At 60.9% G+C, this 55,989-nt stretch carries 55 protein-coding genes and 1 riboswitch; of the genes, 17 read left to right on the forward strand and 38 right to left on the reverse strand.

Features of this window, described 5'->3' with window-relative positions:
- Window positions 1-409 precede the first annotated feature (409 nt).
- The 4 genes from FHT73_RS24655 to FHT73_RS24670 are packed head-to-tail and all read right to left on the reverse strand — an operon-like array spanning window position 410 to window position 4,114.
- A complete protein-coding gene (locus FHT73_RS24655; protein WP_183715520.1) occupies window positions 410-1,468 on the reverse strand; it encodes an ABC transporter ATP-binding protein in 1,059 nt (352 codons plus the stop codon).
- Between the two features lie 6 nt (window positions 1,469-1,474).
- Complete coding sequence (locus tag FHT73_RS24660) at window positions 1,475-2,266, reverse strand: ABC transporter permease (RefSeq protein ID WP_112338559.1); 792 nt, start codon at window positions 2,264-2,266, stop codon at window positions 1,475-1,477.
- Window positions 2,266-3,090 carry an ABC transporter permease gene (locus tag FHT73_RS24665; protein WP_183715522.1) on the reverse strand — a complete coding sequence of 275 codons (825 nt, stop codon included), beginning with the start codon at window positions 3,088-3,090 and terminating at the stop codon, window positions 2,266-2,268. Before FHT73_RS24665 ends, FHT73_RS24660 begins: the two co-directional genes overlap by 1 nt.
- A gap of 46 nt (window positions 3,091-3,136) precedes the next feature.
- A complete protein-coding gene (locus FHT73_RS24670; RefSeq protein ID WP_246712222.1) occupies window positions 3,137-4,114 on the reverse strand; it encodes an ABC transporter substrate-binding protein in 978 nt (325 codons plus the stop codon).
- Between the two features lie 330 nt (window positions 4,115-4,444).
- Between FHT73_RS24670 and FHT73_RS24675 the strand changes: the two genes are divergently transcribed.
- From FHT73_RS24675 to FHT73_RS24700, 6 genes are all read left to right on the forward strand, one after another.
- On the forward strand, window positions 4,445-6,322 hold the full coding sequence (locus tag FHT73_RS24675) for an adenine deaminase C-terminal domain-containing protein (protein WP_183715526.1): 1,878 nt from the start codon (window positions 4,445-4,447) through the stop codon (window positions 6,320-6,322).
- 203 nt (window positions 6,323-6,525) lie between these two features.
- The gene (locus FHT73_RS24680; RefSeq protein ID WP_183715528.1) at window positions 6,526-7,365 is read left to right on the forward strand and encodes a TIM barrel protein; all 840 of its coding nucleotides are present in this window, start codon (window positions 6,526-6,528) and stop codon (window positions 7,363-7,365) included.
- Between the two features lie 186 nt (window positions 7,366-7,551).
- Window positions 7,552-7,707, forward strand: a complete 156-nt coding sequence (locus tag FHT73_RS24685) for a hypothetical protein (protein ID WP_183715530.1) — start codon at window positions 7,552-7,554, stop codon at window positions 7,705-7,707.
- Window positions 7,708-7,744: 37 nt separating this feature from the next.
- The gene (locus tag FHT73_RS24690; RefSeq protein ID WP_246712218.1) at window positions 7,745-8,485 is read left to right on the forward strand and encodes an EAL domain-containing protein; all 741 of its coding nucleotides are present in this window, start codon (window positions 7,745-7,747) and stop codon (window positions 8,483-8,485) included.
- A 46-nt stretch (window positions 8,486-8,531) separates the two neighbouring features.
- A complete protein-coding gene (locus tag FHT73_RS24695; protein ID WP_183715533.1) occupies window positions 8,532-9,098 on the forward strand; it encodes a helix-turn-helix domain-containing protein in 567 nt (188 codons plus the stop codon).
- 191 nt (window positions 9,099-9,289) lie between these two features.
- On the forward strand, window positions 9,290-9,733 hold the full coding sequence (locus FHT73_RS24700; RefSeq protein WP_246712219.1) for a MucR family transcriptional regulator: 444 nt from the start codon (window positions 9,290-9,292) through the stop codon (window positions 9,731-9,733).
- 140 nt (window positions 9,734-9,873) lie between these two features.
- Here FHT73_RS24700 and FHT73_RS24705 read toward each other — a convergent pair whose 3' ends face one another.
- The gene (locus tag FHT73_RS24705; protein WP_183715535.1) at window positions 9,874-11,481 is read right to left on the reverse strand and encodes an inorganic phosphate transporter; all 1,608 of its coding nucleotides are present in this window, start codon (window positions 11,479-11,481) and stop codon (window positions 9,874-9,876) included.
- Between the two features lie 240 nt (window positions 11,482-11,721).
- Here FHT73_RS24705 and FHT73_RS24710 point away from each other — a divergent pair, with 240 nt between their 5' ends.
- A complete protein-coding gene (locus FHT73_RS24710) occupies window positions 11,722-12,030 on the forward strand; it encodes a hypothetical protein (RefSeq protein ID WP_015338331.1) in 309 nt (102 codons plus the stop codon).
- A gap of 66 nt (window positions 12,031-12,096) precedes the next feature.
- Here FHT73_RS24710 and FHT73_RS24715 read toward each other — a convergent pair whose 3' ends face one another.
- Genes FHT73_RS24715 through FHT73_RS24725 form a run of 3 tightly spaced genes read right to left on the reverse strand, consistent with a single transcriptional unit; the run spans window position 12,097 to window position 13,720 of the window.
- Complete coding sequence (locus FHT73_RS24715) at window positions 12,097-12,723, reverse strand: hypothetical protein (protein WP_183715537.1); 627 nt, start codon at window positions 12,721-12,723, stop codon at window positions 12,097-12,099.
- Between the two features lie 34 nt (window positions 12,724-12,757).
- Window positions 12,758-13,498 (reverse strand): CbtA family protein, encoded by a 741-nt coding sequence (locus FHT73_RS24720; RefSeq protein WP_183715539.1) that lies wholly within the window; start codon window positions 13,496-13,498, stop codon window positions 12,758-12,760.
- A 12-nt stretch (window positions 13,499-13,510) separates the two neighbouring features.
- Window positions 13,511-13,720, reverse strand: a complete 210-nt coding sequence (locus FHT73_RS24725) for a CbtB-domain containing protein (RefSeq protein WP_015338334.1) — start codon at window positions 13,718-13,720, stop codon at window positions 13,511-13,513.
- A gap of 58 nt (window positions 13,721-13,778) precedes the next feature.
- A riboswitch (cobalamin riboswitch) is annotated at window positions 13,779-13,851 on the reverse strand.
- Between the two features lie 112 nt (window positions 13,852-13,963).
- Here FHT73_RS24725 and FHT73_RS24730 point away from each other — a divergent pair.
- Complete coding sequence (locus FHT73_RS24730) at window positions 13,964-14,530, forward strand: histidine phosphatase family protein (protein ID WP_183715541.1); 567 nt, start codon at window positions 13,964-13,966, stop codon at window positions 14,528-14,530.
- Between the two features lie 34 nt (window positions 14,531-14,564).
- Here FHT73_RS24730 and FHT73_RS24735 read toward each other — a convergent pair whose 3' ends face one another.
- The 5 genes from FHT73_RS24735 to cyoA all read right to left on the reverse strand — a co-directional run bounded on the left by FHT73_RS24735 (window position 14,565) and on the right by cyoA (window position 19,721).
- Window positions 14,565-15,329, reverse strand: a complete 765-nt coding sequence (locus tag FHT73_RS24735; protein ID WP_183715543.1) for an SURF1 family protein — start codon at window positions 15,327-15,329, stop codon at window positions 14,565-14,567.
- Window positions 15,330-15,516: 187 nt separating this feature from the next.
- On the reverse strand, window positions 15,517-15,921 hold the full coding sequence (cyoD, locus tag FHT73_RS24740; protein WP_112610678.1) for a cytochrome o ubiquinol oxidase subunit IV: 405 nt from the start codon (window positions 15,919-15,921) through the stop codon (window positions 15,517-15,519).
- A complete protein-coding gene (cyoC, locus tag FHT73_RS24745; protein WP_112610680.1) occupies window positions 15,918-16,547 on the reverse strand; it encodes a cytochrome o ubiquinol oxidase subunit III in 630 nt (209 codons plus the stop codon). The genes cyoD and cyoC overlap by 4 nt, the downstream gene beginning before the upstream one ends.
- Window positions 16,548-16,551: 4 nt before the next feature.
- Window positions 16,552-18,555 carry a cytochrome o ubiquinol oxidase subunit I gene (gene cyoB / locus FHT73_RS24750; RefSeq protein WP_112610682.1) on the reverse strand — a complete coding sequence of 668 codons (2,004 nt, stop codon included), beginning with the start codon at window positions 18,553-18,555 and terminating at the stop codon, window positions 16,552-16,554.
- Between the two features lie 47 nt (window positions 18,556-18,602).
- Window positions 18,603-19,721: a ubiquinol oxidase subunit II gene (gene cyoA, locus FHT73_RS24755; protein ID WP_112610684.1), complete on the reverse strand. Its 1,119-nt coding sequence runs from the start codon at window positions 19,719-19,721 to the stop codon at window positions 18,603-18,605.
- Between the two features lie 392 nt (window positions 19,722-20,113).
- On the opposite strand from cyoA, the gene FHT73_RS24760 reads away from it, so the two are divergent.
- On the forward strand, window positions 20,114-21,451 hold the full coding sequence (locus tag FHT73_RS24760; protein WP_112338509.1) for an MFS transporter: 1,338 nt from the start codon (window positions 20,114-20,116) through the stop codon (window positions 21,449-21,451).
- A gap of 57 nt (window positions 21,452-21,508) precedes the next feature.
- Here FHT73_RS24760 and FHT73_RS24765 read toward each other — a convergent pair whose 3' ends face one another.
- Both FHT73_RS24765 and FHT73_RS24770 read right to left on the reverse strand, forming a co-directional pair.
- Window positions 21,509-22,213, reverse strand: a complete 705-nt coding sequence (locus FHT73_RS24765; RefSeq protein ID WP_183715545.1) for an LrgB family protein — start codon at window positions 22,211-22,213, stop codon at window positions 21,509-21,511.
- Window positions 22,200-22,607 carry a CidA/LrgA family protein gene (locus FHT73_RS24770; RefSeq protein ID WP_112610686.1) on the reverse strand — a complete coding sequence of 136 codons (408 nt, stop codon included), beginning with the start codon at window positions 22,605-22,607 and terminating at the stop codon, window positions 22,200-22,202. Before FHT73_RS24770 ends, FHT73_RS24765 begins: the two co-directional genes overlap by 14 nt.
- A gap of 97 nt (window positions 22,608-22,704) precedes the next feature.
- Here FHT73_RS24770 and FHT73_RS24775 point away from each other — a divergent pair, with 97 nt between their 5' ends.
- From FHT73_RS24775 to FHT73_RS24795, 5 genes are all read left to right on the forward strand, one after another.
- Window positions 22,705-23,589, forward strand: a complete 885-nt coding sequence (locus FHT73_RS24775; protein ID WP_112338506.1) for a LysR family transcriptional regulator — start codon at window positions 22,705-22,707, stop codon at window positions 23,587-23,589.
- Between the two features lie 120 nt (window positions 23,590-23,709).
- Window positions 23,710-24,726 (forward strand): iron ABC transporter substrate-binding protein, encoded by a 1,017-nt coding sequence (locus FHT73_RS24780; RefSeq protein ID WP_112610838.1) that lies wholly within the window; start codon window positions 23,710-23,712, stop codon window positions 24,724-24,726.
- A 212-nt stretch (window positions 24,727-24,938) separates the two neighbouring features.
- On the forward strand, window positions 24,939-26,492 hold the full coding sequence (locus FHT73_RS24785; RefSeq protein WP_210290480.1) for an iron ABC transporter permease: 1,554 nt from the start codon (window positions 24,939-24,941) through the stop codon (window positions 26,490-26,492).
- A complete protein-coding gene (locus tag FHT73_RS24790; RefSeq protein ID WP_112610690.1) occupies window positions 26,489-27,544 on the forward strand; it encodes an ABC transporter ATP-binding protein in 1,056 nt (351 codons plus the stop codon). The genes FHT73_RS24785 and FHT73_RS24790 overlap by 4 nt, the downstream gene beginning before the upstream one ends.
- Window positions 27,545-27,730: 186 nt before the next feature.
- Window positions 27,731-28,903 carry a M20 aminoacylase family protein gene (locus tag FHT73_RS24795; protein WP_112610692.1) on the forward strand — a complete coding sequence of 391 codons (1,173 nt, stop codon included), beginning with the start codon at window positions 27,731-27,733 and terminating at the stop codon, window positions 28,901-28,903.
- Window positions 28,904-28,944: 41 nt separating this feature from the next.
- On the opposite strand, the gene FHT73_RS24800 is transcribed toward FHT73_RS24795, so the two are convergent.
- Window positions 28,945-29,868 carry a nucleoside hydrolase gene (locus tag FHT73_RS24800; protein WP_183715547.1) on the reverse strand — a complete coding sequence of 308 codons (924 nt, stop codon included), beginning with the start codon at window positions 29,866-29,868 and terminating at the stop codon, window positions 28,945-28,947.
- Between the two features lie 103 nt (window positions 29,869-29,971).
- The gene (locus FHT73_RS24805) at window positions 29,972-31,360 is read right to left on the reverse strand and encodes a M20/M25/M40 family metallo-hydrolase (RefSeq protein WP_112610696.1); all 1,389 of its coding nucleotides are present in this window, start codon (window positions 31,358-31,360) and stop codon (window positions 29,972-29,974) included.
- A gap of 199 nt (window positions 31,361-31,559) precedes the next feature.
- Here FHT73_RS24805 and FHT73_RS24810 point away from each other — a divergent pair, with 199 nt between their 5' ends.
- On the forward strand, window positions 31,560-33,923 hold the full coding sequence (locus FHT73_RS24810) for an EAL domain-containing protein (protein WP_183715549.1): 2,364 nt from the start codon (window positions 31,560-31,562) through the stop codon (window positions 33,921-33,923).
- 44 nt (window positions 33,924-33,967) lie between these two features.
- On the opposite strand, the gene FHT73_RS24815 is transcribed toward FHT73_RS24810, so the two are convergent.
- Entirely contained in the window at window positions 33,968-34,384 is a 417-nt protein-coding gene (locus FHT73_RS24815) for a MarR family transcriptional regulator (RefSeq protein ID WP_112338499.1), read from the reverse strand.
- Between the two features lie 537 nt (window positions 34,385-34,921).
- Between FHT73_RS24815 and polA the strand changes: the two genes are divergently transcribed.
- Entirely contained in the window at window positions 34,922-37,924 is a 3,003-nt protein-coding gene (gene polA, locus FHT73_RS24820; protein WP_183715551.1) for a DNA polymerase I, read from the forward strand.
- An 81-nt stretch (window positions 37,925-38,005) separates the two neighbouring features.
- Here polA and phnN read toward each other — a convergent pair whose 3' ends face one another.
- From phnN to phnG, 15 genes are all read right to left on the reverse strand, one after another.
- On the reverse strand, window positions 38,006-38,611 hold the full coding sequence (phnN, locus tag FHT73_RS24825; RefSeq protein ID WP_183715553.1) for a phosphonate metabolism protein/1,5-bisphosphokinase (PRPP-forming) PhnN: 606 nt from the start codon (window positions 38,609-38,611) through the stop codon (window positions 38,006-38,008).
- A complete protein-coding gene (locus tag FHT73_RS24830; protein WP_095433565.1) occupies window positions 38,608-39,747 on the reverse strand; it encodes an alpha-D-ribose 1-methylphosphonate 5-triphosphate diphosphatase in 1,140 nt (379 codons plus the stop codon). The genes phnN and FHT73_RS24830 overlap by 4 nt, the downstream gene beginning before the upstream one ends.
- 15 nt (window positions 39,748-39,762) lie before the next feature.
- Complete coding sequence (locus FHT73_RS24835; protein ID WP_183715555.1) at window positions 39,763-40,449, reverse strand: DUF1045 domain-containing protein; 687 nt, start codon at window positions 40,447-40,449, stop codon at window positions 39,763-39,765.
- Between the two features lie 189 nt (window positions 40,450-40,638).
- On the reverse strand, window positions 40,639-41,985 hold the full coding sequence (phnE, locus tag FHT73_RS24840; RefSeq protein WP_183715557.1) for a phosphonate ABC transporter, permease protein PhnE: 1,347 nt from the start codon (window positions 41,983-41,985) through the stop codon (window positions 40,639-40,641).
- 8 nt (window positions 41,986-41,993) lie between these two features.
- A complete protein-coding gene (phnE, locus tag FHT73_RS24845; RefSeq protein WP_183715559.1) occupies window positions 41,994-42,974 on the reverse strand; it encodes a phosphonate ABC transporter, permease protein PhnE in 981 nt (326 codons plus the stop codon).
- A gap of 66 nt (window positions 42,975-43,040) precedes the next feature.
- Window positions 43,041-43,952, reverse strand: a complete 912-nt coding sequence (gene phnD / locus FHT73_RS24850; RefSeq protein WP_183715561.1) for a phosphonate ABC transporter substrate-binding protein — start codon at window positions 43,950-43,952, stop codon at window positions 43,041-43,043.
- Window positions 43,953-44,047: 95 nt separating this feature from the next.
- Complete coding sequence (phnC, locus tag FHT73_RS24855; protein ID WP_183715563.1) at window positions 44,048-44,902, reverse strand: phosphonate ABC transporter ATP-binding protein; 855 nt, start codon at window positions 44,900-44,902, stop codon at window positions 44,048-44,050.
- A 224-nt stretch (window positions 44,903-45,126) separates the two neighbouring features.
- On the reverse strand, window positions 45,127-45,681 hold the full coding sequence (locus tag FHT73_RS24860; RefSeq protein ID WP_112338489.1) for a pyridoxamine 5'-phosphate oxidase family protein: 555 nt from the start codon (window positions 45,679-45,681) through the stop codon (window positions 45,127-45,129).
- Window positions 45,682-45,772: 91 nt separating this feature from the next.
- The gene (locus tag FHT73_RS24865; RefSeq protein WP_113240294.1) at window positions 45,773-46,390 is read right to left on the reverse strand and encodes a DapH/DapD/GlmU-related protein; all 618 of its coding nucleotides are present in this window, start codon (window positions 46,388-46,390) and stop codon (window positions 45,773-45,775) included.
- Window positions 46,387-47,094, reverse strand: coding sequence for a phosphonate C-P lyase system protein PhnL (phnL, locus tag FHT73_RS24870; RefSeq protein ID WP_183715565.1), 708 nt, complete (start codon window positions 47,092-47,094; stop codon window positions 46,387-46,389). The genes FHT73_RS24865 and phnL overlap by 4 nt, the downstream gene beginning before the upstream one ends.
- Before the next feature lie 9 nt (window positions 47,095-47,103).
- Window positions 47,104-47,880 carry a phosphonate C-P lyase system protein PhnK gene (phnK, locus tag FHT73_RS24875; protein WP_069610919.1) on the reverse strand — a complete coding sequence of 259 codons (777 nt, stop codon included), beginning with the start codon at window positions 47,878-47,880 and terminating at the stop codon, window positions 47,104-47,106.
- A complete protein-coding gene (locus FHT73_RS24880; protein ID WP_183715567.1) occupies window positions 47,877-48,758 on the reverse strand; it encodes an alpha-D-ribose 1-methylphosphonate 5-phosphate C-P-lyase PhnJ in 882 nt (293 codons plus the stop codon). Before FHT73_RS24880 ends, phnK begins: the two co-directional genes overlap by 4 nt.
- Complete coding sequence (locus FHT73_RS24885) at window positions 48,755-49,864, reverse strand: carbon-phosphorus lyase complex subunit PhnI (protein WP_183715569.1); 1,110 nt, start codon at window positions 49,862-49,864, stop codon at window positions 48,755-48,757. The genes FHT73_RS24880 and FHT73_RS24885 overlap by 4 nt, the downstream gene beginning before the upstream one ends.
- Before the next feature lie 3 nt (window positions 49,865-49,867).
- Window positions 49,868-50,494: a phosphonate C-P lyase system protein PhnH gene (gene phnH, locus FHT73_RS24890; protein ID WP_183715571.1), complete on the reverse strand. Its 627-nt coding sequence runs from the start codon at window positions 50,492-50,494 to the stop codon at window positions 49,868-49,870.
- Window positions 50,494-50,970 carry a phosphonate C-P lyase system protein PhnG gene (gene phnG, locus FHT73_RS24895; protein WP_183715573.1) on the reverse strand — a complete coding sequence of 159 codons (477 nt, stop codon included), beginning with the start codon at window positions 50,968-50,970 and terminating at the stop codon, window positions 50,494-50,496. Before phnG ends, phnH begins: the two co-directional genes overlap by 1 nt.
- Window positions 50,971-51,071: 101 nt before the next feature.
- Here phnG and phnF point away from each other — a divergent pair, with 101 nt between their 5' ends.
- Window positions 51,072-51,806 carry a phosphonate metabolism transcriptional regulator PhnF gene (phnF, locus tag FHT73_RS24900; RefSeq protein WP_183715575.1) on the forward strand — a complete coding sequence of 245 codons (735 nt, stop codon included), beginning with the start codon at window positions 51,072-51,074 and terminating at the stop codon, window positions 51,804-51,806.
- A 66-nt stretch (window positions 51,807-51,872) separates the two neighbouring features.
- Here the strand turns inward: phnF and FHT73_RS24905 are convergent, their stop codons facing one another.
- The 5 genes from FHT73_RS24905 to FHT73_RS24925 all read right to left on the reverse strand — a co-directional run bounded on the left by FHT73_RS24905 (window position 51,873) and on the right by FHT73_RS24925 (window position 55,886).
- The gene (locus FHT73_RS24905) at window positions 51,873-52,109 is read right to left on the reverse strand and encodes a type II toxin-antitoxin system RelE/ParE family toxin (protein ID WP_348648160.1); all 237 of its coding nucleotides are present in this window, start codon (window positions 52,107-52,109) and stop codon (window positions 51,873-51,875) included.
- Window positions 52,106-52,396: a hypothetical protein gene (locus tag FHT73_RS24910; protein ID WP_112338480.1), complete on the reverse strand. Its 291-nt coding sequence runs from the start codon at window positions 52,394-52,396 to the stop codon at window positions 52,106-52,108. Before FHT73_RS24910 ends, FHT73_RS24905 begins: the two co-directional genes overlap by 4 nt.
- A gap of 99 nt (window positions 52,397-52,495) precedes the next feature.
- Window positions 52,496-53,131, reverse strand: a complete 636-nt coding sequence (locus tag FHT73_RS24915) for a 2,3-bisphosphoglycerate-dependent phosphoglycerate mutase (RefSeq protein WP_106996243.1) — start codon at window positions 53,129-53,131, stop codon at window positions 52,496-52,498.
- Window positions 53,132-53,253: 122 nt separating this feature from the next.
- Entirely contained in the window at window positions 53,254-54,078 is an 825-nt protein-coding gene (dapB, locus tag FHT73_RS24920) for a 4-hydroxy-tetrahydrodipicolinate reductase (protein ID WP_113240300.1), read from the reverse strand.
- Between the two features lie 14 nt (window positions 54,079-54,092).
- Complete coding sequence (locus tag FHT73_RS24925) at window positions 54,093-55,886, reverse strand: ABC transporter ATP-binding protein (protein WP_183715577.1); 1,794 nt, start codon at window positions 55,884-55,886, stop codon at window positions 54,093-54,095.
- Window positions 55,887-55,989 lie beyond the last annotated feature (103 nt).

The following is a 55,989-nucleotide window of genomic DNA, read 5'->3' on the forward strand; positions in this document are numbered from 1 at the left end:
AGCCCGGTAGCTCGTCAGGCTCATAACCTGAAGGCCGCAGGTTCAAATCCTGCCCCCGCAACCAAAATTTACAATCACAAAGATCAGCTATCAAGGGCGCGAAGACTTCATCTTCAATGGCGATGCTAGATCCTCCCGCCTCAGGACCATAACCGCAAGGGTGAGCAACGCGAACGGCTCAAAGCCTGCCCACAAAACCAAATACAAAAAAGCCCGCATCACGCGGGCTTTCTCTATTTGGTTACGCATCGAACATTCAACGCCTCGCCAGCGGCCCGAAAGCAGCCAAACACACCCCGCAAGGCACAAAACTCCAAAGCCTGCCCCAAAACAAAGCGCATCCTCCCCAAGAACAATATCGTGGGCGCGGAAACCAATCGTACCTCGAGATCCCAGATCAACGTGCATCTTATTCTTCGGGTTCCAGAATGCAGCATTGCTCCGGCACGGGCACCAGCACCGCGCCGCTTCCAGCCGTCATCGGCTCCGATAAGGGGCCATTGGCGACGATGGCGCCGGCCGCCGTCTCACATTGATACTGATAGGCGCGGCCGAGATAAGTGCGTGTTCCCAGAACCGCGGGCAGGCCGTTGCCTTTACGTCGGACCGAAAGACCATCCGCACGGCAGCCAAGAATGCAGCTGTCTGGAATCGGACCGAAATCTTCCTGAGACAGCGCGATCCTTGCGCCGCCTGCAGCCTCGGCAATGACGACGGCGCTCTCTCGCTCAACAACACGCAACGGCAGCAGATTCTCAAAACCGACGAAGCGGGCGACGAAGCTGTTGGCAGGCTTGCGGTAGAGGGTCTCGGGCGTATCGAGCTGCATGATGCGGCCGGCATTCATGATGGCGACGCGATCCGAGATCGAGAAGGCTTCTTCCTGATCGTGCGTCACGTAGAGCGAGGTTGTGCCGTTGGCGCGCTGCAGCTGGCGGATTTCCACGCGCATATCGACCCGGAGCTTCGCATCAAGATTGGATAGCGGCTCATCGAACATGAGGAGCGGCGGTTCGATGACGAGGGCGCGGGCGAGCGCGACGCGCTGCTTTTGGCCGCCGGAGAGGGCGCCGGGCAGGCGGTCACCGAGGCCGGAAAGACCGACGCGCTCCAGCATGGCGCCGGCCTTCGCGAGGCGCTCCCTCGTCGGCAGGCGGCGCTGCTTGAGGCCGAAGGCGACGTTCTCGAGCACCGTCAGATGCGGAAACAGCGCATAGTTCTGGAACACCAGGCCGATATCCCTTGCGTGCGCAGGCAGCGTCGTCAGGTCGCGGTCGCCGAGCTTGATCGTGCCGCTGGTCGGCTGCAGGAAACCGGCAACGAGCCGCAGCGTCGTCGTCTTGCCGCAGCCGCTCGAGCCGAGCAGCGAGACGAGTTCTCCAGCCGCGACGAAAAGCGAAAGATCCTGCAGAACGGCTGTCTTGCCGTAATGGGCGCTGATGGAATTGATGGAGAGCGATACGGTCACGGACGGCTACTTTGTCAGGAAGGTGAGCCCCAGGGTGGCTTCGACGATCGCCATCACGGCGACGGTCACGAGCATCAACAGCACGGAAACCGAGGCGATGGTCGGGTCGAAGAACTGCTCCATATGGGCAAGAATCTGGATCGGAAGAGTGGATATGCCAGGGCCTGTCAGGAAGACCGAGACGGAGACATCGTTGATGGAGGTGATAAAGGCGAGGATGAAGGCGGCGATGACGCCGGCGCGGATGTTCGGCAGCACCACGGTCAGGAAGGTCTTGAGCGGCGGGCAGCCGAGGCTGATGGCAGCCTCCTCGATCGAGAAATCGAAACTCGCGAGACTGGCGCTGACGACGCGCACCGAATACGGCAGCACCAGCAGCGCATGGCCGATCAGGAGGCTCGGAAAGATCGGCAGTCCAAGCCCGATCGTGATCGATTTCATCAGCGAAAAGCCGAAGACGATTTCCGGAACGAGGATCGGCAGGACGAAGAGCGTCGAAAGCCAGCGCGGCAACTCGACCCTGTAGCGGCTGATGGCATAGGCGGCGGGAATGCCGATCAGCAGCGACAGCGCCGTTCCGAGGAAGGCGAGCTCCAGGCTGGTGATCGCTGTCGTGCGGAAGGCCTCGATCCGGAAGATGTTGGAGAACCAGTGCAGCGTCAGGCCCTGCGGCGGGAAGGTGAGATAGGTCGTGTCGCTGAAGGCGGCGCCGATAATGATGACGAGCGGCGCCAGCAGGAAGAGGAAGACGAGGGCGGTGAAAGCGATGAGCGCGGGATGGGCCGTTCTTGTCATGATCACACCGCCATCGGGTTCAGCCGTCGCGCGAGACGGCTCATGATCGCGACAATGCCGATCGTGACGACAACCATGATGGCGGCGATCGTCGAGGCGCCGACCCAGTCGAAGGTGACCATGGCGCGCTGATAGAGGAAGGTGCCCATCATCATCTGCTTTTCGCCGCCGAGCAGCTGCGGCGTGGCGTAGGAGGTGAAACTGCCGGTGAAAACCAGCACTGCGCCGACGATGAGGCCGGGCGTGGCAAGGGGCAGGATGACCTGGCGAAAGGTCGCAGCCGGCGTGGCACCCAGCGATGTCGCCGCCTGGATAAGATCCTGCGGTATGCCCTCAAGCACGCCGACAAGGGTCAGGATCATCAAGGGCACGAAGAGATAGACCATCGCGACGATGACCGAGCCCTCGGTGTAGAGCATCGAGAGCGGCTCGCTGATGACGCCGATCGACAGGAGGATGGTGTTGAGAATGCCGTTCTTGCCGAGAATGATCAGCCAGGCGAAGGAGCGCACGACGACGCCGGTCAGCAGCGGAAAGACGGCGGCGATGATCATCACGCTCTTGGCGCGGCCCGGCATCTGCGCGATGACATAGGCGGCGATGAAGCCGATAAGCAGCGAGATTGCCGTCGTAATGAGAGCAACCTCAATTGTCCTGAAGAGCACGGTTCGGCGAAAACCGCTGGAGAAGAAAGCGACATAGGGGGAGAACACCCCCTTGGGTTCGCCGAAGGTCGCTGCGATCGTAATGACGACGGGAACGAGCAGGAACAGCGTTACGGCTACGATCGCCGGCGTCGCCAACCCCCATTTCATCAAATGCTTCATCAACTAAATTCCGTGAGAACGCCGCGGGAGTGTGCGGCATGCCCTGTTACATGCCGAAGATCTCGTTCCAGCGATCGACCCAGTCCGGCTGCGCCTCGATCAGCTTCTGATAGTCGATCCGGCTGAGCTTGGCGATCATCTCGGCGCCGTAGGTCCATAGCTTGGCCTTTTCCGGCGGCAGCGCCACCTTGGTCGAGACCGGTGCATCGACACCCTGTTCGGCTTCGGCCTGTTGTACGTCCTTCGATAGAACGAAGTTGATGAACTGATGCGCAAGCTCGACGTTTTCCGAGCCCTTCGGAATATTGACCGTGTTGAGGACGGCGATGTCGCCTTCCTTCAAGTCGGCCCAGGCCATCGTAGGAACGGCTGATCGCAACGATGACAGAACAAAATCCTGCGTCATCGCCACCTTGGCCTCACCCGTCGAGATCAGGTTCACCAGCTCGGAGCCGGTATTGTAGTTCTTGACGACATTTGGCTTCAGCGTCTCGATGGCCTCAAACGCCTTGTCAGCATCGGCATAGGAATCGACGCCGGCATGCTTGCCGGCTTGGAGCACCGTCAGCGGCCCGCCTGTCGTGGTGATGCCGGGCAACGAAATGGCGCCCTTCAGGTCGTCGCGCCACAGATCGTTCCAGGAGGTGATCGGCGGGTTCACCTTCGCCGTATCATAGACGATACCGATGCGGCCGATCGTGTAGGCGGGGCCGTAATCGCCCTGCGGCGCCTTGGCGATATCGTAGAGATCGGCAAGGTTCGGGATCTTGCTCCGGTCGACTTCCTGGAAGAGGCCCTGCTGGATGCCAAGCTGCGAATAGCTGTCTGTGAGATAGATGACGTCGACGCCCTTGCCGCTGCGCAGCTTCAGCTTGTTCAAGCGATCGGCATTGTTGCCGGTTTCGAAGACCACGTCGCAGCCGCAGATCTTCTTGAAGGGCTCGATGATATTGGCCTGCATCTTCTCGCCATTATAGCCCCACCAGGAAACGGTCAGCGTCTTTGCTTGAGCGAAGGCCGGCATGGCGGTTGCCGCGGCAAGGAAAGCAAATCCCGCGACACGGGCAAGGGTGAGGCCGTTCATTCTCGAAATCCTTTTGGTGAGTGAAATCGGGCATATGTTTCAAGCTTGCAGGATACTATTTTTCGAGCACCGGCTTTACAAGCCCAACAAATGGGCAGGGTGGTGGTTTTTGCCTTTGATAGGATGAATATCCAGTGTCGTCGTGCACAATACTGGCTTATTGAAGCGCCTGAGATCATTAGGCTTCCTTGATCCGATTCGGTCGGCTTTACAGGCTCGTGTGTCATCTTTACCCTCGGCTGATCGATTTCACTGCCAGGCATGCGTCTCATGACATCCCCGAAAACAAAGCTTCCCGACGATCTGCTGATCAATGCGGCGGACGAAGTGCTGATCCGTCAGGATTTGACGTTGACCGCGCTCGGCCGCCGTCCGGCAGATCGCCTGCTGCGCGTCGGCAGGCTTTTGGATGTGCATAGCCGCAGCTGGCTGGACGATCAGGAAGTCGTCATCAAGGGCCGGCGGATCGCCTATGTCGGCCCTGCCGGCAGTTATCAGGGCGAGGTGAGCGAGCGCGTGCACGAGCCGCATCTCGCAGCCGTTCCCGGTTTCGGCGAGGCCCACAAGCATATCGAAAGCTCGCATCTGACGCCGGAATGGGAAGCGGCCTTGGTCATGCCGCATGGTGTCACCTGGACCTGTGAAGCGAGCCACGAATTCTCTAACGTCAATGGCGCCCGCAATCTGGAATTCTGGCTCGAGGCCCGCCGCCGCGGCTCGCCGATGAAGATATTCCCCCTGCCGGGATCGGCCGTTCCGCCGACCGCTTACGAATGGGGCGGCGGTCATTTCGGCTATGACGAGCAGAAGTCCTTTCTCAATGAGAGCCTGATGGTGGCCGGCCTTGACGAGGTCATGGACTGGCCCTCGGTCAGCAACCCGGAGAATCCGGCTTACGATCGTCTCTGGGGAATGATCCGCGCGACGTTCGAGCAGCGCGGCGTGGTCGAAGGTCACGGCGCGGGCCTGCGTGATCTGCCGTCGATCAATGCCTTTGCCGGCGCTGGCCTCGCTTCCGATCACGAAGGCTGGTTCCTGGAGGAGATCTGGGAAAAGCTGACGCATGGCCTGTTCATCGAGCTTAGACCTCATTCCCTGCCCGAGGTCATCAAGGGCCTGATCGAGAAAGGATTGTCCGACTGGTCGCAGATCGCCTTCGTCACCGACGATCGCAGCGCCAGCGATACCCTGAAGATGGGTGCCACGGATTATAATGTCCGCCTGGCAATCGAGAATGGGCTGGCGCCGGAAATCGCCATTCAATGCGTGACGATCAATCCCGCCCGCCACATGCGCCTGACTCCATGGGTCGGCTCGATAGCGCCCGGCCGCTTTGCCGATATTGTGTTACTGGATGATGTGAAAACACTGTCGATCGCCAATGTCTGGGCCGATGGCAAGCCGGCATCCGAAGGCAAGACCTTCGTCGGCGTTCGCCCCGAGATCGACTGGCCGGATTGGGCGACGAAGACGGTCCGGATCGATAGAACAGTCTCGGCTGAGGATTTTCGCATCGCCGCCCCGTCGGATGCCGACACGGCGAAAGCTGCGCTGCTGCGGCCGTTCCACTGGGCCGATGATTTCATCACCATGGATCTGCCGGTCCGCGATGGCGCCGTTGAGCGTGACCATGATCGCAACGTCACGAAATTCGCGATCGTCGACCGCTTTTCCGGCGAGGCCAAGGTCGCGCGCATGTTCTGGCTGGGAACAGGCCCGCGCACGCCGGATACTGCGCTCGGCGCCACGCTCGGCCATGACAAGCACAATATCTGGGTGGTCGGTTCCTCCGATGAAGCCATGGCCCTGGTCGCCAACGCGCTGAAGGAGCAGCAGGGCGGCTGGGTACTGGTCTCGGGCGGCAAGGTCGTCGCCCGCGTTCGCTATGAAGTCGGCGGTCTGATGACCGCGCGCTCGGCCGAGGAGCTGGATGCGGAGATGCAGGCGCTGTATAAGGCCGGGGCGGAGATCGACTGGATGTATGAGCCGACGTTCTCGCCGCGCTGGTGGCCGGGCTTTCCCGAACGGCTTTCCTTTGCAACGCTCACCTGCGCGCCCTGGCGCTGGGTGCTGGTCGCTCCCTCCGAAAGGGCGCCGGAAGGTTTCGTCAATGTCGCGACCGGCGAAACTCACCCGATCGTCTGGTAGGGATATCTGCCAAACCATTCGGAATATCCGCCTTACGGTATAGAAGGTTGATGAGGGCGGCCCTGTAATCCGCGCTTGACGGTGGAAGCCAGCTTCTTAATTATCCGTCCGGTTACTTATGTCGAGCGGCAAGCTGTGGAGGCTGGGCGTGTTCACGGGCACGTTAAGCGGCGGTAGCCGGCAACAGGGCGGAGGAGGCTCTGGTGATTGCACTTGATAGTCATGCGCCGCGAATAACATCGGCATTTTCCACTTTGGGATGTGCGGAATTGGAACTGGTCGAAGCCCTCGAACTGGCGGCAAACCACGGCATCGATGCGATAGAAATCCGAGCCCTTGGGAGCACCATCGATCTCGTCGCCTATTTCACGGACAGATTCGGCTCTCCCGCAAGCTTGGCCAAGGTGCTGGAAGGCTCTGCCGTAGGCGTCTGCGCCTTCAATACTTCGCTGCGTCTGGTCGGTGCGACAGCCCAGGCGAAGGAAGAGTTCCTGCGCCACCTTCCTTGGGCGGAGGCCGCCGGCGTTCGTTCGCTCAGGGTTTTCGATGGTGGTGAAACCGCCGATGAGGGCGAGCTGGCCGAGGCGCTGGCCACGCTGCAATGGTGGCGTGAGATCGCCGTGCGCGAAGGCTTTCGTGCTGATATGGTCATCGAAACCCATAATTTCCTAGCACTGCCGGACGCCATCCCGCGCTTCCTTGAAATAGCCCCAGATTGCGCGCTGATATGGGATACACATCACACTTGGCGCAAGGGCGGGCAGGATCCCGTCGAAACCTGGAGGCAGGTTCGTCGCAATACGCACCATCTCCATGTCAAGGACAGCGTTTCCCGGCCGGGGCCTAGGCTGCCCTACAGTTATGTACAGCCTGGCACCGGCGAGTTCCCGATGGCGGCGCTGCGTTCGGTGCTCGACGCCGATGGCTATAGCGGTATCGTGAGCCTGGAATGGGAAAGATTGTGGCACAAGGATTTGTCACATTTAGGTTTGGCTCTACAGTCTGCGAAGCGAAGTGGCTGGTGGTCCCGCCCCAAATGGTGAATAATTGTTGAAGAGCATTAATATTTTAATTTAGTTGAAAGGAAGAGTGCCGCACGGAGATTGACTTTTGCAGCGATCGTTAATTAGTCTATTAGCAATTATTAAATAACTATCTCGTACGCATATCCTCGCCGGTTGACTACGGTCTTCGGCGCAATATTTCCAGCTCGATGAAGGGAAGCCTCAATGATTGAGGTCGAGGGTGTCTGGAAGATGGAAGAGGCAAATTATAGCTATCTGAAGTCCTATGTTTGGACGCGATATGCGCCGCGCTCGGCTGCTGCTTCCGGCTTCCCGCTGCTTTGCCGCTTCGCCCCGAAAGGGAGGCCCGATGAACGGTAACGCAAGTCGCGAGGAAGAGAGACACGGAGCCCGGATCTTGAAGGCAATCGCCGCGGGCGGGCTGGGTTTTGCCGCGCAATGGATTCACGATGCGGCAAATCCCGGTAAGACGTTCTATGCCGAAAGCCTGGCGCGCGTAACGGACTCGGACGGAACCGTGCATACGGCCGGCACGTTCGTTTCGCTCCTTGAACGCCAGGATCGCTGGTTCGATCTCGATCTGCGTATTCTGGATATGGTGCTGTCCGACCTGGCTGCGGATGAGACGCTGGTTCTTGGTTTCAATCTCTCCGCCACCAGCCTGTCGCATTCGGATCGGTTTGCCGATGTGTTCGGCCGAATCAGCCGCCGATCGGAACTTGCCTCGCGGCTCGTCATTGAGATCACCGAAAGCTATCCGGTCGTCGGCGCATCCATCGAACGCATGAAGATGATTAGTGCTCTCGGTTGTCGTATCGCGATCGATGATTTCGGGTCTGGGTTTGCCACGCCGGCATCGCTGCTGCAGGTGCCTGCAGATATCGTCAAGATTGATGCAGCCTTTGTCTGGGATAACAGGCCTGGCCGCGACGGAAGCAATAGCCTCTCCCACATCGTCGGTTTTGCATCCTGTTTCGCTCCTTTTGTCGTCGTCGAGGGGATTGAAACCGGCGCTCAACTCAATGCCGCGCAGGAGGCGGGCGCAACGCATGTCCAGGGTTTCCTGCTTTCGAGGCCGGTTTCCCTGGCGCGGCTTCGACGTCATAAGCGCAAAGCTGTCTTGCGGGGGGTGGCATGAACAGTTGCGCACCGGAGCCTGTCGTTCTCGCTCTGCAGGTGATGCCATGATGCACCGACTGGCTTTCACATCGGCCTATCAGATATCGGCGGCGCGTGCGGCGAGCGAACTCAAGACGAAGACATTGCTGCGCGCCCTGGTCAGCCGGCTTCGCATCGTCTTCTCCGGAAGCGGCGGTGAGTTGTCCGCCACTTTCGTCGGCGGAGCAGGCCCACATGTCCTCATTTGCGATCAGGCCGGCGAGGCGGTGGGCCGCGTGACTATCGATGCCGAGACGGGTCTCTATGTCTTATGTGAACTCGGCGGTCATGCCGATGATGTCGTCATCGTGACCGCAAGTGAAAATCGATTGCTCGAGGAGATTGCTCTCCATCTTGGCGATGGCCAATCACTGCACGAACCCGTGGATGCCGCCGTCAAAACACTGGTCGGCCAGACGATGGAGGATGTCGAGCGCAAGCTCATTCTCCAGACTTTGCAGCATTGCGGCGGAGATCCCACTCACACGGCGTTCATGCTTGGCATGCCGCTCGTCACCCTTTGTAACAAGCTGGCGGTCTACTTCGCGGACCCTGCCGACGAACCGCCGCAGTCTGCTGCGGATACGAGATAGGAGGCGGAAGCTACCGGCTGTAATTGCGTACGCATTTGATGCGGACGCATTGAGCCCCGGTTATCGAACCGGGACAGCGCCCCGAAACAGGGCGCACATCGAAACGGTGCGATGTCCGTCCGCGGGTATGGCACATGATGCAATTCGAGCGGGGCGGCGCACGAGGAACCAATGAGATCCGGGAAAAGATCATGGATTCTTTCGAGACAAAAACCCCCGCTCCGCCGAAGCCTTCCTTGTTCGATGGCTGCGTGAAGATCGTTTCGGCCTATGTCAGCCATAATGCCGTTCCCATCCACAGCCTTCCCAGGCTGATCAAGGACATTCATGAGGTGTTGCTAACATTGGATGGGTCGGCTTCCATCGTCGAGCGCGCCAATCTGGTGCCGGCTGTGGATTTGAAGAAATCGGTGACGAACGACTACATCGTCTGCCTCGAAGACGGCAAACGCTTCAAGACGCTGAAGCGTCATTTGCGCGTGCATTATGGCATGACGCCCGAGGAATACAGGCAGAAATGGGGGCTTGCCCCCAACTACCCGATGGTGGCGCAGAATTATGCCAATCGTCGTTCGGAGCTTGCCAAGATTTCCGGCCTCGGTGCGAACGGCAACAAAAGGGAAACCGTCGACTGAGCAATTTCGGAACAGGCGTTTCGCACGCGCTTGACCGGCGCTGCTTGTGTGCTCCGTGAGAATTCGTCCGCGCAATGCTGCAAACAAAATGGCGCCCTCGTCAGGGCGCCATCGTCTTCGGGAATATTCTCCGCCGTCGATCAGAAGACCTGGCGCAGCACGATGAACAGCACGAAGGCCAGTGTGATCGAGGCCGGCAGCGTCAGGATCCAGGCCATCAGCATGTTGCGCACCGTCGACCACTGCAGGCCGGAACCGTTTGCCGCCATGGTGCCGGCGACGCCGGAGGACAGGACGTGCGTCGTCGATACCGGCAGGCCGAGATGGTCGGCGGCGCCGATGGTCAGCATGGCGACGACTTCGGCGGCAGCACCCTGGCCGTAGGTCAGATGCGTCTTGCCGATCTTTTCGCCGACGGTCACGACGATGCGTTTCCAGCCGACCATGGTGCCGAGGCCGAGCGCCAGCGCCACGGCAACCTTCACCCAGAGCGGGATGAACTTGGTCGCGTGATCGACGGCGGCGTGATAGTTGGTCACGGCCTTCAGGTCCTCGGCGCTCATCGGCAGCAGCTTCTGCTTGTCGATCAATTTCAGCGATTCACCGATCAGATAGATATCGTTACGAACGTTGCCGACGAGCCCGTTCGGCAGCTTCTCGACGCTTGGATAGGCCGCGATCTCAGCACTCGTGGCATGAATATATGCTTGGAGAGCTGGCGTCGTCGCATCCGTCCAGGTCTTGGTCTTTACGGCGCTGCTGACGGCGGCCTTCGGATCGGCCGGTGCGGCAACGCCCGGCTTCACATATTTGCCGAGTACCGTCTCGACTTGCGTCGAGGCAGCTTTATAGGCTTCGAGATAGTTCACGTCGGGCGTCTTATTCAGCGCGAAGGCGGTCGGTACGAGGCCGATGAGGATGAGCATGATCAGGCCCATGCCCTTCTGGCCGTCATTCGAACCATGGGCGAAGCTCACGCCGGTGCAGGTGAAGATCAGCAGGCCGCGGATCCAGAGCGGAGGCGGTGCATTGCCCTTCGGCGCTTCGTAGAGCTCCTTGTTGCGGATCAGCACCTTGGCGACCAGCAGCAATAGGGCGGCCATGGCAAAGCCGATGATCGGCGACAAGAGCAGCGACATGCCGACGCTGCTTGCCTGCGACCAGTCGACACCGCTGGTGGCGGAGCCGGCGGGTGCCAGGAACTGGTTGGCGAGGCCGACGCCGATGATCGAGCCGACAAGTGTATGTGAGCTCGAGGCCGGTAGGCCGAGATACCAGGTGCCGAGATTCCAGATGATGGCGGCGGTCAACAGGGCGAAGACCATCGCGAGACCGGAGCCGGAGCCGACCTGCAGGATGAGCTCGACCGGCAGCAGCGCCAGGATGCCGAAGGCGACGGCGCCGGAAGAAGTCAAAACACCGAGGAAGTTGAAGAAGCCCGACCAGATGACGGCGAACTCCGCCGGCAGCGAGCGGGTATAGATGACGGTGGCAACGGCGTTGGCGGTATCGTGGAAGCCGTTGACGAATTCGAAGCCGAGCGCGATCAGCAGCGCCAGCCCGAGTAATATCCACGGAACTGCGGCGGCCTCTGCAAGATCGCTGCCGAGAGCGTAGGCGACATAGACGAGGCCGGCCAGGACGACGATGCCGAAGAGCGGCAGAAACCATTTTGCCGAGCTGCCTGCGCCATGAATCGGATGGTCGGCATTGCCGCCTTCCGCATTGTTTGAAACGAGGTCGACCATCCCGAACTCCCTTATTGCAATGGATATTGCCGGTGTAAGCCTCGTTCATGAAACTCTCGTGACGCGGGAACAGGCTGCGGCGAACTGCAAATGCGGGCAGTGCCTAGCCCGTTCAAACTGCCGGCAGATTCTCGGGCTGATCTTGATTTTGCCCCCAAAAGGCCATTTTCGGTTCAGCCGGCGTTCATACCTTCGGGGGTTAAATCCCCATGTAAGGGACTTGGATAGAGGGCCATTAATATGAGATCGTCCGTGATTGCCATTGCTGCCTTGTTCGGCAGCTTGGTTGTATCTTCGGCAGAGGCAATGCCTATCCCGGCCGTTGGGTCAACGGCCTCCGTGCCGATTGTGAAAGTTGACTATGCCTGCGGTCGTGGCTGGCACCTGACGCGCTGGGGCGAATGCCGCCCCAATCGCTGGGGTCCGCCGCCCCGGCGCTGGGGTTACTACAGGCCGCCACCGCCGCCGCCATGGGGCTGGCACGGCCATCGCCATCATCGTGATGGCTGGGGCGACGGCCGCTGGCGCGATCGCCCGCACTACTGGTAAGATCAGAAGCACCGCCGCATCTTGCGGCGGTGTTTTGTTGAGGGCAGTTCCGAAAAAATGCGGTTCTTAAGGCTGAGCTTGCGGCCGTAACGCGCGCGCTCCGAGCCAGAGGCCCGCAAGAACGAGCAGGCTGGCCGATAAGATCGCAGCAAGGCTTTTCGCATGGAGTGCGATGTCGGCAAGCTTTGGCCGGATGAGATCGGCCGTATTGAAGCTCTCGCCGCTGAATTTGCACAGGACGAGCGAGAGATTGTTGCGCACGAGTGTCGCGTCGATATCGGAGACGAGATCGTCGACCGATGCCTTCTCCACTTTCATGACGCGCATCTGCAGCAGCACCGCCTTCGCCGCGGCGAGGTAGGCGTGGGAGCATTCGTTGAACGGGCTTTCCTCGTCGCTGACGCTGCCCGGCATCAGGCCCCATAGGCAATAAGCACGTTGGATCTGCGCAAAGTTCAAGAGACGGCGGAAGGTTTCGTCGGTATCCGATACGCTCTCGGCAATCGAGATGATCCGCCCGTAATAGGGAGCGATCACTGCCATCTCGCCATGGGTAAGACTTGGAATCGGGATGCCAGCCTGGCTGCCGGAGGAGCCGCCGCCATGCGCGGCAACCGAAGCCGGCCAACCCGCAACGATGAGACAGAAGATTGCAAACAGGACGCCGCCTGGATACGGGCGTGTCCCGCGCATGTTGTCATGCGCGGGATGCGATCTATTTACCACACTAAGCCCGGCGCAGGGCCGCATTGCCGTAGCGCGTCTGCGGCAACTGGCGTTCCGCCCAGGCTCCGAAGGCAAGGCCGAGCGTCGTCCAGAGGATGGCGTGCATGCCGAGCGAGGTGATGCGAAAACGCCAGAGTACGACGGCCGAGAATTGCTCGGGCACTTCGTTGATCGAGGGAAGCAGATATTGGATCAGCGCGACGAAGACGATGTAGCCGATGCCGGCAATGATCGCACCGTTCCAGGAACCATATCGCGCCGCCAGCCTGCGTGCGAAGCCCACCGCGACGATCATGCCGACGACGGAGGCAACGATCATGATGAAGAACAGTTCTGTTCTTGCGCCGATCGTATCAGGATTGCCGACGGCCGGCGGATTTGCCGGATACTTGATGTCGGGCACGAGCGAGATCGTCACGAAAGCGGCGAGCGCGAGCAGCGCCGCCGTGCCGCGCGCACCCAAGGGGCTGATGCGGCCGTAGACGAACGAGAAGACCAGCGCGAACAATCCGCCTATTGCGGTCGAAAAGATCACGCTGCCGGTGAAAAGGCCGATGCCCGCCTGGGTGGCGCGGCTGACGATTTCCGGTTCCGGTGCTTCGCCGGCTGCCTGCGCGGCCTTTTCTTCAAAGCCGATGGCCCAGTCGACCAGCGGTTCGCCGAAGATGTGGGCGAATGCAAAAACGAAAATACCGGCAAGGGCCCCGACGATCATGCCGCGGAGCAAAAGACGTCCAACCATGTGCTTAACCCCTTAGTGGCAGGGGAAGCCGAGAAGGTGACGGGCGTCATGCACGAACTCGTGCACATACATGCCCGAGATGAGCGAGGTCGCGCCTTCTTCTGCGCCGATGAAATAGATCGCGAGCAGCATCAGAAGGCCGGCGAAAATGGCCCAGGGCAGGATTTGGCCGAGCGGGATCGGCTGCGGAACTGCGGATGGGGCGAAAGTGGTGTCGGACATTGTATTTCCCTCGTTAAGAAAAGCGCGTTCCATTTGCGGAAGGGTTTTTGCGGGAAGGGTCTGGCTCTCGAGGGCGAAGTTTCCGTCATCGATTACAGTGGCGCGACCGCGCCGGGATTCCACCGGCTTCCACACCCGCAAGTGCAAGTTTATAGCTATCTGCCAATATGATTGTCAATCAAGCGCCACAGCGATGCGAAATCGCGACAAGAGCGCGGCAGGGGATGGAAACAGAGGAATCTTATGAAAACGCGTTTGAGCTGGATTTGTCATGGGGCGACGCAAGCCCATCGGAACGGCTGCTTTCCGGATGACGAACCCTTGGAGGCGAAGGCGGCTCAGCAGGCTCAATCCTTATCCTTCGGGCTCGGGGCAATCGACCGGGTTTGGGCGAGCCCGGCTTTGCGTGCCCGCCAGACCGCCACCGTCCTCGGCCTCGATGCTATCCCGGACGTCGCCCTGCGCGAATGCGATTATGGCGACTGGCGCGGGCAATCCCTTGCCGGACTGCATGAAAGGGATGCGGAGTCCCTGGCGCTCTGGATGACGGATACGTCGGTGGCGCCGCATGGGGGCGAAACCCTGTCGGCGGTCATGAAGCGTGTGGGCGAATGGATGGGGAATCACATCGACGATACCGGCCATATCGTCGTCATCACTCATGCGAGCGTCATTCGCGCTGCCATCCTGCAGGCCTTGCAGGCGCCGCCCGCAGCATTCTGGGCTGTTGATGTCGAGCCGTTCGGGATTGTCGAGATGACGAGCGACGGCCGACGCTGGCAGCTTCGCTTCCCGAAAATGACGATCTAAGGCCAATTCCAGCAAAAATGCGACGCTCCAGTCCTCAGCGGGCCGCTTTTGCCCGCTGCCTCTCGAAATGGACGAGATAGACGGCCAGCCCCAATGTCATGGCAGCCAGTCCATACCAGGTGATGGCATAGACGAGATGGCTGTTGTGGAAGGTGATCTGCGTCAGCCCGCCCACGGGCAATCCGCCGGGATTTTTCGCATCGTCGGCATCGATGAAGTAGGGCGCTACATTCTGCAGCCCCCGAGCCTCGGCGATGGCTGTCACGTCGCGTGAATACCAGCGCTCCTCCGCCGGCACGTTCGAACGCAGCAGCGTGCCTTGAGGCTCGCTCATCCGCAGCAGGCCGGTCACCGTAGTCTCCCCGGAAAGCTCACCTTCGGCGCGCGTCGTCGGATTGCGCTTCTCTGTGGGAACGAAGCCGCGGTTGACGATGATGATCGTGCCGTTTGCAAGCTTCAGCGGCGTCAGCACCCAATAGCCCGCGCCGAGCACAGTCGAGGCATAGACCTGTGCTTGCCTGTCGTTGAGGAAAGTGCCGCTCGCCTGGACATGCTTGTATTCGGAGTTTTCGGCCGTGATATTGGCCCATTGCGCCGGGCCGGGTGCCTGAACCGCCGGCGCATGCACGCGCGCATCGACCCTGGCGATCAGATCCAGCTTCCAGTGCAGCCGCTTCACTTGCCAGGTGCCGAGGCCGATGAGAAGGGCGGTCAGGAGCAGAAGCAGCGATACCCAGATGATAAGGTTAAGCGTCGAGCGCGGCTTGCCCTGAGATGTGTTCGAGGAAATATCGGTCATGGCGCAGGTCTCCGGGGACGCGCTGACGCATGATTTCGGGCGGTTCAACACTCTTCGCTGAAGCTCATGCGCGGTCGGGAAGATTTGGCTGCGGCTTCTGGCATTTCAAGCATGCACTGCGCAGCATCCGGCGAATTCTCACGCCGGGAAGAGGGCGGGCCTTCGTTCGAAGGCCCGCCGCTCGAATTTACGGCATGTTGCGCATCATCTCGGGCGACATGGGCATCATGTTCGCGTTGAGGTGATGCATGACCCAGAGCGAGCCGGACAGCGCGATGATGACGATCACGATGGTGAAGATCAGCGCCATCATGTTCCAGCCGCCTTCCGAGCGGGTGTTCATGTGCAGGAAGTAGATCATGTGCACGACGATCTGGATAGCACCGAGGATCATGACGATCGCTCCGGTGACGGCCGGATCGGAGATGACCTTGCCCATGACCAGCCAGAAGGGAATGGCGGTCAGGATGACGGAGAGGATGAACCCCGTCATGTAGCTCTTGAAGGTGCCGTGTGATGCCTCGTGGCCGCCATGATGATCGTGGCCGTGGGCGTCGCCGGATTGATGCGAATGGTTTGCGTTCGAGCTCATCCGAGAACTCCCATGAGGTAGACGAGGGAAAACACGCCGATCCAGACGACGTCGAGGAAGTGCCAGAACATCGAAAGGCACATCAGGCGGCGCTTGTTTTCCGGGATCAGTCCGTAGCGGCCGACCTGCACCATCAGCGTGATCAGCCAGACGATACCGGTGGTGACGTGCAGACCGTGCGTGCCGACCAGCGTGAAGAAGGCCGACAGGAAGGCGCTGCGCTGCGGGCCGGCACCGTCGAGGATCAGGTGATAGAACTCGTAAAGTTCGAAGAAGATGAAGAGAGCACCGAAGATGCCGGTGATCGTCAGCCACATCAGCGTGCCCGACTTGTTGTCCTTCTCCATCGCCAGCATGGCGAAGCCATAGGTGATGGAGGAGAAGAGCAGCATCGCCGTGTTGAGGGCGACGAGCGGCAGCTCGAAGAGGTCGGCCGGAGAGGGGCCGGCCGCATAGCTGTGGCCGAGTACGGCGAAGGTGGCGAAGAGGACTGCGAAGATCAGGCAGTCGCTCATGATGTAGATCCAGAAGCCCAGCATGGTGCTGCCTTCCGGATGATGCTCCTCCTTCAGATAGAAGGCGGGTGTTTCGCCGTCCACGGGAGCTTGTGCAGAGTGGGTCGTCATAGTCTTACACCTGTCCTGCGAGCTGCTTCGTACGCTCGTTCTCGGTCTTCACGACCTCGTCGGCGGGAATGTGGTAGTCGCGCTTGTAGTTGAACGTATGGCCGATCGTGATGACGACCATCGCGACGAAGGTGATGGCGGCGAGCCACCACATGTACCAGATCATCCCGAATGCAAAGCCGATGGAGAGCACGCCGAGGATGATGCCGGTGCCGGTGTTCTTCGGCATGTGGATCGGAATGAAGCCTTCGGTCGGCCTGACGTAGCCACGGTTCTTCATGTCCCACCACGCATCGTGATCGTAGACGATCGGCGTGAAGGCGAAGTTGTAGGCCGGTGGCGGCGACGAGGTGGACCATTCCAGCGTGCGGCCGCCCCAGGGGTCGCCGGTATGGTCACGAAGCTCTTCGCGCTTCATGAAGCTGACGGCGAGCTGGATGAGGAAGCAGGCGATGCCGATGGCGATGAGGCCGGCGCCGAAGGCGGCGATGATGAACCAGATCTGCAGCGACGGATCGTCAAACTGGCTGACGCGGCGGGTGACGCCCATCAGGCCGAGGATATAGAGCGGCATGAAGGCGAACCAGAAGCCGATCTGCCAGAACCAGAAGCTCATCTTGCCCCAGAAGGGATCGAGCTTGAAGCCGAAGGCCTTCGGGAACCAGTAGTTGACGCCCGCGAACATGCCGAACAGAACGCCGCCGATGATCACGTTATGGAAGTGGGCGATCAGGAACAGCGAGTTGTGCAGCACGAAGTCGGCTGGCGGAACCGCGAGCATGACGCCGGTCATGCCGCCGATGGTGAAGGTCACCATGAAACCGACGGTCCACAGCATCGGCGGCTCGTAGCGGATGCGGCCGTGATACATCGTGAACAGCCAGTTGAAGAGCTTCGCACCCGTCGGGATCGAGATGATCATCGTCGTGATGCCGAAGAAGGAGTTGACGCTGGCGCCCGAGCCCATCGTGAAGAAGTGGTGCAGCCAGACGAGGTAGGAGAGGATCATGATCACGCAGGTGGCGTAAACCATCGAGGCGTAGCCGAAGAGGCGCTTGCCGCAGAAGGTGGCGACGACTTCCGAGAAGACGCCGAAGGCCGGCAGGATCAGGATGTAGACTTCCGGGTGGCCCCAGATCCAGATGAGGTTGACATACATCATCGGATTGCCGCCGAGGTCGTTCGTGAAGAAGTTCGTACCGGCATAGCGGTCGAGCGTCAGCAGCGCGAGCGTAGCGGTCAGGATCGGGAAGGATGCAACGATCAGGATATTGGTGCAGAGCGACGTCCAGGTGAAGACGGGCATCTTCATGAAGGTCATGCCCGGGGCGCGCATCTTGACGATGGTTGCGATCAGGTTGATGCCCGAGAGCGTCGTTCCGATACCCGCGACCTGCAGGCCCCAGATGTAATAATCGACGCCGACGTCTGGACTATAGGCGATGCCGGAAAGCGGCGGGTAGGCCAGCCAGCCGGTTTTCGCGAATTCGCCGATGAAGAGCGAGATCATGATCACGATCGCGCCGGCTGTCGTCATCCAGAACGAGAAGTTGTTGAGGAACGGGAAGGACACGTCGCGGGCGCCGATCTGCAGCGGCACGACGAGGTTCATCAGGCCGGTGACGAAGGGCATCGCCACGAAGAAGATCATGATCACGCCGTGGGCGGTGAAGATCTGGTCGTAGTGATGCGGCGGCAGATAGCCCTCGGATCCGTTGAAGGCGATTGCCTGCTGCAGACGCATCAGCAGCGCGTCGGAGAAACCGCGCAGCAGCATGATCAGCGCCAGCACGACATACATGATGCCGATCTTCTTGTGATCGATGCTGGTGAACCATTCCTTCCAGAGATAGCCCCAGAGGCGGAAATAGGTCAGCAGGCCGAGGAGCGCGATACCACCGATGGCGACGCCGAGGAAGGTCACGACGAGGATCGGCTCGTGATACGGAATGGAGTCGAGCGTCAGCCGACCGAAGATGAATTTGTAGAGGTCCGGGTTGGAAAACATGGATTGCCTCTGTCCCTTATGAATGTCTTGTTATTGAGCGCACCGGATCAATGACCCTGATGCTGCGCCGAACCGGTCGACGAATCGGAAGAAGAGCCGTTGCCCATATCCATGCCCGGCATGGAGTTGTCGCCATGCTGCATGGTGTGGCCGGCGCCGCCGTCTGCCTTGACCGGTGTGACCTCGGCCGAGGCGCCATCGCGATTGTCATAGATCAGGCGCTCGCGGTTTTCGTGGCTTTCCTTGCCGCCGCCGCCCTTGGCGTCGATATGCATCATCTCGCTCATGCACATCTTGCTCGGATCGGCGCACATGTTGAGGATGGCGTTGTAGAGCCCGTCGTCGACGGCGTTGAAGTAGCGTACCGGCTCGCGTTCGCTGGGCTTGGCAAGCGCCAGATATTCCTGACGGCCGAGCGCCGTGCCCTGGCTCTTCGCCTTCTGGATCCACTGGTCGAAATCGGCCTGGTTGAGGCCATGGAACTTGAAGCGCATGTGCGAGAAGCCGGCGCCGCTATAGTTGGCGGACATGCCCTGGAATTCGCCGGGATGGTTGATGACGGCGTGGAGCTTCGTCTCCATGCCCGGCATGGCGTAGATCTGTCCAGCCAGCGCCGGAATAAAGAAGGAGTTCATCACGGCCGAGGCCGTAATCTTGAAATTGATCGGGCGGTCGACGGGAGCTGCCATCTCATTGAGGGTGGCGATGCCGTATTCCGGATAGAAGAAGAGCCATTTCCAATCGAGCGCGACCACTTCGACCGTCAGCGGCTTCACGTCGGCGCTGAGCGGCTTGTCGGCGGCAATGCGGTCGAGCGGGCGGTAGGGGTCGAGCTGATGCGTGCTGATCCAGGTCACCGCGCCGAGCGCGATGATGATAGCAAGCGGAGCGGACCAGATGACCAGTTCCAGACGCGTCGAATGATGCCACTCCGGCTCGTAGGTCGCTTCCTTGTTCGACTGGCGGTATCTCCAGGCGAAATACAGGGTCAGGAAGATCACCGGAATGATGATGATCAGCATCAGTACGACCGAAATGATGATGAGGTCTCGCTGCTGCATGGCGATATCGCCGGAAGGATCCATCACCACCAGATTGCAGCCCGACAGCAGCAAAAACAGTGGGATGACAGACAAACGGCTGAAAATCTTCGATAGTCTTAGCACGTCTTAAAGCTCTTTTTGTTTCGACCCTACCGCGACTAAAGGACGGCGGTCATGAACGATATGAGGTGTTTCGTCGCACCGCAGCAAGATAGAGTGCATTGCGGTATGGAATGCTGTCCCACCTATCGGGAAAACCCTCAGAAATCCAGAAGGTTTTCTATTGAGCAATTCGCTTTTGCCGCCGCTAATATACCCGGATCGGAACAAATGGCTATCACCGGCGGTTGTTCTTCGTCCGGAACTTGGCGCCAAAGGCGGATAATGGCTCGACTGATTGCTAATTTGCGAATTATTTCATGCTGGATACTTGATATGTTCGCACGTTTGATCGACATTTTCATTACGCGCGAGTTCGTGGAGGAATTCGTGCTCGGAGAGGGAGGCTCCCGCGCATGGTCAGCGTAACGCATGAAACACTGAACCCCACATCTTCAACTCTGGAGAGCGATGCCCGCAGCATGCATGCGGGCGGCTCGGTTGCCCCCGGCAACATCGCCATCGGCGTGATTATTGGTCGCACGTCGGAATTCTTCGATTTCTTCGTTTATGCCATTGCATCCGTACTGGTCTTCCCGAAGCTGATCTTCCCCTTCGCCGACCCGCTGCATGGCACGCTGCTTTCGTTCCTGGTGTTCTCGCTCGCCTTCATCGCGCGTCCGATCGGCTCGTTCATCTTCATGGCGATCGACCGCACCTATGGCCGCGGCGTCAAGCTGACGATCGCCCTGTTTCTGCTCGGCGGATCCACGGCATCCATGAGCTTCCTGCCCGGCTATTCCGAAGTCGGCGTCTACGCGATAATCCTGCTCGCCATCTTCCGCATTGGGCAGGGCCTTGCGCTCGGCGGCGCCTGGGATGGTCTTGCTTCGCTCCTCGCGCTCAATGCCCCGACGAACCATCGCGGCTGGTATGCGATGATCCCGCAGCTTGGCGCCCCGATTGGCTTCATGCTGGCAAGCGCCCTGTTTGCCTATTTCGTCACGAGCCTCACGACGGCGGACTTCCTGGATTGGGGCTGGCGCTACCCCTTCTTCTGCGCCTTCGCCGTCAACGTCGTCGCGCTCTTCGCCCGCCTGCGTCTGGTGGCGACAGAGGAATTCGGCACGCTCTTGGAGCGCCATGAGCTGGAGCCGGTAAAGATGACGGAGCTGCTGCGCGTGCATGGCCGCGACGTCCTGATCGGCGCCTTTGTGCCGCTGGCAAGCTTTGCGACCTTCCATCTGGTCACAGTCTTCCCGCTCGGCTGGGTGACGCTCTACAGTGAGCAGAGTTCGGGTTCGTTCCTGCTGGTGGAATTCCTCGGTGCGATCTGCGGCATTCTCGCCATCATCTGTTCCGGTATGCTTGCCGACCGGATCGGCCGCCGCAATCAGCTCGCCATCGGCGCGGTGTTGATCGCCTGCTTCGCTTTCGTGGCACCCTGGCTGCTGGATGGCGGCGCGACTGGACGCCACATCTATGTGGTCCTCGGCTTCACGCTGCTCGGCCTCTCCTTCGGTCAGGCCGCCGGCGCGAGTGCTTCGCGCTTCAGCCAGAACTATCGCTACAGCGGCTCGGCCCTGGTGTCGGATCTGTCCTGGCTGATCGGCGCCGGCTTCGCGCCATTCGTGGCGCTTGCCCTCTCCAGCCAGTTCGGCCTCGTCTATACCAGTCTCTATCTGCTGTCGGGCGTCGTCTGCACGCTGGTCGCAATCTTCTTCAGCAAGACGCTGGAGACGCGAGACAACTAAGTCAAATTCCGGAAACGAAAAAAGGCTGCGGCATGAAAGTGCCGCAGCCTTTTTCGTTCATGCCGAATGCAGGAGCCACGCGATCAGCGGCGCTGCCAGCACGTTCGTCACTCCTACCAGCACCATGACGAGACCGGCGATCGATCCTTCCTCGCGGCCGATCTCATGAGCCTTGGCGACGCCGATGCCATGTGCCCCCATGCCGTAAAGTGCACCTCGAGCCATGCCCGATTGCAGCGGCAGCAGCCGCAGCAAGATCTGGCCGACGACGGCGCCGAACAGGCCGGTGATGACGAAGAAGACGGCCGTCAGGTTGGGCGCGCCGCCGATATCACCTGAAACCACCATGGCAAACGGCGTGCTGATCGAGCGCGGCATCAGACTGAGCCGCAGGCTCTCATCGAGGCCGAAGAGGCTGGCAAGCCCCCAGGCAGAAACCATTGCTGTGGTACTACCCACCGTCACACCGAACAGCAGGACCGGCCAATAGCGCTGGATGAGGCCTCGCTGTTCGTAGATCGGCACGGCGAAGGCGACAGTCGCAGGCCCGAGTAGGGCCAGCAGCCAATGGCTGTCATGCATATAGTCCTGATAGTTTGCGTGCAGCATGAGAGCGATGGCGATCAGCACCCCAGGCACCGCTACTAGCGGCGACAGCCAGAGTGATGGCCGGCGTCGATAGAGTGCCTTTGATATGTAATAGAGACCGACCGTCGCCAGTGGCCAGAACAGACCTGATACCGCGGTTTCAATCGTGAGCATGGCTGGGTGCTCCCTTACGTGTCATGAGGCGGTAGCCGATATCGATCGCAACGGCGGTCACGCCCATGACGATCACTGTGCCGGCAAAGATCACTGCAAGTACCTTCAGCCCGATGAGGCCGATGAATTCGCCATGATCGAGCAAAGCCAGCACCGCCGGAACGAAGAACAGCAGCATTTCGGCGAGAAACCACTCCGCGCCACGCTTCATGCTCGTCAGCTTCACCGTGCCGCTCGCAAACAGTGCCAGCACCAGTAGCATGCCGGCGATGGCGCCGGGTATCGGCAAGTGTGCAAGGCGGACGATGGCTTCGCCCGCTTGCCAGAAGGCAAGCAGCAGCAGGGTCTGAGCAAGGCAGCTCAATTTCGGATGTTTCTTTGGGTCGATACGCATGGGAGCTCGGCAAAATCTGTCAGCCCGATAATAGGCGTTTACACCACATGAATAAAATGAATTGATTTCATATGATCCAGTCCTATAGGGAATAAGTATGGAACTTCGAACATTGAAAGCCTTCGTCGAGGTAGTGCGCCAGGGCGGCTTCTCAGAAGCCGCAAAGGTGGTGTTCACCACGCAATCGGCCGTCAGTAAGGCCGTGCGCCAGCTGGAGGACGAGCTTGGCCTGCCGCTGCTGAACCGCCTCGGCCATCGCGTGACCCTGACCGATGCCGGCGAGGTGGTTTATCGTCGGGCAATTGCGATCCTTGCCGGGCGCGACGATCTGCTGGCCGAATTATCGGAACTGCGCGGGCTGACGCGGGGTACCCTGCGGCTTGGCCTGCCGCCGATCGGCAACGATGCGCTGTTTGCACCGGTCTTTGCCGTTTTCCGCAATCGTTATCCAGGCATAGAGATCAGGTTGGTGGAGCAGGGCGCCAAGCGGTTGGAAGAAATGGTGCTGGCCGATGAGGTCGATCTCGGCGCCTCGCTGCTGCCGATGGCCGATGTCTTCGAGTGGCAGGTTGTGCGCTGCGAGCCGATGCATGTCCTTCTACCGTCGGCGCATCCGCTCGCCGGGCAGCAAACGGTGCCCCTGGCGGCGCTCAAGGACTACCCCTTTCTCCTCTTCGAAACCGGCTTCGCGCTAAACGGCATCATTCTCAACGCCTGCCGTGCGGCCGGCTTTGCGCCGGACATTGCCGCGCGCTCGAGCCAGATCAATTTCATTGTTGAACTGGTTGCTGCGGGCCTCGGGATCGGCTTCCTGCCACGGTTGATCGCCGAACAGAGCCGGCGTTCGGGCATCGCCCATGCGCTCGTTGTCGAACCGGACATGGAGTGGAACATGGCCTGGATCTGGCGGCGCGGTGGATATCTGTCGCATGCCGGCCGTGCCTGGCTCGATCTCGCTGCGGAGATCGCGGCTAAATCTTGACTCTTATCTCAAACTTTTGTGATAAGCAGACATCACCGTAAACTTGAAAAAAACGGTCAGGAAAAATATAGGCTACCGCATCGCCGCCCGATGACGGTGGTTTCCAAGCGAGAGGACTTAATGACTTTTTCCTTTTCTCATCTCACCGGCACCCTGGCGCTTGCCGCAGGTCTTGCCGTCGCTCCGATGCTGGCGCATGCCGCCGAATCCGATGGCATCGTCGTCTACAATGCCCAGCATGAGACGCTGACGCAGGCATGGGCGGAGGGCTTCACCAAGGAAACCGGCATCAAGGTCACGATCCGCAACGGCAGCGATATGCAGTTTGCCAACCAGATCGTCCAGGAAGGCGCTGCCTCTCCGGCAGACGTTTATCTGACGGAAAATTCGCCGGGCATGGCACTGGTCGATGCCAACAAGCTCTTCGCTCCGGTCGATGCCGCGACACTCGCCCAGGTGCCGGAAACCTTCAAGGCAGCCGATGGCAACTGGGTCGGCGTCGCCGCCCGGTCCACCGTTTTCGCCTATGACAAGACCAAGCTGAAGGAAGCCGATCTGCCGAAATCGCTCCTCGATCTCGCCGATCCCAAGTGGAAGGGCCGTTGGGGCGCTTCGCCGGCCGGCGCCGATTTCCAGGCGATCGTCAGTGCGCTGCTTGAGCTGAAGGGCGAGGACGCAACCCGCGCCTGGCTGAAGGCGATGAAGGAAAATGCGAGCTTCTACAAGGGCAACAGCGTCGCGATGAAGGCCGTCAATGCCGGCGAGACCGAAGGCGCTGTCATCTATCACTATTACTGGTTCGGCGATCAGGCCAAGACCGGCGAAAACAGCAAGAATGTCTCGCTGCACTATTTCAAGAACCAGGATCCGGGTGCCTTCGTCAGCATTTCCGGAGGCGGCGTTCTGGCGTCCAGCCAGCACCAGAAGGAAGCACAGGCTTTCCTGAAGTGGATCACCGGCAAGGGCGGCCAGGCCGTCCTGCGCGATGGCAACTCGTTTGAATATGCCGTCGGCAATGGCGAGGCTTCCAATCCGAAGCTCGTGCCGCTCTCCGACCTCCAGGCTCCGAAAGTCGAACCTTCGAAGCTGAACAGCAAGAAGGTTACCGATCTGATGACGGAAGCGGGCCTTATCTGAGGCAAAGTCCCGTGCCGCGGCGCCTTTCGGGCGCTTTCGGACGGGCTTGGCTCTTGCATCACTATCCTGTGCCCTGCTAGGGGCATGGGGATGGCCTTTAAGGCCGATCGATCGGGCAATCGCCGGCAGCGGCGGTTGCCTTCCCATTTCAGGGCGTGAAAGGCAGCTTAGATTTGCTGCAGAAGAACACATATGCCGGCGAGGCCGCCGCCATGCGAATGCCCCAGTTGACGGCTGCTCCGCGCAGCCGCGTTCGGCATGTATCCGTCGTCGCCCTTGCTTCGATTGTCGCGCTTCTGAGCCTGGTGCCGCTCGGCTTCATCGTCTGGATCACGATCGACACTGGCTGGGCAGAAGTTGTTGCCCTGATTTTCCGCAGCCGCGTTGGCGATCTGCTCGTCAATACCGTCCTGCTCGAAGTTTGCACCATTCCGCTTTCCATCCTGCTGGCAGTGACGCTCGCCTGGCTGACCGAACGCACCGATATCCCCGGCGCGCGCCTCTGGTCGTGGCTGGCCGCCGCACCGCTTGCCGTTCCCGCATTCGTGCACAGCTACGCCTGGGTCAGCCTCGTGCCGAGCATGCGCGGGCTGTGGAGCGGCGTGCTGGTGTCGGTGCTTGCCTATTTTCCTTTTCTCTACCTGCCGGTCGCAGCCGCCCTGCGCCGGCTCGATCCGGCGATTGAGGATGCCGCCGCCTCGCTCGGCCTCGACCCCTGGCGCGTCTTCTTCCGGGCGATCCTGCCGCAGCTTCGCCTCGCCATCTGCGGCGGCTCGCTGCTGATCGGCCTGCATCTCCTGGCGGAATACGGTCTCTACGTGATGATCCGCTTCGACACCTTCTCGACCGCCATCGTCGACCAGTTCCAATCGGCCTATAACAGTCCGGCGGCAAACATGCTCGGCGGCGTGCTCGTCTTCTGCTGCCTGCTGCTGCTCGGCATCGAGGTGCTGGCGCGTGGCAACGAACGCTATGCCCGCATCGGCTCGGGTGCCGCCCGGCCGGCCGATCGGCGCCGTCTCGGCTGGTTCGTCGTTCCCGCGGTCGCGCTGCCCATCGTCACCGCCGCATTGACGCTCGGTGTTCCTTTCGTCACCCTGGCGCGCTGGCTTTATCTCGGCGGCGCAGGCGTCTGGCGGATCGACACGGTCGGCTCGGCCTTGCTGCAGACCATTCTTCTCGCGATCGCCGGTGGCCTCCTCGCCACCATTGCAGCGACCCCGATGGCGTGGCTGTCGGTACGCGCGCCCGGCCGGCTGCAGCGCATTCTCGAAGCCTGCCACTATTATGTCGGCTCGCTGCCGGGCGTCGTCGTCGCCCTGGCCCTGGTGTCGATCACCGTCCGGCTGGTCCTGCCGCTCTATCAGACGTTTGCCACCCTTCTGCTCGCCTATGTGCTGCTCTTCCTGCCGCGCGCCATGGTCGGCCTGCGCGCCAGCATCGCCCAGGCACCCGTCGAGCTCGAGCGCGCCGCGATGGCGCTCGGCCGCACGCCGGCGCAGGCGGTGCGGCAGATCACCATGCGGCTTGCGGCTCCGGGATTTGCGGCCAGCGTCGCGCTCGTCGCCCTCGGCATCACCAACGAACTGACGGCGACGCTGATGCTTTCTCCCAACGGCACGGAAACGCTGGCGACGAAATTCTGGTCGCTGACCAGCGAGATCGATTATGTTTCCGCAGCGCCCTACGCCTTCATGATGGTCGTCCTGTCGCTGCCGCTCACCCTTCTTCTCTACGTGCAATCAAAGCGAACGGCCGGACAATGACCTTTCTGGCGATCAAGAATATCAGCAAGCGCTATGGTCCCGTGCAGGCGCTCGACAATATCGACCTCACGATAGCTGCCGGCAGCCGCACGGCCATCGTCGGCCCGTCCGGCTCCGGCAAGACAACGCTGCTGCGGATCATCGCCGGCTTCGAAACTCCCGATGCCGGTCAGGTAGTGCTTCAGGGCGAAACACTGGCGGATGGAGAGGCCATCGTACCCGCGCATCGGCGCGGCATCGGCATTGTCTCTCAGGATGGCGCCCTGTTTCCGCATCTGAGCGTATCGGAGAATATCGGCTTCGGCATGGAGCGCGGCGCGCGCGACCGCGATCAGCGCATCAATGCCCTCATCGATATGGTCGAACTCGACCGCGGCATGCTCGACCGCCGGCCGCATCAGCTCTCCGGCGGCCAGCAGCAGCGCGTGGCGCTTGCCCGCGCGCTCGGCCGCAAGCCGCGGCTAATGCTGCTCGACGAGCCTTTCTCCGCGCTCGATACCGGTCTGCGCGAAAACATGCGCAAGGCCGTCGCCCGCGTGCTGCAGATCGCCGGCATCACGGCGGTCCTGGTGACGCATGATCAGGCGGAGGCCCTGTCCTTTGCAGATCAGGTTGCTGTCCTGCGCGAGGGCAGGCTCATACAGGCCGGCACGCCGCAGGCGCTCTATCTCAGCCCAAGGGATCGCGAGACGGCACTCTTCCTCGGCGATGCCATCATATTGGCGGCCGATCTCGATCAAGGTCTGGCGAAATGTGTCCTGGGGCAGATCCCCGTCGGCGCCGGGAACCGGCAGGGTCGCACTGATATCATGTTGCGGCCCGAGCAATTGCGCCTCCGGGCAATCGATGAAGCCGGCGCGGGTGCTGCCTGCATCGGCAAGGTGACCGAAATCGAGTTCGGCGGCGCCGTCTGCGCTGTTACGGTCGTACTCTCCAACGGCTCCGAGACACTGAATATCAGGAGTTCCGGCGTCGGCCTGCCCGAGGTCGGCAGCATGGTTTCGGTGAGCGTCATCGGAAAGGCACATGTGTTCGACAGGCTCGATAGCTGAGCGTTACTTCGAGTTGAAGCAGGCGATGCTTTGGGGAAGATAAAGCATATCGCGCAAAAGTGTGCAGCGGTTTTGCGACAACGACATGCGTCAAATCAAGGTCCTAAAGCGCAAGAAGCGAATCTGAAGGATCGCGGTGCGCTTTAGGCGCGCCATCATCGTGCCCCATGCTGAAGGAATCTCTCCATGTCTTTTCCCCATGAGATCGAGCCGGACCTGCCTTTCCTCACTTCGCTCCGCCGCAATCTTCATGCGCATCCGGAACTCGGCTTCGAGGAGGAACGCACCAGCGGCATCGTTGCCACCTTGCTGGAGGAAGCGGGACTGACCGTGCATCGCGGCCTCGGCAAAACCGGTGTCGTCGGCACGCTACAGGTCGGCAACGGCACGCGCCGTATCGGCCTTCGCGCCGACATGGATGCGCTCGCTATGCCGGAAAAGGCCAATCGTCCCTATAAATCCACGATCCCGGGCAAGATGCATGCCTGCGGGCATGATGGCCATACGACGATGCTGCTCGGTGCCGCCCGTCATCTGGCCGCCAAGCGCGGCTTTTCCGGCACGGTGCATTTCATCTTCCAGCCGGCGGAAGAAGGTCGTGGTGGCGCCAGGCGCATGGTGGAAGATGGCCTTTTCGATCTGTTTCCGTGCGATGCCGTCTACGGGCTTCACAATATGCCCGGCCTTGCGGTCGACGAGATGGCGGTTGTCGAAGGGCCGCAGCTTGCTTCATCGGATAGCTGGCGCATCACCTTCCGCGGTACCGGCACCCACGGCGCCAAGCCGCATCTCGGCAAGGACCCGATCACGGCAGCGGCGACCTTCCTTTCCGCGCTGCAAACCATCGTCGGTCGCGTCGTCGATCCGCTGGAGCCGGCCGTCGTCAGTGCCTGCTCGCTGCAGGCGGGCGATCCCAAGGCGCTGAACGTGATACCAGATACGGTCGAGATCGGCGGCACGGCGCGCGCCTATACGCCGGAGGTCCGCGATCAGCTGGAAGAGGAGATCGGACGCCTGGCGCATGGGACTGCAAGCATGTTCAACATTGCCGTCGATTATCAGTTCGAGCGCCGCATCCCGCCCGTCGTCAACGATGCAGATGCCACGGCGCGGGCGCTGAAGGCTGCGACGACTGTTTTTGGCGAGAATGTGCGGACCCGCTTCCCGCCATCGACCGCCGGCGACGATTTTGCCTTTTTCGGTCAGAACGCTCCTGGCTGCTATGTCTGGCTCGGCAATGGCCCCGCCGTTGACGGCGCCCTGCATCACAATACGGCCTATGATTTCAACGATGAGGCAATCGCCTCGGGTGTGGCTTTCTGGACGACATTGGTCGAGCAGGAATTGGGAGAGGGTTGAGACAGGGCTGAACGTGCCTTACCGCGGTATACCGCCTCTTTTCAGCGTCCAGCCTCTCGCAGCAATGCATCGAAGATGATCTGTCGCGCCCTTTCGGCATCGATCTCCACGGCGAAATGGGCATTGAATTGCCCATGCGAGGCGCGCGTTTCGACGACGGTGCGCCCACGCGTGTGCTGTCCATGCAATTCCGCATCGATCCGGGCATGCCGAAGGGTTGCGATGCCAGGTTCGATGAAAACGGCGGCAGCCGTCGGGTCGTAGATCGCCATGGCCGGTCTGCCGCGGCTGATGGCGATGTTGACATAGCCTTCCAGCAGGTCAGCGAGCAGCTGCGCCTTTTCGCTGTTATTCTCGCGGATGCGGGCGACATCCTCCGGCCAGGCCAAGACCTTGCGGCAAATGTCGAGATCGATCATGTGCAACGGCAGGGTATGCGCCAACACAATGGCAAGTGCCTCCGGATCGGCAAAGGCGTTGAACTCAGCCGATGCCGTGTGATTGCCCACAGTGACCCCGCCGCCCATCCAGGTCAGCTCGTCGATGCGGGCGGCGAGATCCGGCCGTGCCAATGCCAAAGCGGCAATATTCGTGAGCGGCCCGAGCGCCAGGATGCGTTTCGGCCCATCGCTGTCGGAAAGCCAGTCGCATAGCGCGGTAAATGCGTCGCTGAATGGAAGTGTATCGGCCGGCGGCAGGCTTCTGCCTGCGGTCGGAATGCCGGTCTGGCCGAGAATGTTCTGCGCCGTTTCCAGCTTGCGGAGAACGGGCAGCTCGCGGCCGGTATGGATCGGAAAGGTCCAGTTGAAGACGGCGGCAGCGCCCGCCGCATTGGCCTTAACGTGAGACAGGGGTGCATTGCCGCTGACGAGCGAAACGCCATCGATGATGGTATCCGAATGCGCCACCACCAGAATGGCAGCGATATCATCGAATCCCATATCGGTATCGATCCAGATGCCCATACTCTATCTCATCGGTCGCAGCGAAATGGCACGGCGGCGTTTCCTGCCGCCCTGGCGGGATGGTCGCGGGACGCGCGCAAGCGGTGTTCGTCCCGCGGATCGCTTAGCTGGCTAGCGCATCAAGGATGCGGATCCAGGAACGAATGCCCTTGTGATAGGAGCGCAGCTCGTATTTCTCGTTCGGCGAATGGATGCGGTCGTCGGAGAGGCCGAAACCGACGAGCAACGATTCCATGCCGAGCATCTTCTGGAAGTCGCCAACGATCGGGATCGAGCCGCCCATGCCGATGATGAGGGCGGGCTTCGGCCATTCGCTGGAAAGCGCGGTCTTGGCCTTGGTCAGTACCGGCGAATCGTAGGAAAGCTGGATGGCCGGCGAGCCGCCATGCTCATGAAACTCCACCGAGCAATCCCCAGGGATCTTGGAGCGCACATAGGCGCGGAAGCTCTCGCGGATCGCCGCCGGATTCTGCTGGCCAACGAGGCGGAAGGAGACCTTCGCCGATGCCTTGGCGGCGATCACTGTCTTGAAGCCGGCGCCGGTATAGCCACCCCAAATGCCGTTTACTTCCGCCGTCGGCCGCGCCCAGGTGAGTTCCATCACAGACCGGCCCTTCTCGCCCGAGGGGATCGACAGGCCGACTTCGCCGAGGAACTTTTCGGCCGTCATGCCGAGCTTCTCCCAGGAGGCCTTGATATTAGCAGGCGTTTCCTCGACGCCTTCATAGAAGCCGGGAAGCGTTATGCGCCCCGTCTCGTCATGCAGTCCGGCAAGGATGTCGGTCAGAATGTGGATCGGATTGGCGGCAGCGCCGCCGAAAAGGCCCGAATGCAGGTCGCGGTCAGCAGCGGTGATGACGATTTCCTCGCCCACCAGGCCGCGTAGGCCTGCCGAGATCGCCGGCGTGTCGCCATCCCACATACCGGTATCGCAGACGAGGGCGAAGTCGGCTTTAAGCTCGGCAGCATTGGCTTCAAGGAAAGGCTTGAGCGAGGGCGAGCCGGATTCCTCTTCGCCTTCGAAGAGGATGGTGATGCGCACCGGCAGAGCGCCCCTCGTTTCCTTGTAGGCGCGCACCGCCTCGACGAAGGTCATCAGCTGCCCCTTGTCGTCGGACGTGCCGCGGCCGGTCAGGACCTTGCGGCCATTGCCCAGGTCCTTGATCGCGGGAGCGAAGGGATCGCTTTCCCAAAGATCGAGCGGATCGACGGGCTGCACGTCGTAGTGGCCGTAGAACAGCACATGCGGCGCATCGGCAGCGCCGGCATCGTGATGAGCGACCACCATCGGATGACCGGGCGTATCGCGTACGGAGGCCCTGAAGCCGAGCGAATTCAGGTAGGTGACCAGCCATTCCGCCGCCTTGCGGCATTCCGGCTTGTAGTCCGGGTCTGTCGAAATGGACTTGATGCGCAGCAGCTCGAAAAGGTTGTCGAGGCTGGAGGGAAGGTTCTGATCGGCGCGGTCGAGAACGGGCGATAGATCGGTCATATCCGACTCCTTACGTGAAATTCGGAGCGACGATAGACCAAAGGCCAGCCGGTTTCGAGGCGTTAAAACCGAAAATTTACCGTAGCTTGCCTCTTTCGACGGAGGCTTGCTCTTATGTGATTAGTTGCGCATGTAGTTTACAAGTTTTTTAGATTATTAGAAATAACGTCAATCCAGAAAAGTATTCTGGAGACGCGTAATGTTTTCAGTAATTGCATGTATTCGCGACGCTCATGACTTCAGGCTTATTCTCGTGGCGGCGGCCATCTGCCTCATCGGCAGCCTTGCCACCATGCTTCTTTTTTCGCGTGCACAGGAATGCCAGTCGCATCAGCGTCGCTACTGGATTGCGGCTGCGGCCTTTGCCAGTGGTGTCGGCATCTGGGCGACGCATTTCATTGCCATGCTCGCCTATGAGAGCAACCTTCCCATCTCCTACGGCATTTCGCTGACCGCGCTTTCGGTGGTCTTTGCCATCGTCGGCTCATGGCTCGCGATTGCCGTTGCCTTCGAATGGGACAATCGCGTTTCCTTTACAGTCGGCGGCATGCTGATGGCGTTTGGAATAGCCGCTATGCACTTCACGGGCATGCAGGCCATCGAGGCCTCGGCAAAGCTCTCCTTCGATATACCGCGCGTCGTCGCTTCAGTCGCCATCGGTGGCGTCTTCTCTTCACTGGCTTTCCTGGTGTTTCGCAGCCTTCGTGGCTTTAGTCGCATCATGGTCGGCGCTCTTCTGCTGTTGCTTGCGATTTGCTCCCTGCATTTCACCGCGATGAGCGGCGTGACGCTAACGCCCGAAATTGGGATGCCGGGGGCGGCCCTCGCCATGGATCGAAGCATCCTCGCAGGCATCGTCATGGCTGCCGCGATGGGTCTGATCCTCATCGCTCTCGGCGCCATCTTCATCGACCGTCATCTGACCGACCTTCGCGGCTTCGCCAATGCTTCGCTCGAAGGCCTTCTCATAATCCGTGACGGCCGGGTCATCGATGCCAACGAGCGATTTTTCGCCATTTCCGGATGGTCGCAGCAGCAGGTGGTCGGTGCCCCGCCAGAAACCTTCCTGGCGATCGACATAGATGCCCAAAGTGATGCCGCCATTCCACTGGAGACAACGCTGTCCGGCTATGATGGCAACGCGATCCCAGTCGAAACCGTGCGTCGCTCCATCACCTATCGCGGCCACGAATGCAGCGTATTGGTCGTGCGCGACCTGACCGAGCGGCGTCAGGCGCAGCAGATGATCGAGCATCTGGCGCACCATGATATATTGACGGATCTGCCCAATCGCTCGCTGTTCGACCAGCGCATGCGTCAAGCGCTGCAGGTGGCCAACCGCAGGGGCGGGGAAGTCGCCATCTTCTGTCTGGATCTCGACCGCTTCAAGGCCATCAACGACGTCTTCGGCCATGCCGAAGGTGATCGCATCCTCTGCAAGGTTGCCGGCATCCTGCAGCGTGCGATCGAGGAGGGCGATACGGTGGCAAGGCTCGGCGGCGACGAGTTCGCCATTATCCAGCCCAGGCGTCAGCAGCCTGAGGGGGCCACGCGCCTTGCCGAACGCGTTCTTTCGGAATTTGGCATGGAGATGGATACCGCCCGGGATCCGACGGCCGTCGGCGTCAGCATCGGTATCGCCATCTATCCGCGTGATGGCACGAGCGCCGAGCAGCTTTACGCCAATGCGGATATGGCGCTTTATCGTGCCAAGCATGCGGGCCGGGGTCATGCCTGCTTCTTCGATGCCGAAATGGACAAGGCCGTGCGCACTCGTCGCCAGCTTGAGAACGATCTGCGTCAAGCCATCCTGCGCCGTCAGCTCTTCCTGGAATATCAGCCGATCTACGATGTCGGCAGCGACGGTGTCAGCGGTTATGAGGCGCTGTTACGCTGGGCGCATCCGGATCGAGGCGTGATTGATCCGGAGACGTTTATTCCCATTGCCGAGGAAAGTGGATCGATCGTTGCGATCGGTGAATGGGTGCTGCAGCAGGCCTGCCAGGAGGCGACGCGCTGGAGTGAGCCTGCGAATGTCGCGGTCAACCTCTCGCCGCTGCAATTCATGATCCCGACCCTCTACGACCAGATCGAACGCATCCTGCGCAAAACCGGCCTCGATCCGCAGCGCCTCGAACTGGAAATCACGGAGGCGGCGCTGATGCGCGAACGAACGACTGTGATCGCGACATTGCAGCGGCTGCATCGCCTCGGCGTTCGCGTGGTCATGGATGATTTCGGCACCGGCTTTTCCTCGCTCAGCAATCTGCGCGCCTTCCCATTCGACAAGATCAAGGTCGACCGCAGCTTCACCGGCGCCCTCGAACACGATCCCGCAGCTCGCTCGATCGTCCGCGCCATCATCGGCCTCGGTCACAGCTTGAATATGCCTGTGGTCACGGAAGGGGTCGAAACGGAAACCCAGCGCCGCATCGTCATCGAGGAAGGCTGTGCCCAGCTTCAGGGGATATTCTTCGGCAAGCCCGATGTTGGGCCGAGCCAGTTCCAGTCCGCTTTGAATAAGGTGGTCGGCCGGGCTGAGGCGCGTTGCGCAAAAGTATGAAGCGGCTTTGCGGAAAACCGCTGCATGCGTTTTCTGGGATTGTTCTAAAGCTGTCTGGCATTCTCCAGCACGCGCCGGATATATTCCAGCAGCAGCTCGCGTTCGAATTGCCGGAAATCCTTGAGAAGATCCGTATCGGCGGCCATGGCGGCCTCGATCGCTTCCGCCTGCATGGCTGCGGCCTTGTTCGTCAGGAAGACCAGTTGCGCCCGCTTGTCCGAAGGATGCGGGCGGCGTTCCACCAGGCCGTCCCGTTCCATGCGCGACAGCGTATTGGCCATCGTCGCCTGTTCGATGTCGATCCTCTCGAGCAGCTGCTTCTGCGTCAGCCCGTCCTCGGACCACAATTCGAGCAGGATCGGAAACTGACCGGGGGAAAAGCCGAGCGTCGCCGCGCGTTGTTGTAGCGAGCGAGCGAATCCCTTCGCCATCTGACTGGCAAGGTAGGCGGCGGAGTCCATCCGATTAAATCCCATGATTGCAAATATGCCCATAATTCAGGAGCAAGACAATCAGCAATTATTCGGGTAGATCCCCTCTGAAATAAGCAACTCAGGTAAATTTTTCACCTTCATAGGTTGCATTTTTGATATGAAAAAGCCGCCATGGCCTGGAGGGGACGCCATGGCGGCTCATGAAAGAGGGACAAAGGCCCGGAGAGGGGATAGGCCTTTGTCCTAGTCTGACATGGCGGGGGACAGGCCGGTTGTCAGACCCGCGGCGTATCAATCGCCGGTGATTAGGATTTGAGGTTTCGAATGTGGTTTTTCAAGGGAATGCGCAGATTAGATTGATTAAAAGTTAGTAACGTTTCGGTGAGAGATCTGGTCATCTCATCAAAGCAATTCCAGGAAAAGTGTATCGCGGTTTTCCGTCCGGAATTGCATAAAAACAGAATATAGAGCGTTTCTGCGATTCGAAGAAAAGCGGAAGCGCTCTAGCCTGCAAAACCGAAGTTTATATGGACGTTGGAAGAGCGCCACGCTATCCATGCTTCCATGAAAAAAGGTGATCATCTCTTCCTCGTCGACGGTTCCGGTTTCATTTTCCGGGCCTTTCACGCTTTGCCGCCGCTGACGCGCAAGTCCGACGGATTGCCCGTCGGCGCCGTCTCCGGTTTCTGCAACATGCTGTGGAAGCTGCTGACTTCGGCGCGCGATACTTCCGTGGGTGTGACGCCGACGCATTTTGCCGTGATCTTCGACTATTCCTCGAAGACCTTCCGCAAGGACATCTTCCCGGAATACAAGGCCAATCGCTCGGCGCCGCCGGAAGAACTGATCCCGCAATTCGGCCTCATCCGCGAGGCGACCCGCGCCTTCAACCTGCCTTGCATCGAGACCGACGGCTTCGAGGCAGACGATATCATCGCCACCTATGCCCGTCAGGCGGAGGCGGCTGGCGCCGATGTGACGATCATCTCGTCCGACAAGGATCTGATGCAGCTCGTCACCCCCATGGTCCACATGTATGACAGCATGAAGGACAAGCAGATCGGCATTCCCGACGTGCTCGAGAAGTGGGGTGTATCGCCGGACAAGATGATCGATCTGCAGGCCATGACCGGCGACTCGGTCGACAACGTCCCCGGCATTCCCGGCATCGGCCCGAAGACGGCGGCGCAGCTTCTGGAGGAGTTCGGCGATCTTGACACGCTGCTTGCCCGCGCCGACGAGATCAAGCAGCAGAAGCGCCGCGAAAACATCATCGCCAATGCCGAACTTGCCCGCATTTCGCGCCAGTTGGTGACGCTGAGGACGGATGTACCGCTGGAACTTGCGCTTGACGCGCTGGTGCTGGAGCCGCAGGACGGCCCGAAGCTGATCGGCTTCCTGAAGACCATGGAATTCACGACTCTGACGCGGCGCGTCGCGGAGGCCTGCGACTGCGATGCGGCGGCAATCGAGCCCGCCGTCGTCAAGATCGAATGGGGCGAGGGCGCTCATGGTCCCGATCTCGATGTTGGCGAAAATGTCGATCTTGTTGCCGGCAGCGTTGTCGAGGCTGAAGGGGCATCGGTTCCAGCGCCGTCGGCCAAGGCGCGTCTGGCTTTGGATGGCACCACAGAGCCCGAGGATCTCGCCAAGGCGCGCGCCGCAAGTTTTGCGAGCGCGCCGATCGACCATTCGAAATATGTGACCATCCGCGATATCGCCACGCTCGACCGTTGGATCGCGGATGCGCGCGAAACCGGTATCGTCGCTTTCGATACGGAAACGACCTCACTCGATGCCATGCAGGCCGAGATCGTCGGCTTCTCGATGGCGATCGCCGACAACCGCAGCGATCCCTCGGGTTCTTCCATCCGTGCCGCCTATGTGCCGCTCGCTCACAAGACCGGTATCGGCGATCTGTTGGGCGGCGGCCTGGCCGACAATCAGATCCCGTTGCGTGATGCGCTGCCGAGATTGAAGGATCTGCTGGAGGATGCCTCCATCCTCAAGATCGCGCAGAACCTCAAATACGATTACCTGCTGATGAAGCGCTACGGCATCGAGACGCGGTCCTTCGACGACACGATGCTGCTGTCCTATGTGCTCGATGGCGGCGCCAATGCCACGCATGGCATGGACAGCCTCTCCGAGCGCTGGCTCGGCCACAAGCCGATCGCCTACAAGGACGTCGCCGGCAGCGGCAAGTCCAACGTCACCTTCGATCTCGTCGATATCGACCGCGCGACCGCCTATGCCGCTGAAGACGCCGACGTGACGCTGCGCCTCTGGCTGGTGCTGAAACCACGACTTGCGGCAGAAAAACTTTCAGTCGTCTACGAACGGTTGGAAAGGCCGCTCGTGCCAGTGCTTGCCCATATGGAGGAGCGCGGCATTACCATCGACCGGCAGATCCTTTCCCGCCTTTCCGGCGAGCTGGCGCAGGGTGCCGCCGCCTTGGAAGACGAGATCTACAATCTGGCCGGCGAGCGCTTCAATATCGGCTCGCCGAAGCAGCTCGGCGATATCCTTTTCGGCAAGATGGGGTTGGCCGGTGGCAGCAAGACCAAGACGGGGCAATGGTCGACCTCGGCGCAGGTGCTGGAGGATCTGGCGGCGGCCGGCTTCGAGCTGCCGCGCAAGATCGTCGACTGGCGCCAGCTCACCAAGCTGAAATCCACCTATACGGATGCGCTGCCGAGCTATGTCCATCCCGAGACGAAGCGCGTCCACACCTCCTATTCGCTGGCCTCGACCACGACCGGGCGCCTCTCCTCCTCCGAGCCCAACCTGCAGAATATTCCGGTGCGCACGGCGGAAGGCCGCAAGATCCGCACGGCCTTCATTTCGACGCCGGGCCACAAGCTCGTCTCCGCCGACTACAGCCAGATCGAACTGCGCGTGCTGGCGCATGTCGCCGATATCCCGCAGCTCAAGCAGGCCTTCGAGGACGGTGTCGACATTCACGCGATGACGGCCTCCGAAATGTTCGGCGTGCCGGTGGACGGCATGCCGAGCGAAGTGCGCCGCCGCGCCAAGGCGATCAACTTCGGCATCATCTACGGCATCTCCGCCTTCGGTCTGGCGAACCAACTCTCGATCGAGCGCTCGGAAGCCGGCGACTATATCAAGAAGTATTTCGAGCGCTTCCCAGGCATTCGCGATTACATGGAAGGCGCCAAGCAGGCGGCGCGCGACAAGGGCTATGTCGAGACCATCTTCGGCCGCCGCATCCATTTCCCCGAAATCCGCTCCTCCAACCCTTCCGTCCGCGCCTTCAACGAGCGCGCCTCGATCAACGCGCCGATCCAGGGTTCTGCCGCCGACGTCATCCGCCGTGCCATGATCAAGATGGAGCCGGCGCTGGCCGCAGCCGGGCTTGGCGATCGTGTGCGCATGCTCTTGCAGGTGCACGACGAACTGATCTTCGAAGTCGAGGATGCGGATGTCGAGCGCACGACGCCGATCATCGTCTCGGTCATGGAAAACGCCGCCATGCCGGCGGTCGACATGGCCGTGCCGCTGAAGGTCGATGCACGCGCTGCCCACAATTGGGATGAGGCGCATTGAGGCTATATCGGGTGTCGCATTCCTAAGTCGGTGAAATTGCTTTCTCGCCGCCAAGGGCGAGATTGGGCAGCTTAAATACTCTTATTTGCCGATCAGCATTTCCAGCACCGAAATAATGGCGCGCTCGGCCTCTTCGAGCGTGCCGCTATTGTCGATATCGGCGACGTCGTAGCTGCCCTCGACGGTCAGCGAGCTTCTTTCCAGCCGCTTCAGCACGTCTTCGCGGCTCTCGCGTCCGCGCGCCATCAACCGCTCGGCCAGCACTTCGCGTGTCGCCGTGATGTTGATGACCTTCAGACGTGGAAATGCGCTCTGGAAGTGATGCAGCGCCGAGCGTGAGCCATTGGCGATCACCAGATGGTCCTGCGCAAGCTCATCGAAGACGTCGGCCGGAATGCCATATTTCAGGCCGTGCGCTTCCCAGGAGACGGCGAAGGCACCGGCCTGTTCCATCGCATCGAAATCGGCGTCGGAGACGCTTCTGTGGTCTTCGTTACCAGCATCGCCGTCGCGCGTGATGACGCGGCGAACGAAGTGGACATCCGGCCGGCCGGCAAAATGCTGGGCGGCCAGATTCATCAGCGTATCCTTGCCAGCACCGCTCGGGCCGACGACGACGGCGAGCGTGCCCGCTGTCGCATCCGTCAGGCCGAGATTAGCCGGCTCGAGATTGGCGCTTGCGCTCATGCCACCCGGCGTCCTTCCCGCCAGACGGAGCGCGTAACCGGAACGCCATGATCGCGACGGACGCGCACGAGATCAGCGCGCAGGCCCTCTGCGATGCGGCCGCGGTCGTTCAGGCTAACGGTCCTTGCGGGCGTCGCCGTCACCATGGCGATCGCCTGCGGCAGCGAAATGCCCTCGACTTCGTCCGCGAGAATGAAGGGTGCATGCAACAGGCTGAGCGGCACGTAATCGGAGGAAAGCACATCGAGTACGCCGAGTTCGGCCAGGTCGCGGGCGGCGATATTGCCCGAATGCGACTTGCCACGCACGATGTTGGGCGCGCCCATCAGCACGCTCATGCCGGCGCCGTGGGAAGCCTTGGCGGCATCGATACTGGTCGGAAACTCCGCCAGGCGAACGCCGTAATTGATGGCTTCATCGACATGGGCGAGCGTCGCATCGTCATGACTGGCGACCGTGATGCCGCGTTCGGCGCAGACCTTGGAGATCGCGTCACGATGCGGCGTGGCATATTTCGCCGATTCTTCCTGGCGCTTGGCAACGAACTTGGCAAAGGCTTCGTCGCTGAGCCCGCGCTTCTTCTGATAGTAGAAGATGTACTGATCCATGGTCTGGAACTGGCGCTGGCCCGGTGCATGGTCCATCAGCGAAACCAGACGGACGTAAGGGTCCTTCTCGAAATCCTGGAAGTGGTCGAGCACGTTGTCGGAGGAGACTTCGCAGCGCAGGTGGATCAGGTGATCGGCGCGCAGGCGATCTTCGCTTTGGGCCGCCTGGATGGCATCGGCCATATCGCGCATCTCGCCCTTTTCGAAACCACCGTCCTCATCAGAGCCCATGCGCAGGCAGTCGAACACGGTCGTGATACCCGAGGTGACGATCTGGGCATCATGCGCCTGGATCGCCGCCGTCTTGTTCCAGCGAACGCCCGGGCGAGGGGAATAATGTGCCTCCAGATGGTCGGTATGCAGCTCGACCAGACCGGGGATCAGATAATCGCCCTCGAAATCCTCGCCGATATCGGACTTGCCTTCGGAGATGGCGGCAATGCGACCGTCACGGATCAGCACGGAACCTTCGACGATCTTGTCTTCGAGGACGATGCGGGCGTTGGAAAGGACGGTTTCTTTGGTCATATCGGCTCTTTCATATTAGGCGCCGGCAAGCGGCAGCCAGGAACGGACGGTAAAGGGAGCGCCACGCTCTTCTTCGACGAAGACGGCGAGGCCGGAAATATCGAGCGGCTTGCCGGTATGTTCGGCGAAGCGATGGCGCAGAATTTCCTGTAGTTCGGGTTGACGCTCCGTGGGAACCCGACCGGTCAGCGTCATGTGGAAACGGAACTCGTCATTGACATAAGGATAGCCCCAGCGCAGCAGATTGGCGCGCTGCGGCTCCGTCAAGCCTTCCGGCTTGCGCCTTGCGATGTCATGGTCCGAAAGCGGTGCGCGCAAAGGCTCGAAGGTTTTCACGACGCGCGAGGCGAAATCCTGTAACGGCTCGCAAACGGTGCTGGGCACGAGCGCGAAGAAATGGCCGAGTTGGCCCAGCACAAGTTCCGGAATGGTGAAAGCCTTGGTCTGCGAGGCGAATTCGGCGGCAACTTCGAGGAGATCGCGCTCGGTCACCGAAGCGGCTAGCTCGAACGGCGCCTTCAGCGTGGCATGGAAGCCGTAGCGGCGCGGATCGGCCGTCAGTTCGGCATGGCCTTCCGGCAGCGGCGCCATGGCCTTGTCGGAAAAAATCTCATTCGAAAATGCATCACGGCCCAGCCAGCGGGCGGCAAGCGATGTCAATGGATCTTCTTTGGGCGGCGTGAAATAGAGAGCATAGCGCAAGGCTGCATTCCTTGGAAAAATCGGCTGCGCGGGACACTGTTGGGTGATTTGCGACAAACCGCAAGAGCAGCAAGGCAGCAACGGTCCGAATCCGGCTAAAGCCAGCTTGACCGTTGCGGTCTTGCCGGCCTGCGCTACCGGATTCCCGTGACAGAATGATGATGCGTAACGATTTTTTCCCGATCTTTTTTATTTCGCTCGCGCACCCATCAGCCGCGAACGCAAGGCGTTGGATGCGGCATCGAACAGGAAGACGACGATCAGGATCAACAGCACCATATAGGCGACGTTTTCCCAGTTCGCGTTGGTGCGCATCGCTTCCCAAAGTTTGAGCCCGATACCGCCCGCGCCGACGGCGCCGATGATGGTCGCGCCGCGCACGTTCGATTCCCACTGGTAGAGCGTCTGGCTGACGATGACCGGAACGATCTGCGGCATGATGCCGTAGCGATGCACGAGAATGGTCGGCGAGCCGGTGGATTTCACGCCCTCGCGCGGCTTGTTGTCGATATTCTCCAGGCCTTCGGAATAGAGCTTGCCGAGCGTACCCGTCTCGGTGAGGAAGATCGCGCCGCTGCCGGCAAGCGGGCCGGGGCCGAAGGCGCGGGTCAGGAATAGCGCCCAGATCAGCATGTCCACCGAACGCAGGAAGTCGAAGAGGCGTTTGAGGATCTGGTTGAGCAGCCGGTTCGGCGTGATGTTGCGAGCCGCCAGGAAGGCGAGCGGAAATGCTACGAGCGACCCGAGGAGTGTTCCGAGGAACGCCATGACGATGGTCTGGAACAGCTTGGTCCAGACGTCGCCATGCTGCCACGCGCCATTGTTCCAGATATTGTCGAAGGCCAGTGAGAGGTTGGACTGGGCAGGGTCCAGCCGCGGCCCCGAAACGATCAGGCTGATGACTTCGCTCGCCGGCTTGTCGAAGAAGGGCGAATGTGTGTCGAACACGAAGTTGGCCCAGCCGAGGAAACGCTTGCGGATCTTCACGCGATCAGTGGAAATGCTGGCATCGCCGGCAAAGCCGAGATTGACCAGGATGTTGTCGTCATAAACGGTCATCCAGCTGGGTACGGGCTCGGAGCCGACGATCTTCGGCGCATCGCCGGCGATATCGATCGGGATCGTAATGCCGTGCGCAGTCACGATAGCCTGCGTTTTGGTTACGGTTACCGTGCGGCTCGTGCCGCTGACGGAAACGGTCATGCTGCCATCGGGGTTGGTCTTGACCCAGTCAGGATGCGGATTGTCGCCCAAAGGCGAAAAGCGCGGATACTTAATGGTGATCTTGTCGTCGGAGATGCGGAATTCCGGCTGCACGTCATAGCTCACCCATTCGCTAAGATAGATCCCGACGCGCTCCCAATGTGCTTCCGAAATGACCTTCGGCAGATCGAAGAACCAGACTGCATAAATGCCGTAGAGGACAATGCCGATGAACATCATCAGCGCACCGAAGCGCTGGCGGAAGGACCGGTGAAGAACCTCCGGATAGCGCGCTTCGATTTCCTGCATGCGGCTGGCGTCGATGATGGACATGGTCAACCTCAATGCTGCAAAAGGAAGGCATGTTCGCCCACCAGACGGCGGCGGAGCCATGCGGAAAACTGATCGACGGCGATGATCGTCAGGAAGAGAAGCAGCACCAGCGCCAATGTCTTGGCGCCGAAACCGCGTGAAATCGCAAGTTTGAGCTCTTCACCGATACCGCCGCCGCCGACGGCTCCGATGATGGTGGAGGCGCGAACATTGATCTCCAGACGCAGCAGCGCGTAGGACATGAAGTTCGGCAGCACTTGCGGCAGGGCGGCAAAGCGCACGCGCTCGCTCCAGCTCGCGCCGACGGCGCGCATGCCCTCGTCCGGTTTCATGTCGATGTTCTCGACCACTTCGTAGAAGAGCTTGCCGAGCGCGCCGATCGTATGCAGGCCGACGGCGATGATGGCCGCGATCGGGCCGATCGACAGGATCGCCGAAAACAATCCGGCAATGACGATCTCGGGAAAAGCCCGCAGAAGTTCCATGGTACGCTTAGTCACCAGACGAATCGGATTGGATGGCGACATGTTGCGAGCGGCAAAGAAGCTCAAAGGCACGGCGAAGACGACGCCGATGATGGTCGATACCAGCGCTACGTTGATCGTGATGATCATCAGCTCGAAATATTCAGGGATATAGAAATCGCCCCAGACATAGACGCGGCCGAGCGGGAAATTGAACTCCTCGCCGCCGGCGCCATTGGCTCCATTCGGGCTCGGCAGATCGAAGAGCGCGCGATAGACGTCCGACCAGTCCTTTGGAATGAGCCAGCTCAGGAAATCGAATAGATGCGGCAGGCGATCAAAGAAATGTCCGGCGTTGTTTTCGTCGGCGAAGCGCACCGAGCTGACGAAGGCGGCGAGCAGGATCACGAGGCCGATGCCGGTGTAGAGGCGGCGCTTGGCCACCATCTTGCTCCAGGCGTCGCCGATCTCCTTGGCGCTCTGTGGCGCGCTCTGCATGTTCGGGTGCGTATCGGCGATCGTCATGAAGTCAAGCCTCTGTGAATAGCAAAAGGGCGGCCGTTGCCGGCCGCCCAATTATCGGAATGCGGATCAGCCGCCGATGGCAGCTTTGCGAACGTCGATGACGGCGTTGTAGAAGTCCGGGGTAACCTTGACGTAGCCCTTGAAGTCGCCGCCTTCGATGGCGTTGAAGCACTTGGCGTCGGCCGTCGGGAGCTTCATGAAGAAGTCCGTCAGCTTCGTCTGCCATTCGGTGCCGAGAGCGTTGCGAACGACGAGCGGGCCGTTCGGGATCAGCGGAGAACGCCATACTTCGACGAGCTTGTTCGGATCCACGGCGCCCTTGTCGACTTCCTTGCGGAAGGTGCCGGAGGTGAAGCCGTCCTTGAAATCGCCAACGCCCGAGGAATCGTCGACAGCGACGTCGACCTTGCCGTCATAGGCGGCGAGCAGGTTGTTTTCATGGCCGCCGTTGAACTGGGTCGAGCCGAAGAACTTGTCGTTCGGCACGCCGGTGGTCTTCGGAATCTGCGTGAGGGGAACGAGGTAGCCCGAGGTGGAGTCCGGGTCGGCGTAGCCGAGCTTCTTGCCCTTGGCGTCCATGATCGTCTTGATGCCGGAAGACTTGAGGGCGAGGCCGATCGAGTAGTAGCCGGTAGAGCCGTCGGTCTGCTGCGTCGTCAGGATCGGGGTAACGGCCTTCGGGTCCTTGATGGCGACGGCTGCGTAGCCGGAAGCGCCGAGTTCGGCGAAGTCGAGCGTGCCGCCGAGCAGGCCCTGGATAACGCCGTTATAGTCGGCGGCCGGGAACAGCGAAACCTTCTCGAAACCGAATTCCTTCTTCAGGTGGTCGGAAAGGCAGGCGTAATTGCGCAGGCGGTCGGCTTCGTTTTCGCCGCCGAGAATGCCGATGCGGAATTCCTTGAGGTCTGCTGCGTTGGCAGCAGCGCCGACTGCGAGCGCAACGAGCGCCGTAGCGGCAAAGAGTGCTTTCTTCAACATGGGTTCGTCTCCTGATTAACCGGTGTCCCCGGATGTCTTCGGTCTGATAGAAGAAATGCGCCCTTGACGCGGGCCTTCGATCCCGGCCGTCTCTCTCAGAGACCGGCCAGTGCCAGCGGTTGCGGGCCGGCAGATTCAGTCGCCGCGGCTTGCGCGGCCGGATCGGCGATATTGATGGATGTCGACGTCATGCTCTCGTCGATGCCGGCGCCGTCCTTATCGGTACCGTAGATTTCCTTGACGGCGGCTGCCGTCAGATCGGTCGGCTTGCCGTCGAACACGACCTTGCCGCCTGCCATGCCGACAATGCGTTCGCAGTAATTGCGCGCCGTATCCAGCGTATGCAGGTTTGTGATGACGGTGATGCCTTCACGCTCGTTGATATCCCGCAGCGCATCCATGACGATCTTGGCATTCAGTGGATCGAGCGAGGCGATTGGCTCGTCGGCCAGCATCATCTTCGGCTGCTGCATCAGGGCACGGGCGATGGCGACGCGCTGCTGCTGGCCGCCCGAAAGCGTGCCGGCCATCTGCAGAGCCGTCTGCTCGATACCGAGGCGCTCAAGTGCCGCGATGGCTTCAATGCGTTCCTCACGCGAAAAGACGGACAGCAGGCTCAGAAGCGTCGATCGATGGTTCAGCCGGCCGAGCATGACGTTGGTGAGCACGTCGAGGCGCGGAACGAGGTTGAACTGCTGGAAGATCATGGCGCAATCGCGCTGCCAGCTGCGCAATGCACGGCCGCTGAGCTTCGAAACCTCGGTGCCGGCGAAATGGATGGAACCGGAACTCGGATCGGCGAGGCGATTGATCATTCGCAGCAAAGTCGACTTGCCGGCGCCGGAACGGCCGATGACGCCGACCATCTGTCCTTGCGGTATGTCCAAAGTCACGGAATCGACAGCGAGCTTGTTTCCAAACCGGCGCGAGACATTCCTGAGTTCGAACATAGTGCTTCCCTTTCGCGGCTGCCGGGCTGCAGAAATTTCAGCGGTACCGGTGCTAAGAATGGGCGCATGCCCCTGCCTCGAAGGGAGTTTCGACGGGGTCGGCGCCAATTACAAGGCAACCGATTAGTCCCGCTTCATGAAGCTCCGATGTCAGTTTTATGTAACTGCTGTTACAATTCCCGTCGTTTTTGCAAGATTAGCCGGCTGAGGGCTTTCCGCTAAGTTTAGCCGTCAAACATGCCTGTCGGCAGGCCGTCCATGCTGAAGCTATTCTTCTCGCGCCGATATTCTTCAATGCCATCAGGACCCTTTGCTTTCGCCCATTGGTCGAGGCTCGGCCTCTCGCCTTCGTAGGAAAAGAGCGGCACGCCGAAACCGCAGGAAGTCTGTACGAGATCGAAGTCCAGTCGTACGATCTGCCGTGCGCCGAGCGGCTCTTCCCCCGCATAGTAATCATTCAGCAATTCCCGATATTCCTGTGTCGATCGGTGAATGATCCGCCCGCGGCCGTAGAGACGCAGGATCATCGGCGGCCCTTCGACGGCGCAGAACATGATGGTCAGCCGCCCGTCGGCCTTCATGTGGGCCGATGTCTCGTTGCCGCTGCCGGTGCGGTCGAGATAAATGGCAGTATTCGGGGAGATGATGCGCAGGCATAACGTTTCGCGCGGCGAAACATTGACCCGGGATTCCGATGTCGCGGACGCCGTGAAGAAGATATGCTGCCGCGCGATGAAATCGCGAAGCCGGTCGTCAACGCTGGAAAATTGCTTTGCCATTAAGAGGCCTCCTTAATTCGAGCTAGACAGATCGCCTGAGGCTGAAGCGGCCGCCGGTCTCCTGCAAGCCCGGCTGGGGCGGAAAGCGTCCTCAGGCGGCGTAGCGATCCAGAAATTCCTCGGCCGAAAGGGCGCGAAAATCCGCAAGCGCCGTGCGCAGGCGATCGTGATCCCAATCCCACCATGAGAGCTTGTCCATGCGCGCGCCGACCTCGGGCGTGAAACGCTCGCGAATAAGCTTGGCCGGCACACCGCCGACGATGGTGTAGGGCGCGACGTCCTTGGAAACGACGGCACCGGCGCCGATGACGGCACCATTGCCGACCGTCACGCCGGGCAGCACGGTCGCGCCGTGGCCAATCCAGACATCGTGACCGATGACAACGCGGTTGTCGCGCCGCCAGGTGAAGAAATCCGTCTCCATATCGGCATCCGGCCAGTAGTCGGCGGCGCGGTAGGTGAAATGGTGCAGCGTGGCGCGCCATGTCGGGTGGTTGGTGGCGTTGATGCGCACGGCGGCGGCAATGTTGACGAACTTGCCGATCGTCGCGCACCAGACCGCGCCATCCTGCATGATGTAGGAATAGTCGCCGATCTCGACTTCATCGATGCGGCAGCGGTCGGAGACCTCGGTATAGCGGCCGAGCGTCGAGTTGTTGACGCTCGCAGAAGGGCTGATGAAGGGCGTCTCGCCCAGTTTGCGGCTCATGCGGCGGCCTTCCGCGGCGAGAACTGCGAAACGTCGAGAATGCGGCTGCCGACGGCCTCGCGCACTTCTTCGTCATGGAAGATGCCGAGAAGGGCAACGCCGGCTCCCTTCTTCTGCTCGATCATGTCGACCACGACGGCCCGGTTGCGGGCATCGAGCGACGCCGTCGGCTCGTCGAGCAGCAGGATGGCGTGGTCGGTGATGAAGCCGCGGGCGATGTTGACGCGCTGCTGTTCGCCGCCCGAGAAAGTGGCGGGCGGTAGCTGCCAAAGTTCCTTCGGCAAGTTCAGTTGTGCTAGCAGCTCGGCCGCCCTAGCCCTGGCCTCGTCCACGGTCACGCCACGGCTCAGTAACGGCTCGGCAACGACATCGATGGCGGCAACGCGCGGAACCGTGCGCAGGAACTGGCTGACATAGCCCATGGTCTGGCGGCGGACATCGAGCACGGTGCGCGGGTCGGCGGTTGCAAGATCGACGATCCTGTCCTTGTGAGTGACAAGGATCTGGCCGCTATCAACGGCATAATTGCCGTAGATCATCTTCAGCAGTGAGCTCTTGCCGATCCCGGACGGACCGCCGAGCACGACGCATTCGCCCGCGGCGACGGAGAAGGAGACATCGGCGACGACGGGCAGACGAATGCCGTCGCGCAGATGCATGGTGAAGCTTTTGAAGACTTCGGAAACGACGAGTGGGGTTGCCATGTTTGTTCCTCAGACCTGCAGGATCGAAGAGACCAGCAGTTGCGTATAGGGTTCGCGCGGATCGTCGAGCACCCGGTCGGTTAGACCGTGTTCGATCACCTGTCCGTCCTTCATCACCATCATGCGATGCGACAGGAGGCGGGCGACCGCGAGATCGTGCGTGACGATGATGGCCGAAAGGCCGAGATCGTTGACGAGGCCGCGCACCAGATCGAGCAGGCGGGCCTGCACGGACACGTCGAGGCCGCCGGTCGGCTCGTCCATGAAGACCAGGCGGGGGCCAGTCACCAGATTGCGGGCGATCTGCAGGCGCTGGCGCATGCCGCCGGAGAAGGCGCGCGGCTGGTCGTCGATGCGGTCGGCGTCGATTTCGACCCGCTCCAGCCAGTCGATGGCAGTGTTGCGGATGTTGCCGTAGTGGCGGTTGCCGATCGCCATGAGCCGCTCGCCGACATTGGCGCCGGCCGAAACCGTCATGCGCAGGCCGTCGGCAGGGTTCTGGTGCACGAAGCCCCAGTCAGTGCGCATCAGGAAGCGGCGCTCGGCCTCGTTCATGCGGAACAGGTCGCGATAGGTCTCGTCGCGCATGTGGTATTCGACGCTGCCCGTCGTCGGCAGCAGCCGTGTCGAGATGCAGTTGAGCAGCGTCGTCTTGCCGGAGCCGGATTCGCCGACGATGGCGAGCACTTCGCCGGGCCAGAGCTCGAAGGACACGTCGCGGCAACCGATGCGGCTACCATAAAATTTCGAGATGTCCTTGACCTTCAGAAGGGGTAAGTCACTCATTCGGCAGCCTCCTGGTTGGGTGCCAGCATCGAGCCGATATGGCCGTGGGCGCGACGGTCTTCGCAGAAATCGGTGTCGGAGCAGACGAACATGCGTCCGCCCTTGTCGTCGAGGATCACCTCGTCGAGATAGACCTGCTCGGCCCCGCAAAGCGCGCAGGGCTTGTCGAAGCGCTGTACTTCGAAGGGATGATCCTCGAAATCCAGGCTGACGACTTCGGTGTAGGGCGGCACGGCATAGATGCGCTTTTCGCGGCCGGCGCCGAACAGCTGCAGTGCGTCGGAAAGATGCATTTTCGGATTGTCGAATTTCGGCGTCGGCGAGGGGTCCATGACGTAGCGGCCGGCGACCTTGACCGGATAGGCATAGGTCGTGGCGATGCGGCCGTTGCGGGCGATGTCCTCGTAGAGCTTCACATGCATGAGGCCGTATTCCTCGAGTGCGTGCATCTTGCGCGTCTCGGTCTCGCGCGGCTCCAGGAAACGTAAGGGTTCCGGGATCGGCACCTGGTAGACGAGCACCTGGTTGGAGCCAAGCTTGGCCTCCGGGATGCGGTGGCGCGTCTGGATGATGGTCGCCTCGTCCGTGCGGGTGGTGACGGCGACATTGGCGACCTTCTGGAAGAAGGCGCGGATGGAGACGGCATTGGTCGTGTCGTCGGCACCCTGGTCGATGACCTTCAGCACGTCCTGCGGACCGATGATGGTGGCCGTCAGTTGCACACCGCCGGTGCCCCAGCCGTAGGGCATCGGCATTTCGCGCGAGGCGAAGGGCACCTGATAGCCGGGAATGGCGATCGCCTTCAGGATGGCGCGACGGATCATCCGCTTGGTCTGCTCGTCGAGATAGGCGAAATTGTAGGTGGCGAGTTCGGTCATTCGGCTGCCTCCGTCATGGGGTCCATGCCGCTTTCGCGAGCGGCCTCGAAGTCGCGGCGCATGCGCCGCACCAGGTCGAGTTCGGCCTGGAAGTCGACATAGTGCGGCAGCTTCAGATGTTCGACGAAGCCCGTCGCCTGCACGTTGTCGGAGTGGGAAATGACGAATTCCTCGTCCTGAGCCGGCGCAACGATGTCTTCGCCGAGTTCCTCGGCGCGCAGTGCGCGGTCGACCAGCGACATGGCCATGGCCTTGCGCTCGCTCTGGCCGAAGACCAGGCCGTAGCCGCGGGTGAACTGCGGCGGCGCCTTGGCCGAGCCCTTGAACTGGTTGACCATCTGGCATTCGGTCACCTGGATGCGGCCGAGCGAGACGGCGAAGCCGAGTTCCGGTACGTCGAATTCGACCTCAACTTCGCCGATGCGGATTTCGCCGGTGAAGGGGTGGGTGCGGCCGTAACCGCGCTGCGTCGAATAGCCGAGCGCCAGCAGAAAGCCTTCATCGCCGCGGGCCAGCGCCTGCAGGCGAAGATCGCGGGTCATCGGAAATTCCAGTGGTTCGCGCGTGAGGTCGCCGATATCGTGGTCGACGGGCATGGTGCCGTCGCCTTCGATCAGCCCTTCCTGATCGAGGATTTCGGAAACGCGCATGACGCGGCCGTCTTCGGCCGGGCGCTGCATCGGCTCGTCGACAGGTTCGTCGGTCAAAAGGCTCGGGTCGAGCAGGCGGTGCGTATAGTCGAAGGTCGGGCCGAGAAGCTGGCCGCCGGGCAAGTCCTTGTAGGTCGCGGAGATGCGGCGCTCGATCTTCATTGCTGCCGTGTCGAGCGGCTGGGAGTAGCCAAAGCGCGGCAGCGTCGTGCGGTAGGCTCTGAGCAGGAAGATCGCTTCGATCATGTCGCCGCGGGCCTGGCGAACGGCAAGTGCGGCCAGCGTACGGTCATAGAGCGAGGCCTCGGCCATGACGCGGTCAACGGCGAGCGCTAGCTGCGCCACGATCTGGTCGATGCCAATGGCCGGCAGCGAGCGGTCGCCGCGGCGGCGGTCGGCCAGCAGCCGGTGCGCATTGGCAATGGCGGCTTCACCGCCCTTTACAGCAACATACATACGTCACATCTCCGTCGCGATGATCTTGGTGGTGCGCGGCAGGCAGAGGAATTGCCGGCCCGCCGTCAGGATGAGATCGACGCCGCGCGGGAAGAGGGCGCGATTGTCGTTCCAGATGCGCAGCAGCGCATCCGGCAGGCCGATCGGTGCGATCATGGTGATATCCTTGATGCCCGGACCCGTCAGCGCCAGTTCCTTGCCGCCTTCGAGGCTTTCGATCTCAAGCACGATCGTCGTCGAGCGATCGGGATACTCCTGGGTGCCGATGCCGAACTGGCTGAGGGAGGAAAGCGCCATACCAGCTTCAAGAAAGGCAAAATGTGCCTCCAGCCGCTCGGATATGATGGGTGCGCCGGTATGGAACGCCAACCAATCCGGCAGGCTGGATCGCGCAAGGCTATTGGACAGCCAGACCGGCGTATCGTGATCGCAAAGGGTCAGGCCGATGGCGCCGGCAGCGATGCCGAGCGGAGCCGGCGGCGCAATGTCGGCGGTAATGGTCTGCAGGGTGCCCGGGCGCGCCATGGCGTCCATCGTCATCTTGAAGACACTCTGTGCGTCGAAAACCGGATCAGTGAAACCGCCGGTCAGGGCCTCATTGCCGAAGGTTGGGGTGCTGGAAAGGCTCATCAATCTTCTCCGCGAACCATGGTGAAGAAATCGACGCGGGTCGCCGCCGTCTCTTCCGCGCGCTTGCGATCATAGTTTTCGATACGTTCGGTCACGGGCTGCAGGATCGCCTTTTCGACGAACTCTTTCGTAGCCGATTGCTGCCAGAGTGCATCGAAGATGGCCGAAAGCCGGGCCTTTTCCCGGTCTGTGCCGAGCGCGTGCGCATGGCCGATAGTGTTGGATGCCAGCCGGACGGTAGCGCGTGTCACCGTGACTTCGCCGAGATTGAACGGAGAGCCGCCACCACCGATGCGGCCGCGCACCATGACGAGCCCGGTCTCGGGGCCGCGCACCGGTTGGACTGTCGGCTTGCTCGGCAATGCTTGCCAGGCCGCCTCTAGCTCGTCGCGTTCTGCCTGCGCCAAGAGATCGGCGACGCGCTTGCGTTCACGACGCTCCTGTGCGGCCGCTTCCTGCCTTTGTGCTGAATTCATCGCGCCTTCCTTTAAATGTCTATTGATATATACAACCATACAAGATATGTTTATATCTATTAGCGAGTCGTGACAAGCGTGTGACAGGGCGAGTGGGCAAAATGGCAGGGCAGAAGATACAGAGGCAGACGGGCGTGGCGCTCTGGCGGCAGATTGCCGACCGCATTCGCACCTCTATTAATCATGGCGATTTCGACGAGACGGGCATGGTGCCGCCGGAAACGGCCCTGGCGCTGCAGTTCGGCGTCAACAGGCACACGATCAGAAGCGCGCTGGCAGCACTCGCCCAGGAAGGCATCGTCAGGGCCGTGCAGGGACGCGGGACGCTGATCGAGCGCAAGGAGCGGCTGAGTTTTCCGATTTCGAGACGTACGCGATTTTCGCAAGGGATCGGCGACCAGGTGCGCGAAACCCGCAGCGTCTTGCTTGCATCCGGCGAAGAGGCCGCCAGCACTGAATTGGCCAAACAGCTCAAGGTCAGGACGGGAACGCCGTTGATAAGGCTCGAGACGCTGGGTCAGGCGGACCATCGGCCTGTATCGCGCGCCACCAGCTGGTTTCCGGCGGATCGTTTCGGCGATATCGCGGAGGTCTATCGGACAACCGGTTCGATCACCAAGGCATTCAAGGAGCTTGGCGTTCCTGATTACGTCCGCGTCGTCACCGAGATTACCGCGACACATGCCGACGAGAGCGATCTTGCCGATCTGCAGCTATCCCCGGGCGCCATTGTTCTCGTCGCCCAGGCGCTGAACGCCGATCTCGACAATGTCCCGGTGCAGTATTCGATTTCCCGCTTCGCCGCAGACAGGGTGCGGTTCACGATTGAGAATTAAGGCCGAGCTACGAAGTCGGCTGAAAATCGTTCGGCGGCCATTGCTGTGCGGTATGCAGGATGCGAATTATGCGCACCGTCTCGCCGGCGACGTCATAAACCAGCAAATAGTTTCGATGCACGACGAGTTCTCGCGTCCCGGCACGCGACCGGATCGGCCCGCCATCGGATGGGTGATGAGCTGTTTCGACCGTTTGGCGAAGAGCTTGTCCAGCGCGATTGCCGCGGAGGCATTCTCGGCCTCGATGTAAATATAGATGGCGCGTCGATCAGCTCTTGCTTCGGGAGTCCAGGCAAGTTTCACGAAGAACGCCCGCTGAGTTTGCGGCGTGTTTCTTCTCGTAACGCAGCGAATTCAGCGTCTATGTTGTCGTCAGGAATGAGATTGCCGGCGTTGGCTGAAGCAAGACCGGCCTGCACCTGCTGGCGAAACCACATGTCATAGTCAGCGGCATCCTGCTGGCGCTGTACATAATCGCGCATGAAAGCCCGGAGCAACTGCGCACCGGTCTGATCATGCGCTTTCGCAGCCTCGCTGAAAGCCGCCTTCAACTCTTCTTCAACTCGGAAGGTAAATGTCGCGTCGCTCATGTCGGCCCATGTGTTACATACGCAGTGCAGTGTAACACATATTGCGGCATTTCCCACCCCTCATCTCAGGCCTATGAGGGGTGGCTTCCGTTCAATAGCTTAATGCGCGCCGGACATGTCGCCGAGGACTTCCTTCGAGGCGACGGTGGAATCGGCCTTGAGCTTGTAGACCATCGGTACGCCGGTCGCGAGGTTCAGCTCAAGGATCTGCGCCTTGCTCAGGCGATCGAGAACCATGACGAGCGAGCGCAGCGAATTGCCATGGGCGGCCACCAGCACATTCTGGCCGGCGAGAACGCGCGGCAGGATTTCCGTCAGGTAATAGGGCCAGACGCGGGCGCCGGTGTCGCGCAGGCTTTCGCCGCCGGGCGGCGGAACGTCGTAGGAGCGGCGCCAGATGTGGACCTGCTCTTCGCCCCACTTGGCGCGGGCGTCATCCTTGTTGAGGCCGGAGAGATCGCCGTAGTCGCGCTCGTTCAGCGCCTGATCTCGAATGGTTTCGAGGCCGGGTTGGCCGATTTCATCGAGGATGATTTTCAGCGTGTGCTGGGCACGCGTCAAGGCCGAGGTAAAGGCGATATCGTACTTGATGCCGTAATCGGCCAGAGCCTTGCCGCCTGTCTTGGCTTCTTCGACGCCAAGCGCCGTCAAATCGGGATCCTTCCAGCCGGTGAAGAGATTCTTCAAATTCCAGTCGCTCTGGCCATGGCGAACGAGGACGAGAGTACCGCTCATAATATTTCTCCCTGATAGGGCAATTCCAGGAAAAGTGCGTAGCGGCTTTCTGTCCGGAATTGCGAGACAATAAAAGGCTGGAGCGGATTGGCAGGTCCCTGCCGACCCGCTCCGGGTTCGGATCAACGTGTGGAGAGCCCGAGTACGTCGAGCATGGAATAGAAGCCGGGTTTCTTGTCGCGCGCCCAGAGCGCCGCCTGCAGCGCGCCGCGCGCAAACAGCGATCGGTCGCCGGCATTGTGCGAGAGCGTCAATCGCTCGCTTTCGCTGGCGAAGATCACCGAATGATCGCCGACCACGCCGCCGCCGCGCAGGGTCGCAAAGCCGATCGTGCCCACAGGACGCGCACCCGTATGGCCATCGCGCACGCGCACGGAATTGTCGTTGAGATCGATGCCGCGACCCTTCGCCGCCGCCTGGCCGAGCAGAAGTGCGGTACCCGAGGGTGCATCGACCTTGTGGCGATGATGCATCTCCAGCACCTCGATGTCCCAGTCGTTCGAGGGCAGCGCCCGCGCCGCCTGTTCGACAAGCACGCTCAAAAGATTGATGCCGAGGCCCATATTGCCCGATTTGACGATGCGGGCATGGCGCGCGGCCGCCTTGAACTTCGCCTCGTCCTCATCCGAGCATCCCGTCGTGCCGATGATATGGACGATGCGTGCCTGTGCGGCGAGGCCGGCAAAGGTGACGCTGGTTGCCGGCGTTGTGAAATCGATGACACCTTCGGCGTGAAGGAAGGCGGAAAGCGGATCGTCGGTGACGGGAATGCCGATCGGCCCGAGCCCGGCGATCTCGCCGGCATCCTTGCCGATGAAGGCGGAGCCGGGACGAGCGACGGCGGCATGCAGGGCCACGCCGTCGGTTGCATGAATGATGCGGATGAGAGCCTGTCCCATGCGGCCCGCCGCGCCAACCACCACCAGCTTCATCGCATCGTCGCTCATGTCGTCTCTATCGTCTATTTGCGGGAATTGCTTGAAATCGCCGGTAGCTGCAGGTTGTTGAGCCGAGCGTAGAGGCCATTGTCGGCCGTCGCAAGCGTCTCGTGGTTGCCCTCTTCGACAACTCGGCCGTTCTGCATGACGACGATCTTCTCGGCGCGGATGACCGTCGACAGGCGGTGCGCGATGACGACGACCGTGCGGCCGCTCATCGCCTCTTCCAGTGCCTTCTGCACGGCCGCTTCGGATTCCGTGTCGAGCGCAGAGGTTGCTTCGTCCAGAAGCAGGATCGGCGCGTTGCGCACCAGCGCGCGGGCGATCGACAGGCGCTGGCGCTGGCCGCCGGACAGCGTCACGCCGTTTTCGCCGACCGGTGTGTCATACCCCATCGGCTGCGCCTCGATGAAATCATGGGCATAGGCGAGGCGCGCTGCTTCCTCGATCTCGGCATCCGTCGCGTTCGGGCGGCCGTAGCGGATATTGTCGCGGATCGTGCCTTCAAAGAGATAGGGCTGCTGCGACACATAGGCGAGCTGTTCCCGCAGCGACTGTTTCGTCACATGCGCGATGTCCTGCCCGTCGATGAAGATGCTGCCGGATTTTGGGTCGTAGAAGCGCGGGATCAGATTGATGACGGTGGACTTGCCGGCGCCAGAAGGCCCGACGAGCGCTGTCGTCTGTCCGCCCTCGGCCGTGAAGTTGACACCGGAAAGTACGGATTCATCACCATAGGCGAAATGAACGTTGCGGAACTCGATGCGGGCGTCGGTCACGTTAAGCGGCTTGGCATCCGGCAGGTCGCGCTGGCGCGGCTCCATGTCGAGCAGCTCGTAGATCATCCGTGCATTGACGACCGCGCGCTCCAGCTGCACCTGCAGCTTTGCAAGGCGGCGGGCCGGATCGTAGGCAAGCAGCAGCGAAGTGGCGAAGGAGAAGAACACGCCCGGCGAGACATTGTCGTAGATCGAGCGATAAGCGGCATAGGCAAAGAGGCTGGCGATCGCAAAACCGGCGACGGTTTCGATCAGCGGTCCGTTGCGCTCCGAAAGGCGGGCGATGCGGTTCTGCCGGTGCTCGGCGGCGGTGATCAGCTTGTTGATCTTGCGCTCGAGCTCCTCTTCCATCGTGAAGGCCTTGACGATGGAAACGCCTTGAATGGTCTCCTGCATTGCGCCGAGTACATGGCTGTTCAGGACGATAGCATCGCGCGTGGCGGCGCGCAGGCGCTTAGAAATATAGCGCAGCGCGAAGAAGAGCGGCGGCGCGATGACGACGAATGCGATGCTGAGCACCGGATCCTGGAACACCATGACGCAAAGCAGGGCGACGAAGGTCAGAAGGTCGCGTGCCGTCGACGTGATCGTCAGGTTCATGACATCGCGGATGCCCGAGACGTTCTGGCTGATGCGGGCGGCGAGCTGCGCGGAGCGCGCTTCGCTGAAGAAGCCGACTGACAGCGTCATCAGATGCGAATAGAGCCGGCGCTGGTAGCGGGCGATGATGTTATTGCCGATCTTCGACAGAATGACCGACTGGAAATACCCGGCAAAACCGCGCACCACGAAGACGAGGAAGATGCTGAAGCAGATTTTCCAGGCATCGACGATATTGCGGGCGATGAAGGCGCTGTCGATGACCGACTTGACGATGTAGCCGATATAAGCAGTCGAAAGCGCAACGAGGATAAGGCAGGTAATCGCGATGGAGTAGCCGCGAATATGATCGCGGCCGTTCTCGGCGATAATGCGCTTCAGCATGCCTGTAATGGCTTCGCTGTCGACGTTTTTGCTTTTCGGGTCAGGCAATTTCAATAATCGGCTTCCTGTCTTGAACCAAGCGAGCCGCATCTGGCACGTGCTTTCGCGGCTCTATTAAAGAGTTAACACGGCTTTGGCTAGATATGGCTTGCCGCGC

This window comes from Rhizobium sp. BK098, assembly GCF_014193155.1.
Lineage (GTDB): Bacteria > Pseudomonadota > Alphaproteobacteria > Rhizobiales > Rhizobiaceae > Rhizobium.

Bases quoted from the DNA above. Each gene is read 5' to 3' on its own strand.
- FHT73_RS24665 (WP_183715522.1), bottom strand. From the start codon at position 3,090: ATGAAGCATTTGATGAAATGGGGGTTGGCGACGCCGGCGATCGTAGCC.
- FHT73_RS24670 (WP_246712222.1), bottom strand. From the start codon at position 4,114: ATGCCGGCCTTCGCTCAAGCAAAGACGCTGACCGTTTCCTGGTGGGGC.
- FHT73_RS24675 (WP_183715526.1), top strand. From the start codon at position 4,445: ATGACATCCCCGAAAACAAAGCTTCCCGACGATCTGCTGATCAATGCG.
- FHT73_RS24685 (WP_183715530.1), top strand. From the start codon at position 7,552: ATGATTGAGGTCGAGGGTGTCTGGAAGATGGAAGAGGCAAATTATAGC.
- FHT73_RS24695 (WP_183715533.1), top strand. From the start codon at position 8,532: ATGATGCACCGACTGGCTTTCACATCGGCCTATCAGATATCGGCGGCG.
- FHT73_RS24700 (WP_246712219.1), top strand. From the start codon at position 9,290: ATGGATTCTTTCGAGACAAAAACCCCCGCTCCGCCGAAGCCTTCCTTG.
- FHT73_RS24705 (WP_183715535.1), bottom strand. From the start codon at position 11,481: ATGGTCGACCTCGTTTCAAACAATGCGGAAGGCGGCAATGCCGACCAT.
- FHT73_RS24710 (WP_015338331.1), top strand. From the start codon at position 11,722: ATGAGATCGTCCGTGATTGCCATTGCTGCCTTGTTCGGCAGCTTGGTT.
- FHT73_RS24715 (WP_183715537.1), bottom strand. From the start codon at position 12,723: ATGCGCGGGACACGCCCGTATCCAGGCGGCGTCCTGTTTGCAATCTTC.
- FHT73_RS24720 (WP_183715539.1), bottom strand. From the start codon at position 13,498: ATGGTTGGACGTCTTTTGCTCCGCGGCATGATCGTCGGGGCCCTTGCC.
- FHT73_RS24725 (WP_015338334.1), bottom strand. From the start codon at position 13,720: ATGTCCGACACCACTTTCGCCCCATCCGCAGTTCCGCAGCCGATCCCG.
- FHT73_RS24730 (WP_183715541.1), top strand. From the start codon at position 13,964: ATGAAAACGCGTTTGAGCTGGATTTGTCATGGGGCGACGCAAGCCCAT.
- FHT73_RS24735 (WP_183715543.1), bottom strand. From the start codon at position 15,329: ATGACCGATATTTCCTCGAACACATCTCAGGGCAAGCCGCGCTCGACG.
- cyoD (WP_112610678.1), bottom strand. From the start codon at position 15,921: ATGAGCTCGAACGCAAACCATTCGCATCAATCCGGCGACGCCCACGGC.
- cyoC (WP_112610680.1), bottom strand. From the start codon at position 16,547: ATGACGACCCACTCTGCACAAGCTCCCGTGGACGGCGAAACACCCGCC.
- cyoB (WP_112610682.1), bottom strand. From the start codon at position 18,555: ATGTTTTCCAACCCGGACCTCTACAAATTCATCTTCGGTCGGCTGACG.
- FHT73_RS24760 (WP_112338509.1), top strand. From the start codon at position 20,114: ATGGTCAGCGTAACGCATGAAACACTGAACCCCACATCTTCAACTCTG.
- FHT73_RS24765 (WP_183715545.1), bottom strand. From the start codon at position 22,213: ATGCTCACGATTGAAACCGCGGTATCAGGTCTGTTCTGGCCACTGGCG.
- FHT73_RS24770 (WP_112610686.1), bottom strand. From the start codon at position 22,607: ATGCGTATCGACCCAAAGAAACATCCGAAATTGAGCTGCCTTGCTCAG.
- FHT73_RS24775 (WP_112338506.1), top strand. From the start codon at position 22,705: ATGGAACTTCGAACATTGAAAGCCTTCGTCGAGGTAGTGCGCCAGGGC.
- FHT73_RS24780 (WP_112610838.1), top strand. From the start codon at position 23,710: ATGACTTTTTCCTTTTCTCATCTCACCGGCACCCTGGCGCTTGCCGCA.
- FHT73_RS24785 (WP_210290480.1), top strand. From the start codon at position 24,939: ATGCGAATGCCCCAGTTGACGGCTGCTCCGCGCAGCCGCGTTCGGCAT.
- FHT73_RS24790 (WP_112610690.1), top strand. From the start codon at position 26,489: ATGACCTTTCTGGCGATCAAGAATATCAGCAAGCGCTATGGTCCCGTG.
- FHT73_RS24795 (WP_112610692.1), top strand. From the start codon at position 27,731: ATGTCTTTTCCCCATGAGATCGAGCCGGACCTGCCTTTCCTCACTTCG.
- FHT73_RS24800 (WP_183715547.1), bottom strand. From the start codon at position 29,868: ATGGGCATCTGGATCGATACCGATATGGGATTCGATGATATCGCTGCC.
- FHT73_RS24805 (WP_112610696.1), bottom strand. From the start codon at position 31,360: ATGACCGATCTATCGCCCGTTCTCGACCGCGCCGATCAGAACCTTCCC.
- FHT73_RS24810 (WP_183715549.1), top strand. From the start codon at position 31,560: ATGTTTTCAGTAATTGCATGTATTCGCGACGCTCATGACTTCAGGCTT.
- FHT73_RS24815 (WP_112338499.1), bottom strand. From the start codon at position 34,384: ATGGACTCCGCCGCCTACCTTGCCAGTCAGATGGCGAAGGGATTCGCT.
- polA (WP_183715551.1), top strand. From the start codon at position 34,922: ATGAAAAAAGGTGATCATCTCTTCCTCGTCGACGGTTCCGGTTTCATT.
- phnN (WP_183715553.1), bottom strand. From the start codon at position 38,611: ATGAGCGCAAGCGCCAATCTCGAGCCGGCTAATCTCGGCCTGACGGAT.
- FHT73_RS24830 (WP_095433565.1), bottom strand. From the start codon at position 39,747: ATGACCAAAGAAACCGTCCTTTCCAACGCCCGCATCGTCCTCGAAGAC.
- phnE (WP_183715557.1), bottom strand. From the start codon at position 41,985: ATGTCCATCATCGACGCCAGCCGCATGCAGGAAATCGAAGCGCGCTAT.
- phnE (WP_183715559.1), bottom strand. From the start codon at position 42,974: ATGACGATCGCCGATACGCACCCGAACATGCAGAGCGCGCCACAGAGC.
- phnD (WP_183715561.1), bottom strand. From the start codon at position 43,952: ATGTTGAAGAAAGCACTCTTTGCCGCTACGGCGCTCGTTGCGCTCGCA.
- phnC (WP_183715563.1), bottom strand. From the start codon at position 44,902: ATGTTCGAACTCAGGAATGTCTCGCGCCGGTTTGGAAACAAGCTCGCT.
- FHT73_RS24860 (WP_112338489.1), bottom strand. From the start codon at position 45,681: ATGGCAAAGCAATTTTCCAGCGTTGACGACCGGCTTCGCGATTTCATC.
- FHT73_RS24865 (WP_113240294.1), bottom strand. From the start codon at position 46,390: ATGAGCCGCAAACTGGGCGAGACGCCCTTCATCAGCCCTTCTGCGAGC.
- phnL (WP_183715565.1), bottom strand. From the start codon at position 47,094: ATGGCAACCCCACTCGTCGTTTCCGAAGTCTTCAAAAGCTTCACCATG.
- phnK (WP_069610919.1), bottom strand. From the start codon at position 47,880: ATGAGTGACTTACCCCTTCTGAAGGTCAAGGACATCTCGAAATTTTAT.
- FHT73_RS24880 (WP_183715567.1), bottom strand. From the start codon at position 48,758: ATGACCGAACTCGCCACCTACAATTTCGCCTATCTCGACGAGCAGACC.
- FHT73_RS24885 (WP_183715569.1), bottom strand. From the start codon at position 49,864: ATGTATGTTGCTGTAAAGGGCGGTGAAGCCGCCATTGCCAATGCGCAC.
- phnH (WP_183715571.1), bottom strand. From the start codon at position 50,494: ATGAGCCTTTCCAGCACCCCAACCTTCGGCAATGAGGCCCTGACCGGC.
- phnG (WP_183715573.1), bottom strand. From the start codon at position 50,970: ATGAATTCAGCACAAAGGCAGGAAGCGGCCGCACAGGAGCGTCGTGAA.
- phnF (WP_183715575.1), top strand. From the start codon at position 51,072: ATGGCAGGGCAGAAGATACAGAGGCAGACGGGCGTGGCGCTCTGGCGG.
- FHT73_RS24910 (WP_112338480.1), bottom strand. From the start codon at position 52,396: ATGAGCGACGCGACATTTACCTTCCGAGTTGAAGAAGAGTTGAAGGCG.
- FHT73_RS24915 (WP_106996243.1), bottom strand. From the start codon at position 53,131: ATGAGCGGTACTCTCGTCCTCGTTCGCCATGGCCAGAGCGACTGGAAT.
- dapB (WP_113240300.1), bottom strand. From the start codon at position 54,078: ATGAGCGACGATGCGATGAAGCTGGTGGTGGTTGGCGCGGCGGGCCGC.